Source organism: Paenibacillus thermotolerans (assembly GCF_028745515.1).
In the GTDB taxonomy this organism is placed as follows: domain Bacteria; phylum Bacillota; class Bacilli; order Paenibacillales; family YIM-B00363; genus Paenibacillus_AE; species Paenibacillus_AE thermotolerans.
In genome coordinates this window covers 57,672-115,342 of record NZ_JAQZSG010000007.1, presented here as the reverse complement: position 1 = coordinate 115,342, position 57,671 = coordinate 57,672, and the positions used below count along the sequence as shown (strand labels likewise).

Below are 57,671 nucleotides of genomic sequence, written 5' to 3'. Positions count from 1 at the left end.
GGCCTCGTATAAGGAACGGCTTACCGATTGCAGTCCGGCCAGAAATATGAGTATTTCGACGCAGCTTTTCCACAGCAGCTCGCCCATTCTGGAGAACGTTTCCTCACCGACGAAGTCGGCAATGAGAAATGCCGCCCCGCCGAACTGATCAATAAGCGAAAATTCGGAAGCCCCGTTGGAGTTCAGAATGCTGATCATCAATCCGCTAATAATGATCGGCGTGAAGTACACCGTTCTCCAGAAGCGTTTGCCGGCAATATTCCCGTTCATCAAAACCGCCGCAATGAGCGAGAACACGGAGATGAGCGGCGCATCGATCAGCGACCGGACCAATTGATCGCTGTATTTTTGAAAAAAGTTCACATCGGCTATGGCCGTTTTGTAATGCGCGAACTGATTCCACGTGCCGTTCAGCAGGTTATTGACCTTAGCCTCCGTTAGGCTGATCTTCATGCTCGCATAGAGCGGGTACAGCATGAACGCTAGAAAACCGATGATCCAAATCGAAACGAACGCGTATCCCTCGACGACTTTTTGACGCTCCAAACTGTAGCTTCTTCGTTTCACCCGCCGTCACCGCCCTTGCTCACCGCATAGCCTAGCGGCTCAAGATGAATCCTCTGCTGCGTCACCGCATGATCGTTGTAGTTGACCCAAACGTGCGTGCCGTCTTCATACGTCGTTCGGAACACGCCGGCCGCAAGCCGTTCATGCCCCGTGATCCGCCGGGACGCCACCGGCTTCAGCGCCTCGTTCCACGCCTCGTAAGCTTCTTTGACGGCCGGAAGCCAAGTGTCGTACTGCGAGCTGAACAACAAATCGTAATTCGTATATCGAAGGGCGGTCGTCGTCCGGTACGTCAGCTCAAAAGCGGGTACCGCGCCGTACTCGATCGCCTTCAGCAGCTCCAATCGGGCGTCGTCGCTCCGATTTAACGCGGAGGAGTAATAAGGCACTTTGCCGTGGTACATCATTTGCAGGAACGGGACGTGCTCATCGAGCAAGTAATTGGGCGACGAACGGAGCGGAATATCGAGCACCCGGTCCGCATGCCGCACCGCGTAATCGTTGCCGTAATAGACGCCTGCGGAGCCGAGCTTCTCCTTCGCGGTGTCGATCCAACGCTCGTAAACGTTCTGCGTCTCCCAGCGGCGTAGCGGATGCGAGCCGTTATAGTCGCTCAATAACGCTTCGCCCGCATAACGCAAATTGATCGATGCGACTCCGAGCGAGCTCAGCTTTTCGAAGCTTTGCCGTACATAATCGCGGTCCGCCACAACCGGGCTTACTTTGTGCCACGCCGAATTGCGGTAATACCAGCCTGCCGCCGAATACGGATAATAAACAAACTGGCGTCCGTCGGGCCTTCTTACGGTATCGGTCCGCAGCTTAATCCCGTCGCGCTCCTTGCGGTACACATCCGAGTAGTTATCCTCCAAAGAGACGGCAATTCCGTGATCATCCGTCCATTGCAGAAGCTTCTTTAGCCCGCTTTCGCCGCCGAACGCTTCCTCCACGGGAAATCGGCGAGGAAGGCTTCCGAAATAACCGCCGTTGTACCAGCCCTTCAGCTCAGCAGAGAAGCTGCCGATCCCGCTTTCCATCAGCTCCTCCATCATCGCTTGCGCTTCCGCGAACGTCGTCATCGTCTCCATCCGCTTGGAATAGCTGTCCCCTCTGCTCTCCGCGCCGAGAAATATTTGCACTAGCGGAGGCGCCGAACCGCCGGCGCCGTACGGGCGCTCAAGCAAGCGATTGCCGGCAAGCGCCGCCAAATCCGCGTAGGTCGTTGCAGCTTCTTCGGCAAAGTCGAAGCGAACGACCCGATCGGACCGAATTCGGCCGCGCTCGATCTGCTGAATGACGTTGCTCTCGAGCGATTCGCCGTACGAGGTTTCGAACTGCTTGCGGAGCACGAACTCAAAGCCGCCTCGGAAGAACGGAATGTTGCGGATGCCCGGCGGGTTGACGGTCACCTTGGCGTCCGCCGCCCCTTTCTCAATCGTCTCTACGAAACCGCCCCCGTCTTTGACGACCCCGAACGCCGCGGCGGCGATCGTTTCGTCTTGCGGCCGGCCGCCGCTCATTGTGTCAAAGGTCGTATCCGTCCCGTAAATCCACTTGGAATATTCCGTGTAGGCGGCTTGATTGTGCAGCCGGTTGAAGTAGATCAATGCTCCGCTGCCGTCCGGGACGACCATGTAGCCTTCGTCACCTGGCCGCGCCGCTCCGAACATCGGCAGCACCCGGATCGATACGATTGCGCTCCTGTCGCCGCTTTCGCGTATGCCTTCATCGGGAATCCGCACCGTAAAGCCGCCGTCTTCCAGCACAAAGTCCACGATAAACCCAAGCTTCAGCTCCTTGAGCTCGTATTGAAATTGAATGCCGTTATTGATCTTGTACGCCTTCCATGACGTGTCTTTATTGTTCACGCCGATTAACTGCGTCTTCGTATAATCCGCCGTATAAACGACCTCGAACGGAGAACGGATGTTGCGCGCGATTAACGGCCTGACTTCAAGGCCTTCCGTGTCGGGGACGCTCGACCAGGTGCGGCCTGTGGCGGCGTCTTTGATCGCAATCACCTGGTTTTTCACGTCGGCCTGAAGCTCGTAACGGCCGTCCGACGCATACGTTCTGAGCCCCTCCTCCATCGGAAGCTCGGCGCCTTCCGGCCGCTCCGCAGAAATAAAGGAAGACGGATCGGCGGTAAACTCGATTTGATTTCCGGAATCGGGAACGATCCACCATACGATCCAAATCGCAAAGAGCAGAAAGACGATCCATTTGACGAATCGAGACAACCGTTTACGGATCAGGAAATTAATAGCCGACATAGGCAGCCTCCCTTGCAATCGCCCGCACGAAGTCGACGAAATTCATCCCCAAGCCGAAGACAAGCATGAACAGCAGTACGAAAATGACGCAGCTTACGGCGGTGACTCCCATTATTCCGATCGCTTTCCCCGTTTCGTAGTTGTGCGTTTCCTTGACGCTTACATAGAATAGAAAGACCGACCATAGCAGCAGAACCGTTTCAAACAACTGAATGAAATGCTGCTCTTTGAACGTTAAGATGTGGGTCAGCAGATTGATCGGTATCGAAAAAAAGATGAACGGCGTAAAGTTGTATGCGGTAGCGATAAACACATCTCTCCACCGGCCTTCGCCGTCCGTAATGGTGGCGATGCCGAAGCTGGTGACGCTCCAGATGATCCAAATCAGCAGCGGCTGAAGGATGACCTGCTCCCAATTGACAAATTGCGGAGGGACAGGTTCATATAAGAAGCTAACGAGCCAATAATCCGAAGTGAACGCGAGTACGAACAGCGCCATCAGCGCGGCCGCATGACTCCATTTCCCTTTGTCCTCGTAACGAAGCTCCTCGTAACCCAGGAACGGGTGCATCATGACCCGATAAGCGTACCGGATGACATCGAGTGCCCGAAGGACGGACTTCATCATTCGCGACTTTCGGATCCGCCCCCGCCAGCGTCCGCCTATTTTCCTTCGATACTTGAAAAAAACATAAACGACAATCAGTACGGCCACCGCGCTTGAGGCTATCATATCGAACCGTTCCTTCACATACTGCCTGCGGTATTCATAGAACGCGTCGGAGTACCCGCCTTTGTCGTACGCTTCACGAAAGTAACCGAGCGCATCCGCATAATCGTCTCGACGCATTTCGATTTGTCCCATCGCCTGCAGCGCCAGTTCGTAGAAGTTGTTGTAGTCCCGCACCTGCCGCCAAGGCTCGAACGACTCCCGATACTTGCCTTCGCTATACAGCTCATTGGCTTCATGAACCAAGCTGCTGAACTGTGTTTTGCGAAACTTGAGGACAATGTTCAGCATCTCATCGAGCACGTATAAATTTCCGCGGCTGTCCGCTTCAATGGCGACCCCCGACAGCGTGTTTCCTACACCCTGTCCGTTGCTGCCGAAGGCGAACAACGCACGCCCGTCTACATCGTACTGGTACATGCGGCCGAACGTCTGGTCCAGAACCGTCATATTTCCCTGCTCGTCGATCGTTGCATCGATGAAGTTTTGTGTCTTATCCGTCTTCCAGCTTAACGATTGATCTGCAAAATTTCGGCCCGCATCCGGATAAATGTCGCCTCCGACCATATTGAACTTCCGGATCTGCTTCGAGGCTGCGCCCGTCGTAGTAGCGTAAATGTATCCGTCCGGAGCGAGGGCGACATTATTGAAGGAATACGGCAAGTTCACATAGGTGCCTGCGCGCTGCTTCTGGTCGTATAAAAACCGGATCAACGAATCGAACCATGTCGCCTCTACCCGGTTTCCGCCGAAATAGCCGCGAAACCCGCCTTCCCGATCCAGCATCAGCAGCCCTTTATGGTCGCCGCTGTTTACGACGTAAAAATATTTGCGCGAATCGACGATCACCTTGACCGGCTGATATTTGAATTGGTCGCCTAGCAGCGGCGAGGCCGGCTTCCCGATCTCTCGGACAAACCTTCCTTCGGCGTCGTACTGCACGATCCGTTGCTTCAGGCTGTCCGTGACATAGATGCCGCCCTCCTCATCGACGAAGACGCCGGTCGGAGAGGTGAGCGCAGCCGGCCCGTCTTGTTCGCCGCCCGCACCGACGATGAGCAGCACGTTGCCGTCTTCGTCCAGCTTGACGACCCGCTTGTTTTCCGTGTCCGCTACGTACAAAGCATCATTGCGGTCTACGAACAAGTCCTGCGGCTTCTTGAAGCCTCCCGCTTCATCGTTGTCGAGGGAAATATAGCCGTCAGGAACGTAAGGAGCCGGTATTTTTAAGTAATAATTGTCAGGACTGATATAGTAGTTCGGGTATGGAGTCTCCGCCCGCACTACTCCGGCGGCTGCCGAGATCGCGATGAGCAGCATGGCGGCCAGGAGGGACGTAACGGAACATTTGATTAAACCATGCGGCATGCTGCGCCCTCCTTAAGACTTGATTCCCGAATGCGCCATCGTGGAAAGCACCTGACGCTGAAACAGAACGAAGATCAATACGGTCGGAACCGTCATGATGAAGGTCGCGGCGGCGTTCGCCCCGGCGCGCGCCACCCCTTGCCCGTTTACCGTCGACAAGTAATACGGCAGCGTCTTCATTTGTTCGGACTGCGTGAACAAGGCGGAGGAACCGGCGTCGTTCCACACCGCGGTAAAGCTTAGGATGACGACAGTCGCCCAAGCCGGGCGAATGAGCGGCAAAGCGATTTGAATCAGCTGCCGCCATTCCCCCGCGCCGTCCACTCTGGCCGCTTCGAAAATTTCGTCGGGCACCTGCTCCAAAAACTGCTTCATCAGGAACAATCCGATCGGAAACGCCAGCTGCGGCAAAATGAGCGCCTGATACGTATCCATCAGCCCTAAGCTGACGATGACGAGATACCGCGGAATTTCCACTACTTCCGGAGCGAACATGAGTGAGACGACGATCAGGCTGAAAAACAAGTTTCGGCCGGGAAATTTGTGCTTGGCCAGCGGGAAGCAGGCAAGCGAGCCGAGCAGCACGGTAAGAGCGACCACGACGCCGCTGACGATGACGCTGTTAAAGAAGTAGCGCACGAGCGGAATCCGGTCGCCGCTCATGGCGAGCAGCAAATCCCTGAAATTATCGAGCGTCGGGTTTTGCACGAAAAACCGCGGAGGATACACGAACAGCTCCTCCATCGGCTTGAACGCGGTGCTGATCAAAAAAACGAGCGGCAGCATCATGAACGCGCCCAGCAGCGTCAGAAACAAAATCACGAACCATTGGCCGGCATCTATTCGTCTCATGGGCTATTCTCCTTTGGATGAAAACACCGCAAAGCATAATCGGCCCAGGCCGAAGATGAGGAAAAACAGCACGACCGAGACGGCCGCGGCATACCCCATTTCATATCGGATCATCGCGTAATCCTGCAGATGCAGCACGATCGTGTGCCCCGCGTACAGCGGACTCGGAAAACCGGCGACCGCCTTGCTGATATCGCCGACGCGGAACGATCCGACGACGGCGAGGACGGCGCCGAACAGCATTTGCGGCTTCATCGCGGGAATCGTAATATACCAAAGCTCCTGTACGCGCGAGCGGATTCCGTCGACTTTACCGGCATCGTACAGCTCGGCGTTCACCGTCTCAAAGCCCGCAAGAAAGGCTAGGAATCCGGTGCCCAAGCTCATCCACAGCGAAATGACGATGATGACGGGCATGATGAGGTCGACGTTCTGGAGCCATTGAATCGGTTCGCTGACGAAGCCCATCCGCATGAGAATGCTGTTCAAATAGCCGTAGCTGTCGTTCGCAAAGATGACGAGCCACACGACGGCCATCGCCACGCCGCTGGTCAGGGAAGGAACGTAAAAAACGGTCGTATAATAAGGCCGAATCCGTTTCGGGATTTGATGGATGAGCCAGGCGAACAGAAACGCCAAAATGTACCCGACCGGCCCGGTAATCAGCGCGAAATAAAGCGTATTCATAAGCGAAGTGATAAAAATTTCGTCATCCACGAACAGCGTTCTGAAGTTCGACCATCCGGTCCAAACGGGCGGCTGCAAAATGTTGTAGTAAGTGAAGCTCAGTACCCCTGAAGCAACCGTCGGCACAACGATAAACAGCGCGAACAGCGCAAAGAACGGGACAAGCATGAGATAGGAAGCTCTCCATCTCCAAACTTCGCTCATCCATCGCTTCACCGGTACGACGTTCATGGCGAGTCCCCTCCTTTCGCGGCATTTGCATTCATTGGTCCGCTTAATCCCTTCATCATCGTGTCGTACTCATCCCGCTTTCGGGTCAGCTCTTTATTGATCTCCTTCACGGCGTCCTCCAGCGCGATGCGTTCGTTCGCGCCGAGCAGCACCGCTTTATTCCATGCGTTCTGCAAATGGCGCTGCGTGTAGTAACCGCCAAGAATGACAGGCTGCTCCCGAAGCCAGCTCCACTGCTCCTTAATGGCCGCAAGCTGCTCTCGGCTCCACGCCATTCCTTCCATCGCGTCTACGTTCGCGCTGTTCCAGCGGGAGCCGACGCCGACCAAGCTTTCCACTTCCAGCCCGTAACGGATTTGAATGTCTTCGGACATCCACCACTTCAGAAACTCCCATGCCTCTTCCTTATAAGGAGAGGAGCCCATGATGACGGCTGTCTGCGACGCACCTGCCCCCGAAGCGCTGCGGTCGATCGTGCCGTCCTCGCGTTTCACGCCGGGGAGCGGAACCATCTTCCACCTGCCGCCCAGCTCGGGGGCCGCCGTGGCAAGCCGTACATAGAAATCGTAGCCGCCGATGCCGATCGGCATCTCCCCGGTCCGGAATCGTTGATAGAAGTCTGCCTGCAGCGGAATTTTATAATTGATGAACAAATTGACCCATTCCTTGAAGGCGGCCAGCGCTTCCGGGGTGTCCAGCGCGGATTCGGTTTTGTCCTCGTTGTAGAAATCTCCCCCGTGTTGGAATAGGAACGGCGTATATCCGCCAGAGCCGGCCGGATAATAAAACTGCATCCCTTCCTCCTGCAGCAGCGGAAGAAGCTCGTATACGTCCTGCCATGTTTGTGGCGGCTCTGCGCCGATTCGGTTCATCACGTCCTCGCGGTAAAACAGAAGGTTGAAATCGAGCGTTTCCGGCAAGGCGTAAAGCCCGTCTTCAAACTCCAGCGGCACCAGCGCTTCCTTCACAAAGCGGGACCGCACCTCTTCGATATCCGGGAACGTATTCAAATCCGTAAGCGCACCCCGCACCGAGAAGTCGACGGGAACGCTTGGGGAGACGCCTAACGCCACATCGGGAGCTTTGCCTCCGGTGTAGGCGAGCAGCAGCAAATGCTCCGAGCCCATCGGAATCGTATTGATGTCGACCTTGATGCCTGTCTTCGGCGTAAAGTCTTCCATGACAAGCATCTTAATGATGTCCGTCCATTCGCGCCCCCGCGCCACCCACACCTTCAGCACCTTATCATCGGCGGCCGCCAACGTCCGGTCAGTGCTTTTAGGCTTTGTATACGAAGCGATGAATTTCCGATAGGTGGCGGCCAGCTGCTCGGTCAGCACCGAGTTGGTCATCGGGTACTGCGTGCCCGGTTTGCCGATGACGATATAATCCACATAGAGGGGCTGCTCCTTCATGCTTTGCAGCATCGAGGCCAGAGCCCCCTGCACGCTGGCCAGCTCGTTCAGCTTATACGGAATTTGCTGAGGGTCGCGGGCCATCCCCTCCAGCAGGGAAACCGCCGTTTGCAGCGTTTGACCGTAAGAAGGCATTTTGCCGCCGTTAACCCGTTTGATGTAGCCGTAGCTGTCGCGGAACTTGTCTGCGCCGGTCTCCAGCCGCCCGATCAAATTCGGGACGTACTTTTCCAAATTCCAATCCTGGTTGCGGTCCGACGAAATTTTCCCGTTCTGGTCCCGCGAAGAAGCGGTAATCTTCATCACGTCGGCGCTAAGATTGTTAAGATCCTCTAATATAACTTCAATCTGATAGATTAGGTCCCGGATTGGCCCGATCGCGCCGGTCAAGGCGATTTCGTGTTTTCCTTTGGTGAAGTAGAACAGGAAAGGCCGGTTGTCGGCATGCTTCAAAGGTTCGAGGTGCCAGCCTCGAATGGAGGGGAAGGAATACTCTTGCATCTCTTTGAAAGGAATGTCGCCGTCGATCCGAATCGTACGATGGGGTACTTGATTCGCCGCCGGTGTCGCATAGCGGAAAGCGATCTCGTACAAGCCGTCCTCGGGCGCCTCGAATTCCCAGACAGCCGTTTGCCCTCCCCTGTTCCATTTGCCGCTGAAGGCGTTGTATCTGGTCAGCAGCACCGCTTTCGGCTCGGTGTTCGGATCGTCGTTCCACAATGCGCGCAGCGACGGCTCCGATACCTCGAGCGGCGTTTCCGCTTGCAGCTTGATCGTCTCCACCTGTGCCGGTTTATAACCGTTCGCCTTGTATTCCGCCGCTTTCTCCTCGTACGCTGGAAGCGCTTGCGGTTTGCGGATTATGATTGAGCCGACGGCCATCGGTTCCCGCAAATCAACGAGGCGGAACGTATGCGTTCCTTTTTCCAAATAAAATCGGTAAGGCTCGCTGTAAAATTGTTCGGGCTCCTCGACCGCTTTTACCCGCCATTCGAATATTTCTTCCTGCGGAGGTCGAATTTGATTGCCCTCGTCGTCGAATAACAGCTCGCGGCCGTCGCGCCAATACCGGTGGAATGCAATGCGGGACGCTTCTTGAAACGGGGCGCCTCCGTCGATCAGAAACTGGCGTTCGATGCCCGACGTTTTGCCTGCAACCGGGTAATATTCGATGTCGATCCGGTACAGAGCCGATTCCGGAACCTCGAACGTCCACTCCGCCCAATCGCCTTCGCCGTCGGTGACGACCGCCTGTTTTCCCGCTGTTTCGCGAAGCTCGGCATCGCCTCCGAAACCGGAGGCTTGCCGGGCGCTAAGGACGATATTCTCGCCTGCATAATCGGCGATCCCCTGCTCCAGGTACGAATTCAGCATTCTTCCGTACGGCACCTCGGGATTAAGCACATAATCTAGCTGTACAACCGGTTCGTGTAACACGTCGGTGCTTTCCGGACCCGCAAACTGAACCCCGCGGGGGGCGGGTCGATTCATAACGATAAACGCCGTGATCAAAACGACGACAACAGCCGCAGTAACGACTATTCTTTTAAGCCGCATGTTCCGGCTCACGGTTCCGGCTGGAAGCTCCATCGCCAATTTTGCCATTTGTACCCCCCTCGTCAGGCTTCAATCGTCCCGTCAGTCAATGTTTGAGCTCGATCCAATCCGTTCCAAGCGCATTGCCGGTTCCGTCCGTCAGTCGGTACCATCCGATCACGAATTTGTCGTTCGACAATACCGGCTCCGTGTTGTACACGGTATCTCCCTTCGTCCATTTGCCCGAGGCGGGTACCGTATGTTTTACGAACTTTCCGTTCACCATGATCTGGTCGATGGCTTGATCGTAAGAAATCGAACCGTTCGCATGATTTTCATTCACAAATACAGGCTGTTTGCTGCTTGAAATTCTTACAGAGGTCCATACGTCGGACGCCAGTCGGTTTCCCGAAACGTGCACATTTTCACAGTAGTCCACGATGATGTCGAACACCTTCATGCCGGAGATGAAGTTCCCTATAATGCTCGTGTTGTTCTGATTCCAGCCGACGCCGATCCCGATGCATTGCGTATTCGTTCCGCCGTAATGGCCGATCGTGTTGTGCTCGATGCGGCACGAAGCGATGCCCCCCGGCACGCCGAGGTTGTCGCCTCTGATTCCATAAAGCGCCGCTCCCTCCGTCAGCGCAACCCAGTTGCCCGCGATCGTCAATCCGCCTTCCGTCGTCAGGTAGTAGATGCCGTATTTTCTGCAGAAGTCGAAGTCGCACTCCACAATGTTCCCGTAAAGACATCTGGTCCAGTTCACGCCGTAATCAAAGCCGAACGTAAGCGTTTTCGTAATATTCAAGTCTTCCGGGCGATGCTCGGTATTGCCCCCGGGTTCGTAATCGAAGGTGGAGTCCACGTAGATCGCCATGGAATCGCCGCTTCCTCTAATCGTTTCGGCACCCCGTATAATTTGGCAGCTGTCGATCACATTTTTCACGCTTTGGCCGATCACCTTGATTCCCGTCCACACATCGTTCATGTAGCAGCCGTACACTCTGGAATGCCATACTCCGCGCAGGCTCATCCCTGTGCCATAGTACGCTATGTAAATATTGGAAAACGTAATTCCGGTCGTTCGCTGGAGCGTCGCGTTTCCGGGAACGTTAATCGCCGTGTAATTGGCCGCCGAATCTCCGAAGATAGCGAATTTCTCGACGACGACCGGAGACAGCCCGTTTGATACCGTAAAGGTGAGGCAATCGCAGGCGGAGCCGAGCAATTGCGATGCGTAGCCGTTGCCCCGGATGGAGGTGAGTTGCGGAACGACGATGGTGGAAGTCACCTTGAACACGCCGTCGGGAATGTAAACCGTCGCGTGCGTTGCGGCATTCACGCATGCTTGGATCGCCGCGGAGTCGTCCGTCACGCCGTCACCCTTGGCGCCGAACCATTTGATGTTGAGCGCGTCGTCGTATACCCGTTTGAATCTGGCGCCCGATGCCGCGACAATGACCGTCCCCGTATTGTCCGGCGATGTGACGTCCGACGCATCATAAGTAAAGACGCCTTCTTGACCCTTATCATTGACATAAAAGACCGTGCTTGGAGGTGGAGCTGCATTCATCGAACGCAAGGAGGCGATGCTGGCGACCATCATCGGCTTCTCGCCCTGATTTCGCAGCAGCTGGCTCTCGGCGCTCGGTTCAGCCGCCGTTTGCTCGCCTTCCGCGGCTTTCGCAATCCCCGCCAAACCGCCGGCGGCTGCCGCAATCCCCATCATCCCGATCGAGGTCAGCAGCCTCCTTCTGCTCATGAACATGTCATTCTCCATATCTTGATTGGTCGTCATATCATTGTCCTCCTTCACGTTCACCGATTGTTATTTAACATTGCTGCGAAGGCGCAGCTGTAAATCCAATGACCGTAATCGTTCGGGTGGTTAATGTTGTTTAAGAGCATGCTTTCCGGCGTCTTCCCGGCGGACAGCTCTTGCCGCCATAGGGCATGCGCATCGGCTACGCCGATATTGTATTCGGCGCCTAATTTACGAATCGCGTCCGCGTAACGGTGTATGTCTCCGCTCGTATACCGCCAGCGCGGATTCGGCTCGCAAGGCGTAACGAGAACAATGTCGCTGTCGCAATGCTCGCGGATGCACTCGATCATATCCCGCAGATTGCTTTCAAAGTCGGGGAGCGGGACGCCGTTGCGGTCGCCGTATTTATTCTGATCGTTCATGCCGTAACCGATGGATACGAGATCCGGCTGCAGCGGGGTCACATCGTCGCGAACGCGTCTCGCTCCCCCGTCGGTCGCTTCTCCTCCGACGGACTTGTTGACGATGTTGATTCGGCTTTGCGGGAACAAGCTTTGCAACTGTTCCGAGAAGCGTCCGTAGTAGGTTAAGCTGTCACTGCTGGCTTCCCCGCCGGTGCTGATGCTGTCCCCGTATACGACGTAGAGCGCTTCTTTACCGTCGGCGAGCTTGCGAGCGGTCCGCTCGAGGAATGCGGAACGCCTGACGCCGTCGCCCGTGAACCGATCGTTCGTTCGCTCGGCGTCCGTCCAGTAATCCGCGTAAACCGTATAACTGCGGTTGCTGTAATCGGGATAGAGCGTATGATCGAATTCGTTCACGCCGTACATCGGGTGTAAAGCGCCGTCCGGAATCCGGCTGCCTTCCGTGCGGCGAATCGATCCGCTGCCGTAATCGACGACGAAGTCTTTGTCTTGCTCATATCGGATGAGGTCCGGATGCGCCGGGTCCGAATGGCTCCGCACTTCCACCGGTTGCCCGGCAAGCGGGCGATATCGAAGCGGCAACGCTTCCTCCCTCGTGAACACGAATGCTTCCGCCGTTTGTTTGCTGACCGACATGTTGCTTTACGCCTCCTCCACGATTCATCCGTTAGTCCTTCTGTTTCCACTCCAGCACGATCCCTAGGAAAAACTCCGACTTGTTCATAATGAGCTCCCAAGCTTTCTCCGCTTCCGAAGCCGGAAATTGATGCGTGATGAGAGGCGTCGTTTGGAGCCATCCGTCCCGAATGCCCTCCAGCGTACGGTCCATCCGCTCTTTCGTCCAGCCGGACGGGCAGTGCAGCGTCATTTCTTGAGCGCGCAATTGTTGGATGTCGACGATTCCCGATGTCCCTAAAAATCCGGCCGAGACGAGATGGCTGTTCCATTTCATGGCCGGCTGAAGCTCTCGGAACGTATCTATGGCGCCGACCGTATCGACGACGACCGCCAAGTCCTTCCGGGCGCCAAGCCAATCCGACAAGGGCCGTTTCTTCGTGTTGACCTTATGAATCGAAAGGGGCAGCAGCGACAGCCTCTCGTCATGTCTGCCGAGCACCGTAACCTCCGCCCCCCGGTGCGCCAAGGACTGAGCGGCCCATTGGCCGACCATGCCGTCGCCGATCACTACTGCTTGGTCGCCGGCTGCAACGGTGGGACGGAACCCGCAATTGTAACCGACCTGCGTAAGCACCGTTCCGCTGTATGCGAGTGGATCAGCTCCTTCCGGCAGCTTCCATACTTGGCTTGCGTGCGTAACGGACGGGTTGATATGGCCGCCGGAGTCGAATTTCATCCCATTGACCTTGCTGACGGAGGCGAACACCCAATCTCCGGGCTTTACGTGCCGCACGAGCTCGCCGGCGCTTCGTACGATCCCGACCTTCTGATATCCGGCCACTTGGGGAAAGGGCAGCTCGTCGCCGGGCCGCGGGGGCTGCTCCCCGGTTATCCTCTCGCCGTACAGGAAAGAGGACTCCGTCCCGTTGCTGATCCAAGAATATACAAGATCGATGACGACATCCTCCGGCCCCGGCTCCGGAACGTCAACCGCGCTGAATCGAACCTGCCTTACGCCCGTAAATACGACGGCTTCAGCCTTCATGGCGGTCTCCTGCGGTACTTCCGATTGCGTCGAAATCTGTTTTCGGATAAGCGTATACTTTAATAGCCTCTTGTTTTTTCAACACTTCGATCGTTTCGTTGTATCGGTAGAACGGAATATGGTGCGTTTGCAAGCATTCCGTGTTTAACCCTTTGTTCATGACGAGGTCGAGCAGTAAAGCACGGTCTTGTTCCTCGAATCTCCGATACCGGTACGATTCCAGCTTGGTCCCCTTGAACCAAAGATGATCGCCATAGCGGACTTCTCCCTTCAGTACGCCGAATATAACGAGGTGGGAATCGACGCTTTCCAGCAGGCGCTGCACGGAAGCCGAAGCGCCTACGCAGTCGTAGCCCAGCTCGAACCGCTCGCCTCCCAGCTCATCCGGGTGGACCGCCGTCCCGATTCCTAGCCGATTGACGAGTTCGATCCGTTCTCGGTTAATTTCTACGGCTTTCACGTTGGTCGCTCCGAGAAGTTTGGCCGCCTGCACCGCCAGCATTCCGGCCGGACCGAGCCCCGATATGAGCATCGACTTGCCGGTAATGTCGCCGAACTGCAGCATTCCGATCAATACGCATTTCAGCAGTTCGAACGATGTCGCTTGCTTCCAGCCGATTTCATCGGGCAGCTTGATCACTTCCGCCTCGCGGTAATTGATGTATTCCGCATATGCCCCGTTGCCGCCGATATGTTCCAATGCGGCGATGCGGTCTCCTACCTGTAATGTGCGGACCTCGCTTCCTACCGCTATAACCGTCCCGGCAGCTTCATGTCCCGGGAATCCGGGTAGCAGCGGGTACTCCGGCCGTTTGCCCGCTGTAAACATGTCTTTGCCGCCCATCATATGAAGGTCCCAGCGAGGGCACGTGGATACGATCTCGATCTGAACCGTCACTTGATCTTTTTCCGGTTCGGGATGCGGTATATCTATAATCTCGTAAGAATTTTCCTCTACGATTTGCAGCGCTTTCAAACAGATCGACATCCTTTACCTAAATTGTTTTGATCCGGTATGTTTAAGTGTACAATGGAGGAAAATTGTTGTCTTTGCACTTCATAACCCATTAGCAATTCCTAAACGGTGGAAAATACGGGATTTTCAGAGGCGAAATTGTACATTATTGACATTGCGGCTGTGAAGGAGGTATTCGAGTGAAGATTCGTTTATGCAGAGCGGGTTCGATCTCGCGGTCTGATGAAGCCCCCGGGGGAGGGATGCACCCGTCACTCTATGAAATTCTTTATATTACTTCCGGAAAAGTCAGGTTTCGTTGGATGACGAACTTTTGCGAGACGGAAGCGCCGGCCGTGTTCATCATGTCCGTATCGACGCCGCACCTGCTCGAAAGCTTGTATGCGGAAGCGAAGTTCCGTTTCATAGAGCTCGCCGATTGGGATAATTTCGCGCTGACGGACAAACAGATCGACCAGTGGAACTTTATGCAGACGCGCAAAGAGCTTTTTAACGAACCGCTCGTTAAGCTCATTATTCAATCGTTGGATTTGGTCTACTCTCTCCAATCGACAGGCGCCGCTCTTCAAGATGAGCATCTTGAAGAAGTGTGCCTTCTGGAAATTAGGAAAACGTACAATCTGATTGCGTGTATTTTAAACAACTTTACGAACGGCGCGCCGTCCGGCGTTTTAAAGCTGAAGCCGAAACCGCGGGAGATGGCCGAGCTGCTCATCGAATTCATGGATGCGCATTATCGGGACGAAATTACGCTTAAGCACTTAGCCGAATTGGTGCATCTGCACCCTTCCTACCTTGTCCGCATGTTCAAAAAGCAGACGAATACGACCCCGTTCGACTACCTCCGAGACCTTCGTCTGAAAGCAGCCGTTCGATATTTATCCGTAACCGAAATGCCGATCAGCGCCATCGTCGAAGAGACGGGCTTCCGCAGCGTCCATTATTTCTCCCGGCTGTTCAAACAAGCATTCGGCCAAAGCCCTGCCGAGTGGCGAAAGCAGATGAAGAGGCTGAACATATAAAAAGCACGCTGTTTTCAACAGCGTGCTTCATCGACCGCCTCGAACGGAACTTCATTCCGCTGCAGCCCTCCGCTTGACGGCTGCCACCCATGCTTAGCGCACTGATCAAATTGGGAGTTCTAATTCTCTATTCCGTCCACTTGAAATGATAGCTTCCCTGCCGATCGATCCTCTCGAATGTATGGGCGCCGAAGTAATCCCGCTGTGCCTGCAATAAATTCGCCGGGAGCCGCTCCGTGCGATAGCTGTCGTAATAAGCGAGCGCCGACGCAAACGCCGGAACCGGGATCCCTCGGGTGACCGCAGCGGCCACGACTTTACGCCATTCGTTCTGATAACTCTTGACGATACCGCCGAAATACTCGTCCAGAAACAGGTTTTTCAGCTCCGGATTGCGGTCGTAGGCATCTTTCATATTTTGCAGGAACCTCGCTCGAATAATGCAGCCTCCGCGGAAGATCATCGCGATGCGGCCATAGTTCAAATTCCATCCGTATGCTTCGGAAGCAGCCCGCATCTGGGCGAAGCCTTGGGCGTACGAAGCGATCTTGCTGGCGTACAGCGCCTTGCGGACAGCTTCGATGAACTCTCGCCGATCCCCGTCATATCCCACGGCCGCAGGTCCCTCCAGCTTCCGGCTGGCGGCGACCCGCTCTTCCTTCATTGCGGATAGGAAGCGGGCAAACACCGACTCGGTAATGATCGACAACGGAACGCCCAGATCAAGCGCGCTTTGGCTCGTCCATTTGCCGGTGCCCTTCTGCCCCGCCGAATCCAAAATGACGTCGACGAGGGGCTTGCCAGTCTCCGGATCGGTCTTAGCAAAAATATCCGCCGTGATTTCGATCAAGTAGCTGTCCAGCTCTCCCTTATTCCATTCGGAAAAAATGTCATGCAGCTCGCTAGCCGTTAACCCAAGAACGTCCTTGAGCAAATGGTACGCTTCGCCGATCAGCTGCATATCGCCGTATTCGATGCCGTTGTGGACCATTTTGACATAATGGCCCGCACCGTCTTCTCCGATATACGTCGAGCAAGGATCGCCGTTCACCTTGGCGGAGATGGCGGTCAAGATCGGCTCGACGAGCTCGTAAGCGTCCTTCTGCCCGCCCGGCATAATCGCCGGACCGTTGAGCGCTCCCTCCTCGCCGCCGGACACGCCGGCTCCGATGAAGCGGAAGCCTTGAGCCTGCAGCTCTTTGTTGCGCCGCTGCGTATCGGGAAAGTGCGCGTTGCCGCCGTCGATCAGTATATCGCCGGGTTCAAGGTAAGGTACGAGCTGACGGATCGTATCGTCCGTCGGCTCGCCCGCTTTAACCATGATCAATATTTTACGCGGCGTCTCGAGCGAATCGACAAACTCTTGCACGCTGTAAGCGCCGAAGAAGTTTTTGCCGTTCGCTTCCGCCAAAAGCTCGTTCGTTTTCTCCGGCGAGCGGTTATATACCGATACGGAGAAGCCTTTGCTTTCGATATTCAATGCGAGATTTTTCCCCATGACGGCCAATCCGACCACGCCGATTTGCTGTTTCCCCATTGCGTTCTCTCTCCTATCCTGTTTCTCTATCTCACTCGAATTGCGTAGTTCTCGCTATTACTGCAGCAACTGCTTCGCCAGACGAACGACGTTGTCTACGCTAAATCCGAAATATGCCAACACCTCGTTGCTCGGGCCGGAAGCGCCGAACGTATCGATCGACAATATCGTGCCGCCGGCTCCTGCATACCGATCCCAGCCTAGAGAAATGCCGGCTTCGATGACGATCCGCTTCGCGTCCGAATCGGGCAGAACGCTCCTCTTGTAGCTTGCAGGCTGGCGCTCGAACAATTCCCGGCAAGGCATCGCCACCACGCGAACGGACGCGCCTTCCTTCTCGAGCTCCGCTTTGGCGCCGACGGCAAGGGCAACCTCCGAGCCGGTCGCAATCAGTACGATATCCGGCTGACCGCCGGTTTCCGTCAAGATGTAGCCCCCCTTGGCGACCTTATCTTTGTTCCCTGCGGTCTCACCGAATACCGGCAAGTTTTGTCTGCTTAATACAAGTGCAACCGGTCCTTCCTTTTGCTCCAACGCGTACGCCCAAGCGCTCGCCGTTTCGTTGGCGTCCGACGGCCGGATGACCGTAAGTCCCGGTATCGCACGCAAGGCGGCCAATTGCTCCACCGGCTCGTGCGTCGGGCCGTCCTCGCCGACCGCAATCGAATCGTGCGTAAACACATAGATCACGGGCAGCTTTTGCAGCGCGGCCAGCCGAATGGATGGGCGCAAATAATCGCAGAACACGAAGAACGTGCTGACGAACGGCTTGACGCCTCCATGCAGCGCCATGCCGTTGCCGGCGGCGCCCATGGCATGCTCGCGGACACCGAAGTAGATGTTGCGGCCCGCGTACGATTCGACGGCGAACACGCTCTCTCCCTTCATATCCGTCATCGTCGAATGCGACAAATCCGCGCTTCCGCCGAAGATCGAAGGAACGACCTTGACAAAGTGATTGATCGCTTCGCCGCTCGCGACGCGAGTCGAAATCGATTTCGCAGTATCGAACGTCGGGATCGATGCCGAATCGATCGTTACGGAACCGTCGATCGCAGCGGCAAGCTCCTCGCCCAGCGCTGGATATTGCGTCTTATACGAAGCAAATAGCTGATCCCACTCCGCTTCCCGATCCGCGCCTTTCTTCTTCAACTGTTCGAAATGCGCTTTGACCTCTTGAGGAACCGTAAACTCTTCCTCATATGGCCAGTTGTACCGTTCCTTGGTCGCCGCGGCTTCCTCTTTTCCGAGCGGATTGCCGTGCACCTTGTTCGTTCCGGCATGCTTGCTGCCGTAGCCGATCACCGTGCGCACCTCAATGAGCGTCGGCTGCTCCGTATTCCGCTTGGCCGCCGCGATCGCATCGGAAATCGCCGAAATATCGTTGCCGTCTTCGACCCGCAAATACTGCCAGTTAACCGACTCCGCCCGTTTCCGAACGTCCTCCCCAAAGGACAAATTCAGCGCGCCGTCCAGCGAAATATCGTTGGAATCGTACAGCACGATCAGCTTCCCGAGCTTCATATGCCCCGCCATGGACATCGCTTCGTAGGAAATGCCTTCCATCAAGCAGCCGTCTCCGACAAGCGCATAGGTGTAATGGTCAACGATCGGAAAGCGGTCCCGATTGTATTTCGCGGCCAGATGAGCCTCCGCCATCGCCATTCCGACGGCCGACGCGATGCCTTGTCCCAGCGGACCCGTCGTCGCTTCCACCCCGTCCGTGTGGCCGTATTCGGGATGACCCGGCGTGCGGCTGTTCAGCTTGCGGAACTGCTTCAAGTCGTCGAGCGTTACCCGATAGCCGGATAGGTGGAGCAAGCTGTACAGCAATGCCGAGCCGTGACCGGCCGAAAGCACGAAGCGGTCCCGGTTGAACCATTTGGAATTACCCGGATTGTGATTCATGTGGGCGGACCAAAGTGCGTAAGCCATCGGCGCCGCTCCCATCGGAAGCCCCGGATGTCCGGAATTGGCGGCATTGATCGCATCAATAGACAAGGTGCGAATCGTATCGATCGTTAATTGCTCAATAGTTTGCGTGGTAGGCATATGGCTCTCCTTCTTTTTCACGTTTTTCGATTTTTTTGTCAGCATTACCTGCGTTAGCAGCCCTTTCGTCGAGCCACCAGTGGAAACCGTCTTCCGACAGCAAGGCGTCGGCTTCGGCCGGTCCGTAAGTTCCCGCAGCGTAGGGAATCAAAGGAACAGCATTTTCTTCAAAAGCGTCCAAGATCGGCTGCACCCATTGCCACGACAATTCCACCTCATCCCAATGGGCGAAAAATGTCGCATCACCCCGCAGCGCATCGTGGATCAAATTTTCATATGCTTCGGGAGATTGCGACGGACGTTCGTGCAGATCGATATGGATCGGCTTGAACGCACCGTCGTATCCCGGTTGTTTCGTATTCAACTGCAGCGTGATGCTTTCCTTCGGGCCGATTTCAAACACGAGCAAATTCGGAGCGATTCGCCCGTGCCCGTCGTTCGGCGAAGAGACTTGCTTCAGCGGTTCCTTGAATTCGACGACGATTTTCGTCAATTTCTCCTTCATCCGCTTGCCCGTACGAATATAGAAAGGAACGCCGCGCCAAAAGCCGTTGTCGATATGAAGCTTCGCGGCGATGAACGTGTCGGTTTGAGAATCGGGCGCGATCCCCGGTTCGGACCGGTACCCCGGGACCGGTTTTCCATGCACGGTTCCTGCCGCATACTGCCCGCGGATTACGCGTGATTCCATACGCTCCTTAGGGATCGGCTCAACGGCTTCCATTATACTTTTCTTCTGGAAGCGCACATTCTCAGCGGTGCTGCTTCCCGGAAAATGGATCGCCGTCATCATCATCAATTGCAGCAAATGGTTCTGGAACATGTCCCGAATGGCTCCGACATGATCGTAATAGCCCGATCTTTCTTCCACGCCGATCGATTCGTTCGCAATAATTTGGACGTTGGCGATATACCGGTTCGTCCATATGGCCTGAATGACCGGGTTCGCCTGCTGCAAGGATTCCATGCGCTGCACGACCGGTTTCCCCAAATAGTGGTCGATCCGGAATATTTGTTGCTCCGTGAAAGCTTGGCTCAGTGTGCGATTCAGTTCCCTGGCCGATTTCAAATCATGGCCGAAAGGCTTCTCGATCACTAGCCGTTTCCAGCCCTGCACGGAACCGAGTCCGCTCTCCTGAATGTTGACTGCGATCGTCTCAAAAAATTCCGGCCCGACAGACAAATAAAACAGCCGGTTCGAAGGCAGCCGCAGCTCGGCTTCCCTATGCTCTACCCGTTCAAGCAGCTTACGATAATCATCCTGACGGCCGATGTCCAGCACGTTGTACCGGAACGCGCTCAGAAAGGCGCGCACCTTCTCCGAATCCTCCGGATCGCGTCTAGAAAATTCCCGTAATGACTTCTCGACGTTAGCTTGAAACGTTTCGTCGGTCCATTCCCTTCTGCCGAGTCCGATCAGGGAGAACGGCTGCGGAAGCTTTCCGTCAAGGAACAAATTATATAGGGCGGGATATATTTTTCGTTTCGCCAAATCGCCCGTCGCCCCGAACAAAATAATCGTAGCAGGCTCCATCGCAATGCTCCTTCCTTATGAGCTCGGGTTCAAGCTCTAGCAACAATTTCTTAGATTCACTATAATACGAATAGAAGCCATATACGTAATTAATATATTTACGAGGAGATATAGACGATATCTATGATCAATAACTACGAATTATACAAAGTGTTCTATTGGGCAGCGAAGACGGGAAGCTTGACGCAGGCGGCTAAAGCGCTCTTCCTCACGCAGCCGAGCGTCAGCCATGCGATCAAGCAGCTGGAGGACAGCTTCGGATTAAAGTTGTTTTTCCGGAATTCCAAGGGGGTGGAGCTGACGCCGGAAGGAACGGTGCTGTATTCGTATATTGAACAATCCATGATTTTGGTCTCGCTCGCCGAAGAGCAGATGGCCGCGCTCAAAAATTTGGACAGCGGCGAGCTGCGGATCGGCGGCAGCGACTCGTTGTTTAAGCATTATTTGCTGCCGATTCTGGAGCAATTTCATTCGCAGCATCCCGGCGTCAAGCTTCATCTGCATCACGGCACGACGCCGGAGGTGATCACGTTCCTCAAGGAAGGCCGAATCGACCTGGGCGTCGTGCGAATGCCGATCGTAGACTCCCGGCTGAAAGTCCGCGAAAGCTTTCAGCTGCAGGATTGTTTCGTGGCGGGATGCCATTTCGACCATCTCAAAAATCAAGTGTTGTCGCTCGATCAGCTGCTTCGGTATCCGGTCATTTTGTTCTCCCGCAACAGCCGGGCCCGCATGACGATCACCGAAGTGTTTCAAAGCTACGGGCTTACGCTCAAGCCGGATATCGAGGTCGGCAGTGTGGATCTTCTGATCGAGTTCGCGCGGAGAGGACTCGGCATTTCGTACGTTACGCGGGAATTTGTGAAGAACGAGCTTGAAACGGGCTCCCTGTTTGAAATTCAATTGGATGTTCCCTTGCCGCCATCGCATGTAGGAATTATGACGATGCGAAATATGCCGCTTTCGAGCGCAGCCGGCCGATTTATCGAACTTGTCGGATAAAGCCCTCCGATATACGAAAACAAGGCAACCGATCACGGTCGCCTTGTTTCGCTTATTCCTATATTCGCTACTGGATCATAAAGTTAAATTCGTATTTCCCGTTTCCCCGATTTTCCAGCAACGACTTTGCTTTCATCAGATCGTCCTTATGAACCTCGAGAATGACTCTTACGTTCAATGTGTCGGAATGACCGGTGTGCAGCGCTTGATTGCGCATGCGGCAGCGGATGCCGTTGTCCTGCAAGTAAGCAAACTGGTTCGACGCCTCTTCGCTGAGCTCCATCGACTCGTAAACGGTCGACCATCCGCCCTTCTTTCTCCAATATAGAAGCACGCCGATAAGCAACAAAGCGATACAAACCGCTGAGATCAGAAAACCATTCATACAGCAACACTCCTTTTACGGAATTGGTTGTAATGGTTTACCTGATCCATATGCTACCATCAAAATGTGACGGAATTATGACCGCATTATGATCTTAGTATTAATTTTTTAAAAAGCCACGCCCAATTTAATGCTTTTTAAAAATGAGTAAGATAAAAAATCGCAAGCTGCGTCCGATCCCGCAGCTGCAATTTTTCAAGCAGCCCCGTCACATAATTTCTCGTTGTCCCTTCGCTTAAATAAATGCGTTCGGCGATCTCTTTATTCGATAATCCTTCGGCGATCAGCGCTAATTTTTCAAGCTCTCGAGCGGTTAAGTCCAGTTGTGCCGGCGTTTTCTTTCGTTCCTTCAGCATGGAGGAAAGCGTGCTGGCGACTTCCCGTTCGAAAACTGCGTTCCCTTTCCCTACGGCGCGAAGGCTCTCGATGATGCTGTCCGACGGCTGATTTTTCAAAATATATCCTTCGGCTCCGCATTTCAGCGCCTCTTTGATATATTCATCATCCTTGAAGGTGGTTAGAATGACGACCTTCATATTCGGAAATTGCTGCTTAATGCGTCCGGTCCCGCGCACTCCGTCCATAACGGGCATGCGTATATCCATGAGCACAAGGTCCGGTTGAAGCTGCGCGCACTTCTCGAACGCTTCCTGACCGTTCGAGGCTGTTCCGATCACCTCGAAATCGTCCTCCAGCTCGATCAAAATTTTGAGACCGTCCCGGATCAGCGCATCGTCATCCACGATCAAAACTTTCAAAGATTCCGCCTCCCTCTTGCCTTGGCAGCAAGCACACGATCAAAAACCCTTCGTCTGCGCTTATCGAGATGCTCCCGCCGACATTTTTAACCCGTTCCTTCATTCCGCTCAAGCCGAGACCTTCTTTCACGAACGAACAGCCGATTCCGTTATCCTTAATATACAATCGCGTATACCGCTCGTTGGCGTCGATCGAAATGTTCACCTCCGTCGCCTGAGAATGGCGGGCCGCATTCGTAAGCGCTTCCTTAATATTCGTGCTTAACAGCTCCAAATGATCCGCCGGCAATCGGTTGAAATCCCCGCTTAGCTTCAGATGGACCGGACAAAAACGAAATTGTTCGATGATGCCGCGTATATATCCGACGCCGATCTCCTCTCGCGGCTTGATGTTGTGCACCGTATCGCGAAGCAGCTGAAGGGCGTTCGTAAGCCCGTCGATCGAATGCTTGACGATTTCCATCGATTTGGCTTCGTCCTTGGCATGAAGCTTGTAAGCCGCTTGCAATTGAATTAATATTCCGGCGATGCCGTGTCCCACGCTGTCATGAATATCCCGCGCAATTCGGTTTCGTTCCTTCACTTCCGCAATGCTCGCAATTTGTTTGGAGGAATGGAGAAGCTTCGCCTTCGTTTGCTCCAGCTCATACCGTAACCGCCGTTCGTTATCCAGCGTGCGGATAAACTCGCTCTCTTCCTGCCTTCCCTTACGAATCGCAAAAGCAAGCAAGCTGCACAGGATGATCCACATCGTAACGGTCAATAGAAGCTCCGACTCTCCCGCCAAAAAATAAAGAACGCAAACGATCGAGGCGGCTACTCCGAGATACACTCGCTTGAGCATGAAATCGTAGAAGCATATGGCAAACAAAACGGAAAAACGCAAATCCGCCGCAACGCCCGCACACGTGACGGCCAGCGTTACGACGGTAACGGAAAGCGAATCGTAAAATCTTTCTTTCCACAATTGAATCGCTAGAATTAACAGCAACAACGCTAATCGTTGATAGGATAAGTTCTGATCGATAATCAGCTCAACAACGACATATAGGAAGAGGACCGTCTTTACGAAATAGTTCATGCTTTGCCCCTGTCGCGAACGCCTTTTTTCCGTATTATACCAAACAATCGGCGTTATTTGACGATATCCGCTTTTCTCATGGTGCCGAATAAAAAGAAAATAAGCGAAAACAACAGCATGATCGAAATTTCTTTCCCAAGCTCCATGATCGTTTGGCCGAGCAGCAGCTTCTGAATGCCGCCGATTACCCAGGAGACGGGGGACAGCTTGCTGAGCGTCTGAATGATCTCCGGAGCAAAGTCAAGCGGGAAATAGGCGCCGCCCAGCATCGTAATCGGAGGAAACAAGGAAATGCCGATCAAGCACGCCTGCACCACGCTTTTGGAAATCGAGCTGATCGCCACCCCTAAGGATACGGAAACGAGCGAAAATGCGGCTAAAAAGAGATACATATCGACAACGGAATCGCCCATGTACATGTTGTAAACCGATCGGATGACAACCAGTGCGAACGTAATCTGAACCAGGCAAACGACCAGGAAGCTGCCGATCGTTTGAAGCATATAGCTTCGAATCGTCACAGGTGCGGCGAGTGTGCGATACAGCGTTCGGTTGTTTTTATTGAGAATAATATACAATGCTGCGATTAAGGAGCTGTAAAGCATCGATATGACGAAATAACCGAGCACCCACCTCGTTCTTTCCGCTCCCGGGTCAATAACGAGCCGGTGATCCGCTTGGAGCAGGCTTTGTTCGTCATATTGCGCGAATGCCGCATAGAATGCGTCCGGGTCATGATTCACGGCAAGGGCGATCGTCTTGGCATGGCTGAGCCATAGCTCCAGCGAAGCGCTCACAGGTGCCGCAACGTTGGATTCCTGAATCGAATACGCCGTGATCCCGCCTTCTTCTCCTCGAATCAACCGGTTCGTAAATCCTTGATCGATCACAAGCACATAATCGACCTTAAGCGACATCAGCCTCTTCTCGATCTCTTCCTCCGCGATGCTGCGGATCGCCGCTTTCGATTGAAGGTTCCGCTGCAATGCCGCCGTAAATTCGGTGTGATCCTTATCGATGATCGCCGCTTTTACGTTATGCTCGTCGCCGATGAATCCAAGCGACATGAATGCGAGCGGAAACAGGAGGATAAAGAAGAACTGTATTTTATTGCGAAATATTCTTTTTAAGGTATGAACGAAAATGGTCACGCGACTCTCCTCCTTCCGGCTGCGAACGTGAGCAGAACGACAAATCCCGTGTAAACGGCCAACCCAAGCAAAGACGTGTACGAAACGGCGCCTTCATAAATTTTGGTAAACAGTACGGTATGGGCATAATGATTCGGCGTATAACGGCTCAGCAGCTCCATCCATTTCCCGTCCATAGGAGAAAAGCCGCCCGATACGAGCGTCATGACGAACGTTAGGAAGAAGAGACTCAGCGCGGAGATCAGCGTGCTCTTGGTCAGATGCGCAACGATCATTCCAAGCCCGACCGAGAGTACGGAAAAAAAGAAAAGCACGACGATCGCAAGAAGGATGCCGCCCTTCCAGTTCGCTTGATAGACGTATTTGGATACGAGCAATATGAGCAAGGAGATGGCGTAAAGCGTCGTTCCGCTGCCGATCAGCTTGCCGAGCGTCACGTGGCTTGAACGAATCGGCGCCGCCAGCAGCCGTGAATTCGTATGGTTTCCGAGATCCTTCGTGACGGCGAAGATGCCGAACAGCGAACCGAACAGCAGCGTTTGGAACAACGTCGCGATAGAGTAATAATCGATGCCTCTCGGAATTTTTCCTTCGGTTACAACTCGAACCTCGTGAATGGAGCGCTTTTCCGAATCTTTCGGTCCGGGCGGTTCCCTGCCTGCGGCCGGCAACGTATTGCTCAAATTTGCCGTCCGAACGAAACTATCCAGCACCGGTGCGACGAGCGAAGCTTCATATTGGGTATACCATTCGATTCGTGCCTCTTCTCCGCTGTGCAGACGGTCCGACAAAGCATTCCTAAGATAAAAGAATGCTTCGAATTCCCCGGACTTTACCGCTTTCATTCCTTCATCCGCATCCGAAACCGGTTCCGCCTGCAATAACGAAGCCACCGTCTCCGATTGCATAAAGGTGTCGAACGCCGTACCGAGATCACCTTTGTCTTCGTTGAGGTATGCCACTTTCGCCGGTTCGATCGTTTTCGGCGTAAAATCGGAGTCCAGCGCGGTTCCAAGAATGAGGATCATAACCATCGGCATCAGCGTAAAAGCAAGAATCGCTTTTAAATCGCGTACATTGCGAAGAAAGGTATAATAGGCGATCATCCCGATTTTCATATTCGCGTCACCTCCCATACTCTTTAGGCATTGCGCAGCTTTCGGCCGGTCAACGTCAGGAAGACGGCTTCCAAGGTCGGCTTCTCCACGCTAAGTGACAAAATGTCGATATTGGCTTCGGAGACGATATGGATAATTCCACTGACATTCTGCCGGCCTTTCTTGGCGATTACTTGCAGCTGCTTGCCTGAGACGGAACAATCGGTGACGCTCTGCATGCTGCGAATTTCATCTACCAGCGAATAATCAACGGAAGACAGCTCGAGGATGAGCTTTTCTTCCGAGGAGACGAGGGCGGTCAGTTCTTCCTTCGTGCCGTGGGCAATCACTCGGCCATGATCCACGATCGCGATTTTCGAGCAAATTTCCTCGACTTCTTCCATGTAGTGCGAGGTGTACACGATCGTCGAGCCCATCCGGTTCAGTTCTTTAACGGATTGCAAAATATGACTCCGCGATTGCGGATCGATGCCGACGGTCGGTTCGTCCATAATGATCAGCTTCGGATGATGCATGATGGAGCACGCGATATTCAACCTTCGCTTCATTCCTCCTGAAAAGCCTTTGGGCCGATCCTTCCCTCGGTCGGACAGCCCGGTGAACGCAAGCGCCTCCTCGATTCTTTCCTTGAGCAGCTTTCCTTTAAGACCGTAGAGGCGGCCGAAATAATCGAGGTTTTCGCAAGCGGTCAAATCCTCGAATATGGCGATATCTTGCGGAACGATACCGATCTCCCGTTTGACGTCCATCTCGTGCCGCGACATGTCTTTTCCGAAACATTTCAGTTCGCCGCCGTCCACCTTGGTCAATCCGGCGATGGCACCGATCGCCGTCGTTTTCCCCGCTCCGTTCGGCCCGAGCAGCCCGAAAATTTCCCCTTCGCGGATCGAGAAGCTGATATGATCCAGGGCGAGAACGTCGCGATACCGTTTGATCACATTTTTTACTTCCACAATCATTCCCCGTCACCTCGTATATTTCTTCTGCATTCATCTTACGAAATTTGGAAGGAGCATCGTAGTGATCGGAAGAATCATTCGAAATGACATTTGTCATAAAAAAAAGAACGATCGGGTATGCCCCGCATCGCTCTTTCCTGTCATCCGATTGCATTCCGATTCGTTCAACCCGCCATCGGAAGTCTAATCTCAATCAGGGTGCCTTCATTGATCTTGCTCCGATACGAAATCGTGCCGTTGTGCTGCTCGATAATCCGATGGCTGATCATAAGGCCAAGTCCGGTTCCTTTTTCCTTCAAACTATAAAAGGGCTGCCCCAGCTGACCCAGCAGCTCCTCCGGTATTCCGCAGCCTTCGTCTTGTATCGTAATCAGACACCCGTGCTCCGCATCTTTACGCAAGCTGACGCCGATGAATCCGCCATTAGGCATAGACTCGATCGCATTTTTCAAAATATTGAGAAATACCTGCTTTAACTGGTTTTCTTCGCAGACGACCGGAAAACTTGCCGGTTCAAATTGTTGTCTGAATTGAATATTGTTCATAAGCGCTTGCGGCGTCAGAAACTCAATCGTGTATTCAAGCAGCTCCTTCACATCCGTTCGGGTTTGCCGAACCGCTTGGGGCTTAGCCAAAGAGAGAAGCTCGCTTGTAATCGTCTCGATTCGTTCCAGCTCGCTTAGGAGCAAATCGCTGTACTTCAGCGTCGGATACTCCTTCTGATATACTTGGAGAAACCCTTTGATGGTCGTTAGCGGGTTCCGAATTTCGTGCGCCACACCGGCCGCCAGCTTTCCGACGATGGACAGCTTTTCCGATTGCAGCAAAATTTCTTCCGCTTTTTTCCGTTCGGAAATATCCCGGCTAATGATGACGATATGCTCGATTCGATCGAATTCGCCTTTCACCGGCCTGCAGCGGGATTCAAACTCGATCCAGCGGCCTTCCTTATGCTTCAACCGAAACCCTATGGATGTAGACTGCGCTCCCCGATCTTCAAACATGCTTTTCACGGCATGCTTAAAAATCGGCACATCGTCCGGATGCAGCAGCTCTTGGATTTCCGCATTTTCCAGCTCATGGGCTTGAAACCCTAGTAAACACTCGTGCGAAGGCGAGAAATAGCTAACGGAATGATCGCAATCCAGCACCATGATCAAATCGGAAGTATTGTCGGCGATCAACCGGTATTTCGATTCGCTTTCCTCAAGCGTTCGCTCTACGATTTGTTTTTCCTTAATCGTTCTGCGGAGCCTCTCATTCGCTTCAATCAACAACCCCCCGAGGGTTACCCCCAGGCCGACAAACAATAAATACTGGATATGGAAAAGCGGCTGATGCTCCAGAATGCGGAAGAAAAGCGCCGTGCACGAATAAAGCACAATATAGGCTGCGAAAAGCGCGGCGCATCTTTTGAGCGGAGTGAGCTTTTGAATAAAAACATTTAAGCCGCAAAATACCAGCATAATGAAAATCCAGCCGATGATGGCCGGCGTCCAGTTACCGTTCGAAGCCAGCCTTGTAAGCAAGGCGAAACTGCCGGTGATCATGCCCGGAATAGGACCAAGATATGCAAATACCAAAATTACGGCGGCATACCTTATGTCGTAAGAGTAACCGTCCTGCTTTACCGCCAGCATAACAAGGATTACGGAAACGAGCCCCGCATAGAGGCCGGTCCAAAAGTGCGGCTGCTTCAGCGGCCGATCATAGATGAACGATCGGATGACAAGCGGCGTACTGACCAACAGTGAAAATATGGATAAATTAACGATATAGTCGAAAAGAAACAATACAGCCTCACCCGTATCCAGTCACATGACTTGCATTAGACTATTTTAACGGATACTTTCTATTTTTTCGATATAAAAAATAGACCGATCGCACCTCCGATCGGTCCTTGAGCAACGGTTTCATTTAATTGGCATCGGCTTCGGCTTCGGCTTCGATTTCGGCTACCCTCACGACCAGATTCATTCCGTACGGGTATCCCGTTGCGTTGAATGTAAACGATCCGGCGGCTTCATCCTGCTTGAACGGAAGCTCTTCCCCATTGTCGAGCCAGCGGACCGACCGGATTTTGCGCGAGAGTCCGGTGAACGTTTTGTCGCCTGCACCGCCCCCGCCTGCCGTTACATGCTCGTGACCGCTAATTTTTAAATGGTAGATGAACGCATACAGCTTCCCGTCCGGCGTTTCCAGAACGAAGTTGCTCCCTTCGCCCTTTACCTTGCTCGGTTTTCCTTCGTAAATCGGCTTTCGGTTTAGGGCGATCCACTCGCCGACCGTCTCCAACAAATGCCGCTGAATCGGCAGTATGCGTCCGGTTGCGGTCGGTCCCATGTTCAGCAAATAGTTCGCTCCCACCTTGCGGCAAGCGCACAAGCTCTCGATCAAATACGGCACCGATTTGTATGCGAAATCTTTGGTGCCGATCCCCCAATGATCGTTGATCGTTTCGCACATTTCGGCCGCGACGTATTTCTTCATGCCTTCTCTGTTCATCGGCTCGGGACGTCCTTGCTCGAACGTTACGCTGTCGATTTCCGGGTGTCCCGTCGCTCCGCGATGGTCCAACCCCGTGTTGTTAATAATGAGCGCGTCGGGTTGAAGCCGGCGGATCATGCCGTACAGCTCGTCGAGCTTCCAGTCCGCATCCGGCTTGCTCCAGTTCCCGTCAAACCATAAGCCGCCGATTTTCCCGTAATGCGTACACAACATTTCAACGGACTTGTACAAATAATCGAGATAAGCGTCGAAATCGTTCTTGAAGCTTTCCTCGCGCCAGTCCAGCGTCGTATGATACAGCATCGGCAGCAAATCTTCCTCGCGGCACGCCGTTACGAATTCGGCGATCAAGTCGCGCCCCGCCGGGCTGTGCGGCGCGTCGTACTCGTTCAGCCCCCGCGTATCGTACAAGGAGAAGCCGTCGTGATGGCGAGTCGTAATCGTTATATAGTTCATGCCGGACTGTTTGGCGATGCGCGCGATTTCCCTCGCATCGAAGTCGGCGGCGGTGAACGTATGCTGCAGCTTTACGTACTCCTGCATCGGGATGTTTCCGAGATGTTGAATCCATTCGCCTTGTCCCAGCTGCGAATATAAACCCCAATGAATAAACATCCCGAAGCCCAACCGTTCGAAATGTGCGATTCTAGGCTCAGGTAACGGAATATTGGTCCGTGTCATCATCATATCCCTCTCATTCGCGATCGGATTATGACTCTATTGTACGACCAAGTCCGCACGATTCACGATACATAAAATTAAGATTCATTTAGCGAAAAGTAAGATTAAAGGTGTCAATTCGTTCGAATCGCTTTCCAAAATTCCTTTGCTATGACTTGGTATCCCTCCGCATTCAAATGATTATCGTCCGGATTCGGCATATATTTTTTATAATGCCGATCTACCTTTTTGTCGGTCGGCACGTAAGTATCGCCATTCGCTTCGGCGCGCATTTCGATTTCCGAATTCAAGGAGGTAATGAACGGCGCCAAAAACTGCTGTGCCTGTTCCGGATAATAAGCAAACGGATTATAATAACCCATTACGTAAACGCGTGCATTCGGATTCAACTCGTCAATCGTACTAAGGATGATCTGCAAATTCGCGCTTGCGCTCGATATGCCTTCCGAAGCGTTGGCCGGATCCGACAGGAGCTTACGGAACAAATCGTTGGCTCCGATATCGATCGTTACGACCGACGCTTCTTTTATTTTGTTCCTCACACTGTCATTCGTCAGCATATCGTCTTTTAATTGTTCGCTCGTATAACCCGTAACGGCAAAATTCGTATAATCGGCAACATGATAATGAAACTTTTCAAAGTAATCCTTCAAATAATCCGCATAACTGAGGTCGAATGTTCCATACGGGGTTTGTCCTGCCGCAATGGAGTCTCCTAGAGCGACGTAATGTACGGTTTGCAATGCACCATTCTCCTTTTCCTTGGCAGAAGCGAATGAAACGGAAAACAAAACTGCGACTGCGATCATTAAGCCTAATGCGATGCTTCTCATCAAACTCTCTCCCTTCTAACGATAGTTTTCTCGAGAAAATGCTATCACGAAACGAATACGCAATCCTGTCTTTTTGTGCTTTTTGGGAACAGGTCAAACGAAAAGGCCGCCTCCCGGATTTACGGGAAGCGGCCGCCAAAGCCTTATCGAACGCAAAGTACTGTTTCATTCATCGGCGCTGGGACCGTAAATACCTGGAACCGGCACATCAAGTAACCGAAGATAGACCGTAAGCTGTCCCCGATGATGGTGCCAGCGATTGAAAAGCAGCGTTCGCACCAGCTCGAGACGCGGTGTCTCAAGGATGATTGTGCCTTGCGCCGCCAATCGAAAGGTGTCGCGAACGTATTCATCGCTCCACGAACAAAAGACTTGCTGCGCTACGGCTACTTGCTCGTCCAACACCGCGAGAATCTCCGAAACGGTTGCCGCTTCCGGAAGAGGCACAATCGGCACTTCCCGAACGGGGACATTCAGCAGCATGGCCAAGCCTCCGGGCAATCCTGCCGTATGCAAGGCCAACTGCCCGAGTGACATCGATTTAGGATGCGGCTTCCAAGCCATGCGAGCTTCCGGAATGCGCTCCAAAATACGGCGTGTGGACAGCGCCTCCCGCCGAAGTTCCTCCAACAAATCCTCTACAACGCTCATAAGTAATTTCCTCCTTCGTCAGCTTAACTCAAGTATAAGGCAACTTTAGAAGGGGAGTTTCTTATGAATTGCTCTGTTCATCATTATGGATTTTCAAGGCGCCTCATAAAGTCCTCGGCCGCGCTGTAGCCTTCCCGGCGGAGATACCAATTGTTTGCGGCGGCTTCGACAAGTCCCGCCACATCCCTTCCCGGCTGAAGCTGAATTTCAATATGCGGGATATTCACATCGAGATATTGCGAGAATCGCTGCTCCACCTCCAGCTCATTATTCAGCTGATCCTTCTCCCATTGCTTAAGCTCGATATCGAGCACGACTCTGGTTTCGTCTTGGAACGAGCTTCTGCCGTACAACCGGGAGACGTTAATCAGCCCGATGCTGCGCAGCGCAAGAAACTCTCTTGTTTTGCCGTTATGCGTGCCTAGCAGCGTCTCGGAATTAATACGTTTCAGGACGACGATATCGTCCGCGACGAGCCGGTGCCCCCGGCGGATTAGCGTATGGGCGGTTTCGCTCTTTCCGACGCCGGACTTTCCGCGCAGCAGCACGCCGATCCCCGATACGTTCACGCAGACGCCGTGAATGGCGATTTCCTCGGCGAGCGCCTTCGCCAAGTAGCTGTCTACCAGCTCTTGAAACTTCGTCGTAGCTTCGGGCGTACGCAGCAGCGGAATGCCCTCCTGCTCGCAGTATTTCAACAAATATTTCAAGCCGTCTTGGTTTCTAGTTACGACAAAGCACGGCGGATGATATTTGACGATATTTCCGATGTGCAGATTCCGGTCTTCTTCGCTCTGGCGGTGCAAGTATGTAATTTCCCTTCGACCCAGCAGCTGAACGCGGCCTTGCGGATAATATTCGAAATAGCCGACGAATTCCAGACCGGGCCGATGAACCCGGGCTTCCGTAATCGGCCGCAGCAGCCGGTCTCCTCCCGCAAGCACTTCGAGAGAAAACCGGTCCACAAGCTGTTTCACTGTCACCGTCTTCAATTCATTCACGCCTCCCATCCGTTTCCTGCTTCAAAAGTAAGTGTATTTGCTTCATTCGTCAACCGAAAATCCATCAAACGCCTTAGAATGAAAAAAGCTCGTCCCCGTGAAGAGGGACAAGCCTTTAGGTTCTTCATACCGCTATTGAATTCCTTCTTTGTTCAGCGAACCGAATTTCCGGTAAGCTGATCTGCAAGCGCCATCGCGGCCGAATAGCCGGAGCTCCAGGCCCATTGCAGATTATATCCTCCGCAATCCCCATCCACATCCATCACCTCGCCGGCCAAATAAAGCCCGGGCACGAGCTTGGATTCCAGCGTTCCTTCCTTTAACTCCGACGTATCGATGCCGCCGGCCGTCGTTTGCGCATGCGCAAAGCCATTCGTATCGGTCACAATAAATTCCCAACGCTTCATGAGGCGGCACAATATTTTTTTTGTTTTCCACGATAAATCCTGACATAGCAGGTTCGGCTGCTGATCGATCTCCGCCTCTTTCAGCAGGACGGGAATCAGCTTTTTGTTTAGGATGCCGATCAAAGAAGCCGCAACCGTCCGGTGTCCGAACATTCCCCAATGCGTATCCAGAAAATCGGCGACCTCTTCCTCCGTTCGGTCCGGCATCATATCGAGCGATAATATTACGGTTTCTCCTTTTGCAAGCCGATACGCAGCCTTCCGGCTTAACTGGAGAATCGGCGGGCCGGAGGCGCCGTAGTCCGTAAACAAAATTTCCCCGTATTCGCTGCGGATCACTTCGCCGTTTACGACAATATGACCGAGACCTTCGAATTTGACGCCGGACAGCTCCTTCAGATACGGATAATCCAGCTTCAACTGCACGATCCCCGGCACCGGGTCGATGAGCGTATGTCCCAAACGTTGAGCGAGCGTATACCCGGAGCCGTCCGTTCCTGTTTTCGGAGCGGTAAGGCCGCCCGTACACAGGAAGAGGTAATCGCTGGTATAGACGACCTGTTCCTCTGTCTCAGTCTGGCATAAAATTTTAAACCGCGGATGCTCCGTCGATACGGTAACGTCCAACACCTTCGTCTTGAAGTAGATCGGAACGTTCCGATCCTCCAGCGCGATTCGGAAAACCTCCAGCACCGATGCAGCCTGCAGCGACATCGGATACATCCGGCCGTTTTCTATGGCGACCAGCGGAAGGCCGAGCGAGTTGAAGAAATCGACGGTTTGCCGGACGCCGAATTGCTGCAGCACAGGCAGCGGAAATTCCGGTTGGCTGCTGTGGTACTTTTGCGCTAAAGCGGCCGCCTCGTCCGCGCCCTGTGCGGTGGATTGATTCGTAATGTTGCAGCGCCCGTTCCCGGTCGTCAACACCTTCTTTCCGACCCGGTCGTTGCTTTCAATGATGGCCGTATCGATCCCCAGGTCTCGCGCGGTAACGGCGGCCATTAGCCCTGAAGCGCCCGCACCGATGATGAACAATTCATGGTGCTTAGATGTCTGAGACTCATACATAATTGGTCGATGCATTCCTTTTTCCAGTGGTTTTAATTTTAAATATGTTTGCCGAGCGCCATTGCTGCCGCATAGCCGGAGCTCCAGGCCCACTGCAGGTTATAGCCGCCGAAGTCGCCGTCGACATCCATCACCTCGCCGGCCAAGTAGAGACCGGGCACGAGCTTGGATTCCAACGTTCCTTCGACGAGTTCCTTCGTATTAATGCCGCCGGCTGTCGCTTGCGCGTTCTCGAAGCTGTTGGTGTCGGTTACTTTAAATTCCCAACGCTTCAATAATCGATAGAAGATTCCCTTCGTATTCCACGATAAATCCTGGCAAAGAAGGTTCGGCTGTTGATCGATTCCCGCTTCCTTGAGCAAGACGGGAATCAGCTTCTTGTGCAAAAACCCGACGAACGATTCCGCAACCGTCCGGTGCGCGAACGTTTCCCAGTTCATCTCCAAAAATTCAACTACTTCTTCCTCCGTGCGGCCCGGCATCAAATCGACGGAGACGGTCACGGATTGTTTTTTTGCGAGATGATAAGCAGCCTTCCGGCTGAGCTGAAGAATCGGCGGTCCGGAGAGGCCGTATTCGGCGAAATGAATTTCGCCGGCTTCGCTTTGGACGGCTTTACCGTTCACGATGATCCGGGCTTGTCCTTGGAGTTTGATGCCGGACAACGCCTTCATATGCGGATATTGCACCCTCAATTGCACGATGGCCGGCACAGGCTCGACCAAGGTGTGCCCCAAGCGTTGGGCCAGCGCATACCCGGAGCCGTCCGTTCCCGCGTTCTGGCCGGTAAGGCCGCCCGTACATAAAAACAGGTATTCGCTTGTATAGACCTCCTGCTCTCCTGCTTCGGTTTGGCACGTAATCGTGAAGCGCGGATGATCCGTCGATACGGTAACATCCGCCACTTTGCGGCCTAAATATACCGGAACGTTCCGATCCTCCAGCGCCAGCTCGAATATATCCAACACGGACGAAGCCTGCAGCGACATCGGATACATGAAGCCCTCTTTCAAGCTGGTAAGCGGAAGCCCGAGTACATGGAAGAAATCAATCGTTTGACGGATGCCGAATTGCCGCAGCACAGGAAGCGGGAACTCGGCCTGACTGCCGTGAAACTTACGCGATAATGCCGCCGCTTCGTCCGTACCCGTCGCAGTGGATTCGTTCGTAATGTTGCAGCGGCCGTCGCCTGTCATTAATATTTTCTTCCCAATCCGGTCGTTTCTTTCCAGAATGGCAGTATCGATCCCCAGGTCTCGTGCAGTAACGGCGGCCATAAGTCCTGCGGCGCCTGCGCCTATAATAAACAGCTTGTGGTGCTTGGTAGTTTGAGCCTCATTCATGATCGGTCGATGCATCCTCTGCAAGTACTAATTTCAATCAATTATAGCATAATTTTTAGCTTTGCTTCCGGCGGATCGCTCCTAACGGTCAGGGATGCAGTTATTCGGCGTTGTGAATGAAGTTTGCAATTGTAAGGGACACCACTGCAGTTATTGCCTCGAAAAAGCAGGGATCAGCGCCAAAAATCGGGATTTAGCGTCTGTGGCGTCCGTTAGCGGCACGGCGGCGGACAAAATGGCTATATAACGTCTGTGGTGTCCGTTAGCGCAGAAGGGGGTAGCAAGACGGGAAGAAACTTGCATGTTTCCATTGGAATAGCACATATCATGCATATAGGTCACGATAGGTGCGGATTAAAGACGGACGGTTCGTTCCCCCGGGCGCGGTGATCGACACCCAGGAGAAAGCCGACCGTCTTGGGCCGGTGCCCAAGGATGCGGAGGAGTTTGCCAAAGAGGTTCAACGGATCAACCAAGAGTTTTCATGGAGCTATCCGCTGCTGTTCGGCAAACACCGCTGCACGTGCGGACTCGCTTGCGATTTATAGCTATACCTTCGGATAATCGGCCACTACAACGTTCTCCAATATGCCGTCCAGCGACTTCACGAATTGCTGATGTACCGGATGCGGCCCGTAGGCACGGAGAGCATCGAGGCTCTCGAACGTAACCCGGAGTCCGAGCGAATAGCCGTGTATATTTTCCGTTTCTTCCGTCACATTGATGCCCGCGCTCATATCGACGATCCCCGGAATCCTCCCTCGGAACGACAGCAGCCGGTCCAGCAGATCCTGCTGCTTGTCCGGTGTGATATTGCCATTAAACTTGAATACTACGAGATGCTCATACACCGCTATCAATCCTTTCTTACCTTCGTCCAGTTTTAATGTATACGTCGTCGGTACATTCGAACTAGCTCGGGTTTCGAAGCAAGGCGCAATATTATGCCGTGTGTTGGCGAATAAAGAGCGAAATGCGGTCACTTAGCTCTTGTGCATGGGTAACCAGCGGTATGTGGGTTGTCCCCGGAATGACATCGACTTCCGCATGCGGCAAGTGAAGCCGGTGCAATTCGATCGAAGCTAACTTTTCCTTAAGCTTTGCCTCTTGTTCGGCCGGCAAAAATAATACGGGACATTGAATGCTCGGATAACAGTCTTCGAATTTCATATCGCACCATGCTGCCGTGAGCCGTGCGCCGATTTCGTTGGGCATTTGGTGCGTCACGTTGCCGTTGCTCAGCAGACGGAGCGGAGCGGACTCGGACGTTCTGCGTACGTATTGTTCGCCTAAGCCGGAATAATTGGCGCGTATGTACTCACCGAAAGCATCGCGGTCGCGAAATTCGACAATAGCGCGTTGAAGCCTCCCGGCAACTAATTGTTCCTTCGTCCCTTCAACCTCTCCGTTCGGTCCGATAAAATTCAACATGCCCGCATCAATGTTGACAAGCGTTCGAACCCGTTCCGGACGAATCGCAGCGAGATGCACGGCGACGTCCGTTCCAAGCGAGTTCCCGATCATGTGCGCGCTGTCTATTCCCAAAGCATCCATAACGCCGATGAGATCGTTCGCTTGATTGGTCATTTCGTAACCATATTCGGCTAAGGCGGATTGTCCGTGACCGCGGAGGTCAACCGCAACGATCCGAAACTGTCTTTCAAGCAACGGAATGATGTTATGCCAGACAAATAAGTTAAACCCGCCTGGGTGAAGTAAAAATAAAGTTTCCTGAGCGTTTGGCGATCCATAGAGCTCCACATAAAGTTCAGTACCGTTTGTTTGAATTCGTCGTTGTTCCAAATGATAGGACTCCTTTAACCGAATGCACGCGGCGAAACATACACGAAGCGTTCCGCCTGGGCCATGACGTGAAATTTTTGATAAGGGTGCTTTTCAAATAAATACTGGACAAAATCGCCCGGCTTCTCCCCGTTCGAGCCGAATCCGTCGTAATGCAGAGGGATGACGGTTTCCATGCCGGATGCGACCGCAACCTCCGCCGCCTCCCGATAATCCATGTTGCCGACGATGCCCCGCTCTCGGCGGAAGTAATCGCCGCCGTTGATCGGAAGCAGCCCGAGATCGATCTTATAGTTTGCAAGCGAATCCACAAGTCCGGGATAAACGACCGTATCGCCCGCATGATAAACGGTAACCCCGTTCATATTTATTACATACCCGACGTACCGGTGCCTTCCGTGTTCGTCGGTCTCCAAACTTTCGTGCGCCGCAGGAACGGGGACAATATGCGCCTCGCCGAAAGTAAGCGGCTCGCCGGTTGCCGCAATCGTCAAGCGATCCTCCGTTGCTCCGCAGTTCAGCAGCTTATCGCGGCAAAAGACAGGCGCCACGTACCGGGTCTCCGGGCAGCTGCGCGCCATGACGCGGATCGTGCCTTCGTCAAGATGATCGTCGTGCTCGTGCGTAATGAGGCATACATCCGCCCGGCGGATGTCTTCGGGACGGAACGGCGGCTCGAAATCCCGCTTAGCGCCTTTGCGTTCCAGCTCATCCGACACCCAGGGGTCGATGTAAATAACCGTTTCCTTCCCTTTCAGAATGATGCTTTCCTGCCCGACAAACCAAACGGCGACGCATCCTTCCGGCACTACGGCCGCATCGATTTCGTCCATCATGTTCCGAGGCTTGCGATTCATTGACATATGGATTCCTCCTTTACCTGCTGACAACAATTCGACACTCGCGCCAAATCCCCTTCAACCGTTCTCTTTCCCGGCGGGCCGCATGGTATGATGGAGTCATGAAAACAGATAGACAAGGATTGGAACGACTCATGCGCAATCGGACAGAAGCGATTTACGCCCGTCACGGGATTATGGTGTACGAAACGAATGAGCTATACGGCGAAAAGGGCAGCTTCCGCGTGCTGCAATTTGCCGACGGGGCCGTGCAAGGCGCGATGGATTTGAAACGTCCGGAGCGGATCGTTCTCGAATATCCTCGGGCGATCATCCACTTGATGGAGCTGAACGACCCGGCCTTCGAGAACGTCTTCATGATCGGTCATGGAATCGGTACCATTGCAGGACGTTATCCCGACAAACATTTCACCGTTGCCGAGGTCGACGAACATGTCGCGGAAATCAGCACGGCGTATTTCGGTTCCCGACGCGACTATGTACGGATCGGCGACGGACGCGGACTGCTCGAGCGGGAAGCTTCGCATGTCTACGATTACATTATTGTAGACGCCTTTACTGAAAAAGGGACCCCGTATACGCTGCTTTCTTTACAATTCTTCGCCATGGCCGCACAAAAGCTGACTCGAGAAGGAACGATCATCCTGAACCTGATGGGCAGGGGCGAGAACGACGGTTTCATTCGCGCGGTTTTTACGACATTAGGCGAGGTTTTCGATTACACGAAGGCGTTCTCGCTTTCGCATGGCGGAACGGCGGAGACGAAAAACATCATTGTAGCCGGCAGCGGCAGGCCGATCCGATATCAGGCAAAGCAAATGGCCGGATTCCAAGAAATCGAACCCGGCCAATGCTATATCATCAAGGATGATGATTAGAAATCGCTATAAGCAATGGAAATCGAAACGTCGTAGCCGCCCTGCTCTCTCGGTTGTAAAGTGACGTCGAACAGCTGGTACGGATTGATGGCCGTTGCGGTCATTTTGATCAAAGGATCGGTCGCCTTGGAAATTGTGAAGCTCCCTTTTCCTTTGATATACGTTTCATACATATGGACGACCGCGGCTTCATCCTCGTTCGTATAAAACGTGAATACGATTTGAAGCGTGTTCTCCATCTTCGTGTACCCGGTCGCGTTCCCCACATACACCTCATGATCGTCCGGGAGCGGCAAATCCTCCGGCACAAGCTCGGATACATCGCCTAAGTGCGTGCCGTCCTCCGCCTTATCAATATTCAGCAATATTGGCGTAGTCTGATCTTCATCCCCGTTGTTCACCGGCTGATCTCCCGCTTCCGGCAGCTCCTGCGGCTCTTGCATTGCTTGAGTCGAAGCCGGGTCGACGCCCGCCGGCTCCTTCCCGTTTCCGCAGCCCGCACCGATGAAGAGCATCACGGACAAAAGCAGGATAAAAACCGTTAGCTTGAAGTTCTTTTTCAACAAATCGTTCACTCCCGAAAGGCAAGTATATTTCCATTTATACCACCGGAAGCGGCCGATTGCCGTATCAAATTACTATCAAACACTCTCAAATTCGTTAGGCGTTAAAGCTCGACTTTCATGTCGGTTTCGCCGCTCGTAACGGACTTTCCGTTCCAGGAGACGGTCACTTCCAAGCCGGCGCCGTTCCGTATTTCCGCATACAGCCGCCCATTGTCCGATTTCACGGCAACGTCGACGTTCGCGCCTCCGATGCGGGCTTGCTTCAACCGAATCCACTTGCCCTCCCACGAAGAAGGAATGTTCGGTCGAATCAAAAGCCGATTGTTATGCGCCTCCGGCTGCAGCCCGATAAAATGGGACACGATCGGGACAGCTAGCGCGTATACGGTCCAAGCCTGCACGACGCAGCCGTAATCGGGGGACATTTCGCTCATGGAGCCGGGCAGCGCCTTGGAGAACGTACGGTTCATGCGCCTTAGCAAATCCAAAGACGCTTCGGCATCGCCGTACATTGCTTCCGCCACTGCGTGAACGCCCGTGCTGATCGTCATCGTGTGCTGTCTGAACGTCCCGCACAAGTACGAACCGTACTCGCCGATGAAATCGTCGTTGCGCATGTTGACGATGGCACGCTCGCCCTTCTCACGATCCGCGATTCCGGCTTCCATCGGCGTCGATATGACCCAGTTTTTGTTGATGATCCATCCGCGGTCCTCGTTCTCGTCGTCCGTCTCTTCCAGCAGCTTCTCCAGATACGCGCGATAATCGGCCGATCCCTTTTTTTCCGCCAAGGAAACCATGAAGTCCACCTTCGGCACGATGTCTTTCTTCGGCGCAACCGCGTCGGAGTACAATCCTTCGCGTTCATTCCAATACACATCGTTCACGGCTTTGACGATGCGGCCGGCCAGCTCTTCGTAACGCTCCGCTTTCCGCTCGTCTCCGAGCTCCCTGCTCATCAATGCGGCTGCCTGCACCGCTTTCGCCGTATACACCGCCGAATCGATCAATTCCATGTTCAATCCGGCGATTTCGATAATGCCGTACCCGGAAGGCAGCAAATCGCCGTCGGGGTCCATTTCGCCCAGCAGCCAATCGATGCCTTTCTCGCAGTACTCGATATTTTGCTCCAATATGCTACGGTCGCCGGTCCAGCGGTACAGCTCCCATACCAACGCGATATAGTGCGCGGTTTCCTGCGTATTCCCCGGGTTGCTGATCGCGCCCATCGTTGTGACCTCGTGAATGATCCGGCCGTTGCCGTTCGTTCTGACGGAGCTGTCGAGAATAAGACGGGCAGTATCCTTGGCGAGCTGATGATCGCCGATCGCAAGCACACCCTGCAGCGAGTACGAGTTATCGCAGCCGAACCACCAAGGATAGGTCGGAGATCCTGCGGTCAGCCCTCTACCGATGCCGTCAACCCGTTGAACGAGCCATTGCGTGTTCCACTTCACCCAGGCGAAAATTTCATTGATCTCGTCTTCGCCTTCCACCACAAGCTCCGCGCGTTCACGAACCGCTTCGCATGCGCGTTTTTTATCCTTCAGCAGCTTATCGTAGTCCCCTGTAAGAACGGAATAAGTCTGCTCGCACTCCTCTTTGGAAGAATAGGAACCGGCAATGAACAAATGGAATGTCATGCGCTCTTGCGGCTTCAACGTTACGGTCGTTTCGAACTTCACGCCCCGCCCGTTGCCGGCCGTGAATTCCGGACCGTACAATTGCCCGCTGTCGTATTGCTCCCCCGGCAAGTCGGTGCCGATCAATGCAAACCAATCGTGGTCGCAATCCTTCGCAAGAGCGAGGCGGTCCGACACCTTCTCTATTACGTCTTCTTTGCCGTCGCGAATTCCGATCGTTTCGGAAAACCAAACCGGGCGCAAATCGGTGCGCGCAAGCAGCTCCAGCTTCAGCCTCGTCTCGCTTTTCGCATAATTGAATATTTCATAGCGGGTAATGAAGCCTTTCTCCAACTCCGGCGCAAACTGCGTCCGTTTCACCGAAACGGGGATATGCCCGAGATTGTGGTCGTAGCGGAATTCGTTCCCCCACGGGTGGGTAATATATTCGTCCGCCTTGGACCAGACGGATATGTCTCGGTCCAAATCGGTAATTCGCAGCCAATACCCGTCCAGCAGCTTAATCGGATGGAGCCACACTCCGCCCATCTCATTGGCTACATGATGTCCGAAATCGGGAAAGTATCCGTCCTGCGCACCGATCACCTTCATGTATTCGCCCGAAGTGAGGTATACATTGAACGGGTGCCTGCTATTTTTCTGGATGTTCATCTTACTCACCTTTTTCCTTTGGAATTGGATCCGAAACGTTTTGGAAACCGGCCTGTAATAAGTGTGGGCACCTTGCGAAAGATGCCCACACTCCTTTAACCAATTTATAAATTTCTATTATTTCTGTGCTTCCACATAAGCGTTGATTTGCTTTTGCGTTTCATCAATAACGTCTTGCAAACCTGCTGCCTTCAGCTTTTTCATCATTTCGCCGCTAACTTCGTTGTAATCCGTTACGCCCAGACCCAAATTCGGAATATACTCGCCCATGATGGCCCGAATGTTGCTGATCTGAGATTTAATCTTGCTCTGATCCAATGTAAAGCCGACAAACGGTGTGACAACGGAATTGCTGTCCCAAGCCTTCAATGCTTCGATATCTTCTTTCGGGTAGTTCGTAGAGAAACGAGCAAGACGCAGGTCGTTCCACATCCATACATTCGCATTGTACCTGTCGTTATCAGGAATACCGTTCACATCGACGGCGGCGTCAGCCAGCTTATAGTTTACGCCTTCGACTCCGTAGGACCAGAGATCGTAGTTCGCCTGATCTTTCTTAATCCAGTTGATCAAAGCGACCGCTTCGTTCACATGCTTGCTTGTGCTTGGAACGGCCAGCATATTGTCCCCGGCGGAGAAAATATAACGAGTTTGAGGTTCCAAGTATACGGTTTCCAGCTTCGCTCCCGGAACGTTCCTTGTGACCGTGTCGATTCTTTCCGATGCGCTGAAAATATTTGCGCCTACAGCGGCAACCTTTCCGTTATCGAATCCTTCATAGTGATTAAAATTGTTGTCGACATACAGCCATCCTTTGTCTTTCCATTCTTTCTTCTTCGCAACGATTTTTGCGAAGGCGTCCGAATCCAAGAACGATTTCACAGTGTAGCTGCTATCGGCCGGATCGATATAAAGCGGGTATTGGCTTCCGTCACCGATCGGGAAATAGTAATTGGCGAAGGCAGGGAACAATTCCTGGAGGTTGTCGCCGGCGATCGGATACATGTCCGGCTCGTTTTTAAGGATCGCGTCGAAATATGCCTCTAAGCCTTCAACTGTAGAAATTTTCGGAATGCCGTACTTTTCGCGCAGGTCGCCGCGAATATTATACACATTATTAAACCCTGTCATCGGAATCGCTCTAGCGAGGGCGTACTGTTTGCCTTGAATTTGACCGCCTTTGAGCACATAATCAGGCGTGTTCTTCAACAGATCGCCGCCGTTAGCTTGAAGCGCTTCGTCAATCGGCTGATACACCTTCTTGGCTACCAAATCCGACAGCGTGGTGCTATGCGCCCATGCCACATCGTAAACGGTTCCGCCCGCAATATTGAGGGCTAATTTATTCCAATAATCATCAAGATATTTAATGTCGACTTCAATGTTCAATCCGTCCGCTTTCAGTTTTTCGTTAATCGCTTTTAATACGCTTTGTTGCGCAGGGGATTCTTGACCCGGGAAAGCGGCGGTCAGTTTTACGACTTTACTTCCATTTCCGGCACTTGCACTATCGCCGGGACTTGCACTGTCGCCGCCGCTTGGCGTCTTGCTTGAATTCGTGCTGCAGCCTGCGACCAAAGCTACGGATAACAAGGCTGCAAACATTGTGAAAACTGTTTTTCTGAATCCTTTCATCTGAATTCCTCCCTTTTTTTAAAAGCTAATATGTTTAAAAAGTTTTCATACCGTTGCCCCGCTGTATAAAAACTTCTTAAAACCGGAAAAAACATTAACCTTTGACCGCGCCGATCATGATCCCCTTGACGAAATAGCGCTGGATAAACGGATACAAGAAAATGATCGGACCGATGGTTACAAACAAGGTAGCAACCTGGAAAGTCTCTCCCGGAATTTTCATGTTACCCATCATTCCGGTTTCCCGGACGAGATTAATGATGGATTGAATCCGGTACAGCATATATTGAAGCGGATACAAATTGGGATTATCGATGAACCACAGCGCGCTTGTCCAATCGTTCCAATAAGCCAAACCGATGAACAAGGTGATGGTCGCGATTATCGGCTTTGACAATGGGATGATGATACTAAGAAAAGTTCTCATGACTCCGGCGCCGTCGATCTCCGCCGATTCGATCATTTCGGACGGAACCGTCATAAAATAGTTTCGCATCAAAAATACGTTAAACGGAGATACCAAGCCCGGGAGTATTAACGCCCAGATCGTATTCTGCAAATGCAATACCTGCGTGGATACCAAATACCAAGGCAGCAAACCGGCGCTAAAAACCATAGGAATGAAAAAATACATAGCGACGGCATTTCTGTACTTGACACGCTTAACCGACATTGCATAGCCGGCCATTCCGCAAACGAGCAGCGCTAACGCCGTCCCGACAACCGTGACTAAAATCGAAACGCCGAAGCTGGTATAAATATACTTGTTTTTAAAAACCGCTTCGTAAGCCAGTAGCGAAAACTCACTTGGAACGAGCTGATAGCCGTTGTCCAATATGCTCTTTTCACTGCTGATCGAAGCCATGAATGTCAGAATAAACGGATATATGCACGCGACGGCATAACTCAATAGTAAAAGATGTATCAAGAACTGTGCGACATGACCGCTAGGCGACAGCTTCCGCATCCGGTCTCCTCCTTTCCGTTCACCGCTTGTTAGAACAACGCGCTATCTTTGTCGTATTTCTTTACCAAGGCGTTGGAGCCCCAAACCAATATGAATCCTACTACGGATTGATACAAGCCGACTGCAGCTGTCGTTCCGAAATCGGCCGCCTGCTTGATCGCCCGGAAAACATATGTGTCGATAACGTCCGTATGTTCAAATAACAGGCCGTTATCTCCAATGATGGAATAGATTTTGGTGAAGTCGCCGCGCAGCATTCCGCCGATGCTTAACAATGACATGATAATGATTGTAGGCGTGAGCATGGGCAATAAAATGAGCCTGATTTGCTGCCAACGATTTGCTCCGTCTAGCGACGCCGCTTCGAACAAATGATCGTCAATACCCATGATGCTGGCAAGATAAATAATCATGGAGTAGCCGGCTACCTGCCATACGTGAGCTCCGATTATAATCCAAGCCCAAGGTGCCGGATTTTGCGACCATTGCATCGGGTCTTGACCGAAAAGCTGAAGAATTTGGTTTGCGACTCCGTTTCGGTCCGAGAAAACGATCGTCGTTACCAGCTTGCCGACCACAACCGCAGAGATGAAATACGGCAGAAACATAAGGTTCTGATAAACCTTCCCTGCAAACTTTAACCGGATTTCATTGAGCAGTATGGCAAAAACTACACTTATCAACGTTGTCCAGAACAAATAATTCACATTGATAAAGATCGTGTTGAACGTTGTCCGGAACGCATAGCTGCTTTCAAAATAAAACTTAAAATTGTCAAACCCAACGAATGGACTTCTAAACTTGTCCACAAAATTAAAATCTTGAAAGGCGATAATGATACCCGGCATCGGCAAATACGCGAAGAGAAAAAGTACGGCTACAGCCGGCAGCATCATGAAGTAATAAGGATAATTCCGCTTCATTTCGTGAATGAATCCGTCTTTTTTCTTGTCGATGGACCTTTGCATTTTACCAACGCACCTCCTCCGTCGGAAACGCTCCAGGATGAAGCGTTTCCAACTTATTTATCGAAAATCCGAAACGTTTTGGAAAATGCTAGTAGCTACCCTTCGAAAACGGCTTGCACTTCATATTTATCGAAACAAGAATCGATTCATATATTTCACCGTGAACTCGACTCCCTTGTCGCCAAGCTCGCCGGTCCATACGTTGGAATGCGGTTCGATGCTCAAGCCTCCCTGGTAGCCGACGCCGTACAATATCGCCATGAACGTGCCCCAATCGGTTTGGTCCAATCCCGCCGGCGGATCGTCGAACCGTTCGCCGTCAATGATGACCGAGCCTTTGATGTGCACGTGAAGGAATCGGCTCCCCCAATCCTTCATTTCCTTTAAGTAATCTTGTCCGGCATAACGCGCGTGCGACGGATCGTACTTGATGCCGAGCTCCGGCAAATGCCCGTGAATCAGGTTCCAGGCCGTATCGTTCACGATGAAATTGTTCCAGTGGCAATTATAAGTCGCGATTCGAACGCCCTTCCCTTTGCCGTATTCGATCAGCTTCGAAAAAAATTCGATCGCTGAAGTTATGTTCTCATAGTAGGAACGCTCCTCCACATAGTTGCAGCCGCTCACAAAAACCGGACAACCGAGTTCGCTCGATGCGTCTATCAGCGCGTATGCCGCTTGAAGCTCCTCCTCGATGATGCTGCCGTCCTTCGCAATCCGGCCCGGACCCCAGCGGCCGATCGATCCTACGCCCACTCCCGTGCGAATGCTCGCCTCTTTCAATTCCGCCGCGAGTCCCTTAAATTCCTTCGCGTCGTTCCCGATATTAATGCAAAATTCCACAAACTCCAGACCGAGCCGCTTGGCATATTCGAAGCTCTCAGCTTTCGGTGAAGCGATGATTCCTAATTTCATAGTTTCTTCCTCTCCTTAATCTCGTATGTTCCGAAACGTTTCCGGAAACGGGCGAAAAAAATTCCCGCTTCCTTGTAGTGTCGGATAATTTATAGTGCTTTCGTACTTTCCCGCACGATAAGCTTGGACGACATGACGCGCGTGTAGCCGGAAGCGCCGTCCAGCATTTCCAGCACCATATTGACGGCGGACGTTCCGATTTGAAACCGGTCCTGTTCGATCGTCGTTAGCGACGGCTTCATGATTTCCGTAATCTCAATTCCGTCAAAGCCTACGACGGACATGTCCTCGGGCACTTTGTACCCAAGCTCGGACGCTTTGGTAAGTACGCCGTACGCCATCAAATCGGAGGCGCAAAATACGGCTGTCGCTTTCGGGTTTGTTGCCATTAAAGCTTCGAAAGCCTTGCCACCTCCTTCAATTTCAAAATTCGCATGAGCGACATATTCTTCTTTGTATTGCAAGCCGTTCTTCTCGAGCGCTTTCTTGTAGCCCTCAAGACGAAGCTGGCTGACCACCGTCTCTTGATGACCGTTAATGAACAAAATGTCCCGATGACCGTAATCGATCAAATGCTGCACCGCCGACATCGAGCCGCCGACATCGTCGCTGACAACGCTTCCAAGACTGTTTGAGGAAGCCGGAACTCCGAGCAATACCGTCGGGATGCCCGCTTGAACGGTTTGTTCGATGTAAGGGTCGTCCGTCTTGAGACCCGCTAATATCACGCCGTCGAAGCTCCGCTTGCGGCATAGCTCTTCATAGCGCAATTGTTCCTGCTGCTTGGTGCTCGTGCCCAATAAAAATACGTCGTAATTGCGCAAGCTGGCTTGCTCGTTCACGCCGCAAATGACGTCGAACAAAAAGTGATGCCCGCTTCTTGTCGTTAAATTCGAAACGATTAGTCCGATCGTATTCGTCTTCTTCAACACAAGGCTTCTTGCCGACGAATTCGGTTGATAGCCCAATTGTTTCGCGATTTTAACAATCTTCTTATAGGTATCTCTATTGACGTCTGAATGGTTGTTTAACGCTCGAGATACGGTAGTAATCGAAACGCCCGCCAATTTAGCGATATCTTTAATGGTTGCCGCCATATCTCTCACCTGTTATTCCAACCGGATCCGATTTTTCATTTTCATTACTGAAAACGCTTTCGAAGAAATTATAGCACCTTAATCATTTTTATGTCAATCGTTTCTGAAAACGTTTCGGATCAAATACAAAAGAAACCCCATTCGTAATTATGAATGGGGTTATCGTCGTTCGTTAAGCCGGATTACGGCATCACGACAAAATTGGAAACGACCTTGCGCTGCTGTCCGTCGGACGGGCTGTTCAGCAGCTTGCCGTCGTATACGAATGCGCTGGAGCCGCCTCCGTCCAAATTGTAGGCGTCGCGCACGTTCCATTCGAGCAGCTTCGTTTGCGCTTCCTCTAACGTAACGCCGTTGCTGTAGCCCTTCTGCCTTCCGTCGATTACGATAAACAGCAAATCGCCGTTCGAGAAATGGCCGATCATCGTGCGCGGCTCCCGCTTGTTTTTCCATTTGGCCGGAATGCTCATCTTCTTGCCGTCTTTCAGCAGTGTAGGGATGAAGGTTGCGCCATACCGAACGTCAAGGTCTTCGATATCTTTGCGCGAATTGACTTCGCCGCCGACCAGGTTGCCGTTTTTGTTAAATCCGATAAAGCTGAGACCCGCCTGATAAAATGCCACGATTTCCCCATCGACGACGGTAGCGCCCATCGGATGGAGCGACCCGTTCCGATCCTTGGAGAAACCCCCGGCATTGATCGCAAGCACCGCACCGGTCCGTTCGGCGGCTGAGCCGGTCGTTTCGCCTTTGCTGCTGAGTTTGTCTTGAGCCAAAACAAGCTTCACCGCATTCGGATCATGCAGCTTTACTTTCGCCATATATCCGCGGTAGCCCGCTTCCTTCAACGAAAATACTTTAACGGTCGCCTTCTTGCCGAACGTTTGGCCGATCGGCTTGCCGAGAATGTTGGAGAGCACCGTTGACAGCACATCGTCCGTCTGCCGGTTTTGTTCTTTGCTTCTATTTACCAGCTGCTCGACCGCCTCATGCTGCTTCGCATCGAAGGCCGCCTCCTTGTTCGCAGCTTCCGCCATCGCATTCAACACTGTTTGGATGGCGGTCAGCTCCTCAACCGATGCCGCCGCGCATTTCCCGATGTGCTCGTAATGATCGGCGATTTCGGATAATTGCTGCCGGATGCCGCTGACAGGCTTGTCCGATTGAGTATAGGAGACGATCGCTTTATCATACTCGGCTTGAAGCTCGGGAGTACGGTAATAGAACGCCCCCAAAAATGCGACGAGTATCGTAACGATGAATCCGAGCGGCAGCAGCGTTCTAGTAAACACGTGCCGCTTCCTCCAGCTTCTTGATCGAATTTCTCAGCACTTCGAGCTGCTTGCTAAGATCGTTGATCCGGTTGTTCAGCGCCTGCTTCGTTTTGGCGGATGTACTAAGCGAATCGCCCGCCAAGGACATCTCTTCCTTCACGGCGTTCAGCTCGCTTTGCACGACGTCGAACTGCTGCTGCAGCGCCTTCGCTTGCTCCAAATTCGCATTCAGCGCGTTTTGCAGTTCTGCAATTTTAGCGTTCATTTCAGCCGTATTGGCTTCGTTCGTCTGCTGTATATGATTCAGTTGATTTCTTATGTCTCCGATATAATAGTATGCCAGCGCAAAAGCGCTCCCGGCCAGCATGACCCAAAGCAGGGCGACGGCTGTCGTTCCTACCCATTTGTACGACTTGCGCTTTGTTTTTTCGGCTTGTCTCGGGGCTCGTTCCACTCGAGGTTCTATTTCGTAGTACACTTCACTCATGATTCGTTTCCTTTCCTTCTGCCTGTTGTGATATGTAATGTATAAACTATCGTATCATACTTATGGACGAACTTTCATAGAATTTGTTGCCGTTTTTGTAGAAAATTGATGAAAATTGTCAGCGGCAATCACTCGTATCGGACCTATCACATTCGGATGGCTTGCGGTTTGCATCTAACGGACATGGCTGCAGTTATTCGGCGTTTTGAATGGAGTTTTCCGTTTTAACGGACACCACTGCAGTTATTTCCTCGAAAAAGCAGGGATTAGCGCCAAAAATCGGGGTTTAGCGTCTGTGGTGTCCGTTAGCGGATTAGCGGCGGGCAAAAACGGCGATATAACGTCTGTGGTGTCCTTTATCACCGCAGGGGGGTGCGAGGAGCGGCGAGAACAGTGGAATCCGTCAAAAAATCCGCCGATTATAGCGGCGGATTTTAGAACATCACCTAAGTAATAGTCTAAGGTTTGTGAGGTGTTCACGTTTATGCATTCCAAATGGGCGGGCCTTTTTGCGCGGTTGATTACTTCTTGCCAATGTTCTTCAGGAATATGAACCTGATCAATTTGCGTTATCAATCGCTCACGATTTTTCAACCTGTTGTTGAGCTCATGAATATCATTCAACACGCACTCCACATACTTGTATTTCACGTTGTGTTTTTCAGCTATAGCGGTACCATTCTCAACCATCTCTTCGTACAAGCAGGGACTATCCAGAATAACACTGTGTCCTTGTGATAGATGGAAATCAATCAATGACCATTCGATATGATATGCAACCCCACCGGCACGCTTGGGATCAATATCGTTATCCATTCCCTCCAGCAAACCGGTTTTCACAACATCATGATCGATAATCACTGCTTTAGTGCGCCTCGCTATTTCTTTGGCAAGTGTGGATTTGCCCGACCCTGGAAATCCGGACATTTGTAAAAAAAACATCTCTGTACCTCCGGAGACTATATGCTACGAATCAATAGACAATTTTCGCTTCAAGAGTCGGAATAATGATAATAACAGCAAAGCGATTCCGATCATCAAAAACCATCCCTTACCCTCATAAGAAATCATAAGCAAAAGCTCCCATACGTTGGACGGACCGGAATGCTCGCAATTTTGACAGTTCGGATAAGGAAATATAAAGGGTAATAATCCAGCAATCGTCGCAAAAGTCCCAAAAATAAGTAATAACGCCGCTATTTTTTTCATTGATTTCACCTCCTACGTGAATAGGTGACACTTAGTTTCCTTTATTGCCTTGCTCTTCCTTAAATAAACGATCATACGCTTCGGCGGATTCAAAATCGAGAGTCGTTAATCCCCCCGCGCTCCATGTCGTTAAACGCAGCGTTACCATTCTGTAGTCAATCGAAATCAACGGATGATGCACACGAGCCTCAGCCTCTTCCCCGACCCGAACGACAAAAGAAATCGCCTGCGGAAAGGACGAAAACCGGTACTTTTTCTCCAGCCATTTCCCATCTTTGCGTTCCCATCCATGCTCCGACATTGCTGCCGCCTTGGCTGCAGCCTCCGTTTCATCCAAGCGAACCGGTTTCATAACGTCAACCTCCCATCATTGTTATCCAAAAATCTTCAAAACCCACTTAATACATTTTAATTAATTACTTGATGAAACAATTAATTTGAATTTTTGCCGGGAACCGCCTTCGGGCCCATTCGGAAGCTTTTCATCTAATGGCACAAATCCAAATCTCTTATAAAACATTCGAGCTGGTTGCCCGTCTGCAACTTCTTCACCGAATGTTGTAACGAAAACCTCCGCCGGAGCTTCTACTGACCTCAACACATAATGAAGCAACTTAGATGCAACACCATGCTTCCGCGCTTGCGAAGCAACAGATAACCAGACTATTTTATATACGGGAGCATTTGATGACCATAGAAGCCCCCCTAATAACGGACTACCCGACGGACCATCGTTTTTCCGAATGCACAGTGCCGTATTTCGATCAATATTGCGCCTTAATGCCTTAATGAAATTCGGGTCATTCACCATTGAACCAAATAAATACTCCACTTCAGCCGCCAGCTTTAACCATTCGTTGATGTCATCCGGCGTAGCCGGCACTACTTTCATGTACGATCCCCCTATTTTTCTTGTCTGTACCCCCCGTTGTCATTGCATCACTAACTATTTTTAGCCCATTCAGCGGCCAGTCTGTCAATTTCAAGTCCTAACTCTTCCTTACCCTTGATATATGACGATATATCGTAGGGATATTGAACTGCCAACTCCGCTTTGAGATCCCCGTAATTTTTCGCCGTTTTCGGATGTGCTCGTAAATAATCCCGAAAAGCAAGATGCCGCTCAATTTGCGGATTACCAAGAGCATATATGTGAATGTGATGAGTTCGATGATTTCCGCCTTTAGTGAAATAACGCCTTCCACATATTCCATTCTCACCTTTTGACTCGTAACCTTGAAGAAGCAGTTGCCCATTGTATTCATCTACGCGGTTGATGTCTTTGACAACAGGCATCACGTCAATAATGGGTTTAGCATTTAACCCTGGAACAGCTGTGCTTCCTATATGATGTATAACAATAATCTCCTTACCAAAAATCAATCGAAAATTTTCCGCTTCCTCCTCAAATTTTGAAACCCAGAGAGGGTTATAGGGTAAAACTTCTACCTTCCTCATTCTCGAGCTCCCTCTCCATTCGTGCAGAATGAATAAATACCGGAATGCTTGATCGTAAACATGATAGCTTGTTTTCTTGAATTTGGAAAGATGTTCTGCGCCTCCGAGTTTCGCATGCCCCTACTGTACATCCCTCAACCGATTCATCGCTTCCCTCAAACGTACCGCATATGCGCCGCTCAAGACGTTCGTTCCATCGAGAATCGTACACATGTAAGCGTCCGACGGTGCGATTTCACGCTTCGACTTATCGGCCACTTCATAGGAAAAGGCGGGCAGCCGCATCCCGTCAACCGACACGGAAATATTCGTCCTTCGATACGCGGGCGGAACGAGATTCGCTCCCTCCCGCTCATCCAGCGGCTCAATCTCATCAGCAGGCAGGAGGTAAAGAACGCCCTCCATCGTTTCGCCTGGGGCTGGAAGCAAATCTGCGACTCCTCCTCCCCATTTGGCGGAATATTTCGTAAACCCGACGCGGTAACCTTCAAGCTCCGCCCTTCCCAAGCGCGTATAGTTTGCCACGGTCTCCGAGAACGAAGCTTCGCTCATGCAGGAGCCATAAGCTATGTATAATCGAAGCTCCCGTTCGCAGCCCCATTTCCCGCTTGGCAGGAATGCCGCGCTTTCGCATATTTCTGCCTTGTTCCGATCGTGCAAAATATAGGCGAAGCACTCCGCCGTTTGACCGTGATCCAGCGATACGATCGTTTTCACCCGCTCGAAAAGATTTCTGGGATGCTCCGGCTCCTGAAAGCCTTCCAAAATATCCATAGCACTAAGCGCTCTCTCAGGCTGACTCAGTTCCAGAAGCTGCCCATGTACGACCCCGCTCCCGACAACGACGCCCGGATAACATCCAAGGTTAAACATCCATCCCCGCATGCTGGCGTTCTGAACGGAGCGGACGTACCGTTGTACGATTCGGTGGTTTCCCATGCCTTTTTGCAGCGAGCCGTAAACAAACACTTTATTATCCAAGCGGAATCACCTTTCCTCAATATACAAACTTTGGCACCGTAACGGCCATCCACGAACTCTTTCAAGATTTCGGATATTTCTATATCTATGAAGCTATCAATCGGAACATGCGGAAGTTACTATGAACTCCTCGTGATGCTAATTTCGCCAAGAAGGTAAAACGATACAAATAACAACTCATAGTGTTGCTAACATTCCATCCCAAGCGGCGGCGGTTGCCGAAGCATGAGCAGTACCGTTATCATGTTCATAGCAGTATATAAAAGGAGACCGCCAAATGCACGACAATTCCCAAAGCAATCACACAAATCCTTCCTCCGTATTCCATCGCGCAAAGCTGCAAGCGGACTGTGAAAGCTGCTTCGGCTTATGCTGCGTTGCTCTGCCCTTCGCCGCCTCCGCAGATTTCGCGGTCGACAAAGACGCCGGGACGCCATGTCAGCACCTTAAGAAAGATTTTCGCTGCGGCATTCACGGCAATCTAAGGCAGAAGGGCTTTAAGGGCTGCACCGTATTTGATTGCTTCGGCGCCGGACAACACGTATCCCAAACTACCTTCGGCGGAACCGACTGGCGGCAAGCCCCCGAAACGGCGGAAATGATGTTCGAAGTATTTCCTCTCATGCGGCAGCTCCACGAGCTGCTATGGTATTTATCCGAAGCGGCAACGCTGAAGGCGGCCCGATCGATCCGCGATGAGCTTCAAGCGGCGCTTGACGAAACGGAGCATCTGACACACCTCCCGGCTAACACCTTCCTGAAGCTGGACATGGCGGCCCATCGGGCGAACGTCAACGCATTGTTGCTTCGGACAAGCGAGCTCGTTCGAACCGAAGCCGGCCGTTCGCTGAAAGTACCCCAAGGACGCCGCAAAGCTTATGGCCGAGGGGCGGATTTGATCGGCGCCAAGCTACGCGGAGCCGACCTTAGATGCGCCAATCTGAGAGGGGCGTATCTGATTGCGGCCGATCTAAGAGAAGCAGACCTGAGAGCAGCCGATTTGATCGGCGCCGACTTGCGGGATGCAGATTTGCGCGGAGCAGACCTTACCGGAGCTATTTTTCTTACTCAATTCCAGATCAATGCCGCAAAGGGAGACGCGGGTACAAAGCTTCCTTCCCTGCTTACACGGCCGCCGCACTGGGCCTCAACATAACAGCATTCCGAGGTCAACCGGTAATCCGGGGACCTTTTTTTTATGGCGTGTACGCCCGTTATTTCCGGTTATTACCTCGCCGATTGGTAATACTATCCTCACAACAATCCGTCACCGGTGTAGGGGGATATCCCTTTGAACAAGTCACACAACGGCGTCATCGGAACTCTTACCTTATATTCCATCGTCATCTTAGCCGTTGGTTTAATGAATCACGTTATGGTCATCCCTCCGCTGCTTGAAGAAGCCAAGAGGGACGCTTGGATATCGATTTTGACGGCAATCGTTCCGTACCTGGCATGGACGACTATTCTCTACTACATCATGATAAAAACGAATCGGCAGCCGCTCTTCCTTTGGCTCAAGCAGCAATTCGGAGGAGCGGTCAGCTGGGCTTTTCGTATTTTTTTCATCGTGTATTTGTTTGTCATCGGCGTAATGACGCTAAAGGAAACGATGATGTGGACGCATACCTCGTATTTGCCCAAAACTCCGACAAGTGTCCTCGGCGCTTCATTAATGCTGGTATGCGGATTTGCCGTTCATTTCGGGGTTCGCGCCATCGCCGTTGCCTCGGGCATATTGCTTCCGTTTGTCGTCATTTTCGGAGATTTTGTGATGAGCGCCAATTTGCCGCAAAAAAACTACTCCCTGTTGACGCCTTATTTTGAACATGGGATCGGTCCTACGATTAGAGGAAGCATTTATTTGGGCGGCGGGCTTGTCGAGCTGATCCTATTGCTGCTTTTGCAGCATCAGCTAAAGTCGAAGGTTCCGCTCTGGTCGGTTTATTTGCTGGCTCTTTTTCTTGCTTTATTGGTATTCGGTCCGGTGACGGCGGCGATCGCCGAATTCGGCCCCTATGAAGCGGCGGATCTTCGATATCCCGCTTATGAGGAATGGCGGCTGGTCACGATCGGAAAATATATCCGTCATGTAGACTTCCTGTCGATTTACCAATGGTTGTCCGGGGCGTTCGTCCGGATTGCCGTGTCGGTCTTTTTGCTGTTCGAACTGCTCGGGCTGGGGCAAAACAAAAATCATAGGACGTTAGGGCTATGGATTATCGGAGCCGTTTACGTCGCCATTGCGGAATTGCCTATAAGCGATATGCAGTATTATGCCTTTTTGAAAAAGGTATATTTGCCCTCATCGCTGGCGGGCGTGACGGTTTTGTCGTTCGTATTGCTCTTGTTGGTGATCGTTTCAAAAACGCGAAAGGTGAAACATCATGAGACGTAATCGCTATCGGACGCTTCTTGCGAAAGGAAAGACGAATCCGCCGAAACCGAAATCCTCCGGACAAGAATCGATGCATACGGAATGGACTCCGGAAGGGATTCGCGGCTTATTCCGTAAATCGGCGGATTTCATAATGGAGAAGTACGAGCTAGGGGATCCGGAACATGTGCAAAGCGTGTATTTGTTGTACTGTGACGGAATGGCGGAAAAAAGGCGGATCAATGACTTTATCATCCCCCAGCTGGCCAGCTTGATTAACGATAAACAAAGCATGGAGCTCGACAAAAAAATCGATCTAACCCGCGTCAAAAAGGATGATGAGCTAGTACACCGGGTCTTTTGCGGGGAACTCGTCATCTATTTTGACCGGCTGAACGTCGTGTATTCCATAGACATCTCCGATCCCCCTCAACGGCTTCCGACCGAATCCAATACGGAAATTTCCATCAAAGGCTCAAAAGATGCTTTTATAGATTCGCAAGCGGCTTCGCAGCAATTCCTTATGCTACGAACAATTTACGATGGGCAAACGAAGCCGAACCAAGGTCGCTTTACTCTATATTGAAGATATTACGAAGGCCGAGATCGTCGACGAAGTGCGTAACAGATTGAAAAATATCGACATCGACGTCATGTTCAGCAGCAGCCAACTGGAAGAAATGCTGTCGGACAGCTCGCGCTCCTTTTTTCCGCTGCTGCATTATACGACCCGTCCCGATTTCGTGGTGGACTGCCTTAACCGGGGAAGGTTTGCCGTCATTGTCGACGGGGCTCCGACCGCCGTCATCGGTCCGGCCAATTTGACGCTGCTGTTAAAAACGCCGGAAGATTTTTATATTCCGTTCTATATGGGGACGTTCGGGCTGCTGTTCCGGTTTCTCGGGCTGATCATCTCCTTGCTGCTTCCCGGCTTTTGGATCGCGCTTGCTTCCTACAACATCGAACAGCTGCCGTTTCCGTTCGTCGCCACCATCGGGTTGTCCCGGATCGGCTTGCCGATGCCCGCGCCGCTTGAAGGCTTTCTCATGATCGGACTGTTCGAATTGTTCCGGGAGCCGGCGAACGGCTGCCGAAAGCGGTCGGTCAAACCGTTGCCGTCGTCGGAGGCATTGTCATCGGCGATGCGGCGATCCGTGCCGGTCTTGCATCCACTACTTTTCTTGTAATCGCCGCAATCACCGCAGTTTCCAGCTTTACACTCGTTAATCAATCGTTGGTCGGTTCCGTCAGCATCGTTCGGTTGCTAGTTATGCTGAGCGCTTCCACGCTAGGCATGTATGGGTTCATTTTGTCCCTCATTGCGATCATTCTTTACCTTTCTGCGCTGGAATCGTTCGGGCTCCCGTATCTTGCGCCTTTATCGCCGATCAGCTGGAGAGACATCGTGCCGGCGATTACCCGAAAACCGTGGTATGCGAAAAAGTATCGCCCCCAAATTCTTCAGACGAAAGACACGACCCGGCAAAAGGAGGACGATTCGGAATGATGCGAGTCGGGAGATGCGCTCTTCTATGGTTGCTGCTTTCTTTAGCGCTAACCGGGTGCTGGGATGTGAAGGATATACAGGATATCAACTATCTTACAGCCATCGGTTTGGACCACGTCGATCACAAATATCGCGTTTACGTGCAGATGATCGACTTCACCTCGGTCGCGAAGACGGAAACGGGAAAACCGACGCAGCAAATTCCGATTTGGATCGGGGAAGGCGAAGGAGAAACGTTGATCGGGGCGTTAAACGATCTGTATCGGTCGTCGCAGCTGCGAATTTTTTACGGTCAAATCAACACGATTGTATTTAGCGAGAAAATTATGAAGATAGGGCTGACAGATGTCAAGGAGCTGCTGTCCCGCTATTATGAGATCCGGTATACGCCATGGGTGTTCGGAACTAAAGAACCCATTGACAAGCTGTTCGCGGTCCACCCTTTTTTTAATTTATCTCCGTTAATGTCGATGCTGCATCAGCCGCAGGAAATTTACAAGCAGCAGTCCATTATCAAGCCTTTGACTTTGCGTGAGTTTGTAGCGGATTATCGCGAGCCGGGAAACACCACATTATTGCCTTCGCTTGCAACAGCGGCCGCCTCGTGGAAGAAGGATATGGAGCCCAAAGAGATGCTGACGATTGACGGCGTGTTTGCATTCCACGATCGGCAATATAAGGAATGGATCTACTGGAGGAACCTCCCCGGCCTGCGCTGGATGGAGCCCTCTACGAACCGCAGCCCCATTCTGCTTCGAGACGGGGAAACGATTGTTGCCGGCATTTACTTGGAAAGACCTAAGGTCAAGATCA

At 52.3% G+C, this 57,671-nt stretch carries 51 protein-coding genes and 1 pseudogene (2 of these 52 cut by a window edge); 8 read left to right on the top strand and 44 right to left on the bottom strand.

From position 1 onward, the window contains the following. The 10 genes in view from PT964_RS08315 to PT964_RS08270 are tightly spaced (at most 37 nt apart) and all read right to left on the bottom strand, a layout consistent with a single transcriptional unit that may run on beyond the window. Positions 1–567: the 5' portion of a carbohydrate ABC transporter permease gene (locus tag PT964_RS08315; RefSeq protein WP_274362882.1), read on the bottom strand. The gene continues 282 nt to the left of window position 1, outside the view; 567 of the gene's 849 nt are visible here — the first part of the coding sequence; the start codon lies at positions 565–567; the stop codon falls past the left edge of the window. Then, positions 564–2,840, bottom strand: a complete 2,277-nt coding sequence (locus PT964_RS08310) for a DUF5696 domain-containing protein (RefSeq protein WP_274362881.1) — start codon at positions 2,838–2,840, stop codon at positions 564–566. The genes PT964_RS08315 and PT964_RS08310 overlap by 4 nt, the downstream gene beginning before the upstream one ends. Beyond that, entirely contained in the window at positions 2,827–4,938 is a 2,112-nt protein-coding gene (locus PT964_RS08305) for a YIP1 family protein (protein ID WP_274362880.1), read from the bottom strand. Before PT964_RS08305 ends, PT964_RS08310 begins: the two co-directional genes overlap by 14 nt. A 12-nt stretch (positions 4,939–4,950) precedes the next feature. After that, positions 4,951–5,790 carry a carbohydrate ABC transporter permease gene (locus PT964_RS08300; protein ID WP_274362879.1) on the bottom strand — a complete coding sequence of 280 codons (840 nt, stop codon included), beginning with the start codon at positions 5,788–5,790 and terminating at the stop codon, positions 4,951–4,953. Positions 5,791–5,793: 3 nt separating this feature from the next. Continuing rightward, entirely contained in the window at positions 5,794–6,708 is a 915-nt protein-coding gene (locus tag PT964_RS08295) for a carbohydrate ABC transporter permease (protein WP_274362878.1), read from the bottom strand. Then, complete coding sequence (locus tag PT964_RS08290; protein ID WP_274362877.1) at positions 6,705–9,728, bottom strand: extracellular solute-binding protein; 3,024 nt, start codon at positions 9,726–9,728, stop codon at positions 6,705–6,707. The genes PT964_RS08295 and PT964_RS08290 overlap by 4 nt, the downstream gene beginning before the upstream one ends. A gap of 37 nt (positions 9,729–9,765) precedes the next feature. Further along, a complete protein-coding gene (locus PT964_RS08285; RefSeq protein WP_274362876.1) occupies positions 9,766–11,460 on the bottom strand; it encodes a right-handed parallel beta-helix repeat-containing protein in 1,695 nt (564 codons plus the stop codon). 20 nt (positions 11,461–11,480) lie between these two features. Beyond that, positions 11,481–12,488: an SGNH/GDSL hydrolase family protein gene (locus PT964_RS08280; RefSeq protein WP_274362875.1), complete on the bottom strand. Its 1,008-nt coding sequence runs from the start codon at positions 12,486–12,488 to the stop codon at positions 11,481–11,483. 31 nt (positions 12,489–12,519) lie between these two features. Beyond that, the gene (locus tag PT964_RS08275; protein ID WP_274362874.1) at positions 12,520–13,515 is read right to left on the bottom strand and encodes an MDR/zinc-dependent alcohol dehydrogenase-like family protein; all 996 of its coding nucleotides are present in this window, start codon (positions 13,513–13,515) and stop codon (positions 12,520–12,522) included. Further along, positions 13,505–14,491 (bottom strand): zinc-dependent alcohol dehydrogenase, encoded by a 987-nt coding sequence (locus PT964_RS08270; protein WP_274362873.1) that lies wholly within the window; start codon positions 14,489–14,491, stop codon positions 13,505–13,507. Before PT964_RS08270 ends, PT964_RS08275 begins: the two co-directional genes overlap by 11 nt. Positions 14,492–14,670: 179 nt before the next feature. Between PT964_RS08270 and PT964_RS08265 the strand changes: the two genes are divergently transcribed. Continuing rightward, positions 14,671–15,513, top strand: a complete 843-nt coding sequence (locus PT964_RS08265; RefSeq protein ID WP_274362872.1) for an AraC family transcriptional regulator — start codon at positions 14,671–14,673, stop codon at positions 15,511–15,513. A gap of 127 nt (positions 15,514–15,640) precedes the next feature. On the opposite strand, the gene gndA is transcribed toward PT964_RS08265, so the two are convergent. The 3 genes from gndA to zwf are packed head-to-tail and all read right to left on the bottom strand — an operon-like array spanning position 15,641 to position 20,636. Continuing rightward, positions 15,641–17,050: an NADP-dependent phosphogluconate dehydrogenase gene (gene gndA, locus PT964_RS08260; RefSeq protein ID WP_274362871.1), complete on the bottom strand. Its 1,410-nt coding sequence runs from the start codon at positions 17,048–17,050 to the stop codon at positions 15,641–15,643. Between the two features lie 57 nt (positions 17,051–17,107). Next, positions 17,108–19,102, bottom strand: a complete 1,995-nt coding sequence (gene tkt / locus PT964_RS08255; RefSeq protein WP_274362870.1) for a transketolase — start codon at positions 19,100–19,102, stop codon at positions 17,108–17,110. Continuing rightward, positions 19,080–20,636 (bottom strand): glucose-6-phosphate dehydrogenase, encoded by a 1,557-nt coding sequence (zwf, locus tag PT964_RS08250; protein ID WP_274362869.1) that lies wholly within the window; start codon positions 20,634–20,636, stop codon positions 19,080–19,082. Before zwf ends, tkt begins: the two co-directional genes overlap by 23 nt. A 123-nt stretch (positions 20,637–20,759) precedes the next feature. On the opposite strand from zwf, the gene PT964_RS08245 reads away from it, so the two are divergent. After that, positions 20,760–21,638 (top strand): LysR family transcriptional regulator, encoded by an 879-nt coding sequence (locus tag PT964_RS08245; RefSeq protein WP_274362868.1) that lies wholly within the window; start codon positions 20,760–20,762, stop codon positions 21,636–21,638. A gap of 67 nt (positions 21,639–21,705) precedes the next feature. Here the strand turns inward: PT964_RS08245 and PT964_RS08240 are convergent, their stop codons facing one another. The 13 genes from PT964_RS08240 to PT964_RS08180 form a co-directional block, all read right to left on the bottom strand. Next, on the bottom strand, positions 21,706–22,023 hold the full coding sequence (locus tag PT964_RS08240) for a hypothetical protein (RefSeq protein ID WP_274362867.1): 318 nt from the start codon (positions 22,021–22,023) through the stop codon (positions 21,706–21,708). A gap of 137 nt (positions 22,024–22,160) precedes the next feature. Beyond that, positions 22,161–22,781 (bottom strand): response regulator transcription factor, encoded by a 621-nt coding sequence (locus PT964_RS08235; protein WP_274362866.1) that lies wholly within the window; start codon positions 22,779–22,781, stop codon positions 22,161–22,163. Next, a complete protein-coding gene (locus tag PT964_RS08230) occupies positions 22,759–23,862 on the bottom strand; it encodes a sensor histidine kinase (protein WP_274362865.1) in 1,104 nt (367 codons plus the stop codon). The genes PT964_RS08235 and PT964_RS08230 overlap by 23 nt, the downstream gene beginning before the upstream one ends. A 53-nt stretch (positions 23,863–23,915) precedes the next feature. Then, entirely contained in the window at positions 23,916–25,013 is a 1,098-nt protein-coding gene (locus PT964_RS08225) for an ABC transporter permease (RefSeq protein WP_274362864.1), read from the bottom strand. After that, positions 25,010–26,131, bottom strand: a complete 1,122-nt coding sequence (locus PT964_RS08220; protein WP_274362863.1) for an ABC transporter permease — start codon at positions 26,129–26,131, stop codon at positions 25,010–25,012. Before PT964_RS08220 ends, PT964_RS08225 begins: the two co-directional genes overlap by 4 nt. A gap of 23 nt (positions 26,132–26,154) precedes the next feature. Continuing rightward, complete coding sequence (locus PT964_RS08215; protein WP_274362862.1) at positions 26,155–27,090, bottom strand: ABC transporter ATP-binding protein; 936 nt, start codon at positions 27,088–27,090, stop codon at positions 26,155–26,157. Positions 27,091–27,254: 164 nt separating this feature from the next. Further along, positions 27,255–28,883 (bottom strand): ATP-binding protein, encoded by a 1,629-nt coding sequence (locus tag PT964_RS08210; RefSeq protein ID WP_274362861.1) that lies wholly within the window; start codon positions 28,881–28,883, stop codon positions 27,255–27,257. A 124-nt stretch (positions 28,884–29,007) separates the two neighbouring features. Next, positions 29,008–30,279, bottom strand: a complete 1,272-nt coding sequence (locus PT964_RS08205; RefSeq protein ID WP_274362860.1) for an alpha-L-fucosidase — start codon at positions 30,277–30,279, stop codon at positions 29,008–29,010. 113 nt (positions 30,280–30,392) lie between these two features. Beyond that, a complete protein-coding gene (locus PT964_RS08200) occupies positions 30,393–31,112 on the bottom strand; it encodes an SGNH/GDSL hydrolase family protein (protein ID WP_274362859.1) in 720 nt (239 codons plus the stop codon). A 165-nt stretch (positions 31,113–31,277) separates the two neighbouring features. Continuing rightward, on the bottom strand, positions 31,278–31,763 hold the full coding sequence (locus tag PT964_RS08195; RefSeq protein ID WP_274362858.1) for a DinB family protein: 486 nt from the start codon (positions 31,761–31,763) through the stop codon (positions 31,278–31,280). Between the two features lie 83 nt (positions 31,764–31,846). Further along, positions 31,847–32,755, bottom strand: a complete 909-nt coding sequence (gene hprK / locus PT964_RS08190) for an HPr(Ser) kinase/phosphatase (protein WP_274362857.1) — start codon at positions 32,753–32,755, stop codon at positions 31,847–31,849. A 161-nt stretch (positions 32,756–32,916) separates the two neighbouring features. Next, positions 32,917–34,239 carry a BaiN/RdsA family NAD(P)/FAD-dependent oxidoreductase gene (locus PT964_RS08185; RefSeq protein ID WP_274362856.1) on the bottom strand — a complete coding sequence of 441 codons (1,323 nt, stop codon included), beginning with the start codon at positions 34,237–34,239 and terminating at the stop codon, positions 32,917–32,919. A 38-nt stretch (positions 34,240–34,277) separates the two neighbouring features. Continuing rightward, on the bottom strand, positions 34,278–35,582 hold the full coding sequence (locus PT964_RS08180) for a BaiN/RdsA family NAD(P)/FAD-dependent oxidoreductase (RefSeq protein ID WP_274362855.1): 1,305 nt from the start codon (positions 35,580–35,582) through the stop codon (positions 34,278–34,280). Between the two features lie 347 nt (positions 35,583–35,929). On the opposite strand from PT964_RS08180, the gene PT964_RS08175 reads away from it, so the two are divergent. After that, on the top strand, positions 35,930–36,130 hold the full coding sequence (locus tag PT964_RS08175) for an LbetaH domain-containing protein (RefSeq protein ID WP_337995015.1): 201 nt from the start codon (positions 35,930–35,932) through the stop codon (positions 36,128–36,130). Here PT964_RS08175 and PT964_RS08170 read toward each other — a convergent pair whose 3' ends face one another. The 3 genes from PT964_RS08170 to PT964_RS08160 form a co-directional block, all read right to left on the bottom strand. Continuing rightward, positions 36,131–36,433: a Dabb family protein gene (locus PT964_RS08170; protein WP_274362941.1), complete on the bottom strand. Its 303-nt coding sequence runs from the start codon at positions 36,431–36,433 to the stop codon at positions 36,131–36,133. Positions 36,434–36,524: 91 nt separating this feature from the next. Then, positions 36,525–37,385: an alpha/beta fold hydrolase gene (locus PT964_RS08165; RefSeq protein WP_274362854.1), complete on the bottom strand. Its 861-nt coding sequence runs from the start codon at positions 37,383–37,385 to the stop codon at positions 36,525–36,527. Between the two features lie 14 nt (positions 37,386–37,399). After that, positions 37,400–38,248, bottom strand: coding sequence for an MBL fold metallo-hydrolase (locus PT964_RS08160; RefSeq protein ID WP_274362853.1), 849 nt, complete (start codon positions 38,246–38,248; stop codon positions 37,400–37,402). Between the two features lie 131 nt (positions 38,249–38,379). On the opposite strand from PT964_RS08160, the gene PT964_RS08155 reads away from it, so the two are divergent. Then, positions 38,380–39,123, top strand: coding sequence for a spermidine synthase (locus PT964_RS08155; protein ID WP_274362852.1), 744 nt, complete (start codon positions 38,380–38,382; stop codon positions 39,121–39,123). Here PT964_RS08155 and PT964_RS08150 read toward each other — a convergent pair. From PT964_RS08150 to PT964_RS08080, 15 genes are all read right to left on the bottom strand, one after another. Continuing rightward, entirely contained in the window at positions 39,120–39,689 is a 570-nt protein-coding gene (locus PT964_RS08150; protein ID WP_274362851.1) for a hypothetical protein, read from the bottom strand. The genes PT964_RS08155 and PT964_RS08150 overlap by 4 nt on opposite strands. Positions 39,690–39,790: 101 nt before the next feature. Next, complete coding sequence (locus tag PT964_RS08145; protein ID WP_274362850.1) at positions 39,791–41,983, bottom strand: alpha-L-rhamnosidase-related protein; 2,193 nt, start codon at positions 41,981–41,983, stop codon at positions 39,791–39,793. A gap of 117 nt (positions 41,984–42,100) precedes the next feature. Next, the gene (locus tag PT964_RS08140) at positions 42,101–43,618 is read right to left on the bottom strand and encodes an ABC transporter substrate-binding protein (RefSeq protein ID WP_274362849.1); all 1,518 of its coding nucleotides are present in this window, start codon (positions 43,616–43,618) and stop codon (positions 42,101–42,103) included. A 94-nt stretch (positions 43,619–43,712) separates the two neighbouring features. Next, positions 43,713–44,585: a carbohydrate ABC transporter permease gene (locus PT964_RS08135; RefSeq protein WP_274362848.1), complete on the bottom strand. Its 873-nt coding sequence runs from the start codon at positions 44,583–44,585 to the stop codon at positions 43,713–43,715. Between the two features lie 29 nt (positions 44,586–44,614). Continuing rightward, a complete protein-coding gene (locus PT964_RS08130) occupies positions 44,615–45,553 on the bottom strand; it encodes an ABC transporter permease (protein WP_274362847.1) in 939 nt (312 codons plus the stop codon). 126 nt (positions 45,554–45,679) lie between these two features. Beyond that, positions 45,680–46,468, bottom strand: a complete 789-nt coding sequence (locus tag PT964_RS08125; protein ID WP_274362846.1) for a sugar phosphate isomerase/epimerase family protein — start codon at positions 46,466–46,468, stop codon at positions 45,680–45,682. Between the two features lie 89 nt (positions 46,469–46,557). Next, positions 46,558–47,565 (bottom strand): LacI family DNA-binding transcriptional regulator, encoded by a 1,008-nt coding sequence (locus PT964_RS08120; protein ID WP_274362845.1) that lies wholly within the window; start codon positions 47,563–47,565, stop codon positions 46,558–46,560. A 182-nt stretch (positions 47,566–47,747) separates the two neighbouring features. After that, positions 47,748–48,857, bottom strand: a complete 1,110-nt coding sequence (locus PT964_RS08115) for a phosphodiester glycosidase family protein (RefSeq protein ID WP_274362844.1) — start codon at positions 48,855–48,857, stop codon at positions 47,748–47,750. Further along, complete coding sequence (locus PT964_RS08110) at positions 48,847–49,326, bottom strand: coiled-coil domain-containing protein (RefSeq protein ID WP_274362843.1); 480 nt, start codon at positions 49,324–49,326, stop codon at positions 48,847–48,849. Before PT964_RS08110 ends, PT964_RS08115 begins: the two co-directional genes overlap by 11 nt. A gap of 243 nt (positions 49,327–49,569) precedes the next feature. Then, a complete protein-coding gene (locus PT964_RS08105) occupies positions 49,570–50,268 on the bottom strand; it encodes a P-loop nucleotide/nucleoside kinase family protein (protein WP_337995014.1) in 699 nt (232 codons plus the stop codon). A gap of 24 nt (positions 50,269–50,292) precedes the next feature. Beyond that, positions 50,293–50,535 (bottom strand): hypothetical protein, encoded by a 243-nt coding sequence (locus PT964_RS08100; protein WP_274362842.1) that lies wholly within the window; start codon positions 50,533–50,535, stop codon positions 50,293–50,295. A gap of 31 nt (positions 50,536–50,566) precedes the next feature. Then, positions 50,567–50,887 (bottom strand): 4a-hydroxytetrahydrobiopterin dehydratase, encoded by a 321-nt coding sequence (locus PT964_RS08095; RefSeq protein ID WP_274362841.1) that lies wholly within the window; start codon positions 50,885–50,887, stop codon positions 50,567–50,569. A 60-nt stretch (positions 50,888–50,947) separates the two neighbouring features. Continuing rightward, on the bottom strand, positions 50,948–51,427 hold the full coding sequence (locus PT964_RS08090; RefSeq protein ID WP_274362840.1) for a GNAT family N-acetyltransferase: 480 nt from the start codon (positions 51,425–51,427) through the stop codon (positions 50,948–50,950). Between the two features lie 50 nt (positions 51,428–51,477). Continuing rightward, the gene (locus tag PT964_RS08085) at positions 51,478–51,993 is read right to left on the bottom strand and encodes a GrpB family protein (protein WP_274362839.1); all 516 of its coding nucleotides are present in this window, start codon (positions 51,991–51,993) and stop codon (positions 51,478–51,480) included. A 120-nt stretch (positions 51,994–52,113) separates the two neighbouring features. Continuing rightward, entirely contained in the window at positions 52,114–52,974 is an 861-nt protein-coding gene (locus PT964_RS08080) for a gamma-glutamylcyclotransferase family protein (RefSeq protein ID WP_274362838.1), read from the bottom strand. Between the two features lie 277 nt (positions 52,975–53,251). Between PT964_RS08080 and PT964_RS08075 the strand changes: the two genes are divergently transcribed. From PT964_RS08075 to PT964_RS08055, 4 genes and pseudogenes are all read left to right on the top strand, one after another. Next, entirely contained in the window at positions 53,252–54,130 is an 879-nt protein-coding gene (locus PT964_RS08075) for a pentapeptide repeat-containing protein (RefSeq protein WP_274362837.1), read from the top strand. Positions 54,131–54,265: 135 nt separating this feature from the next. After that, entirely contained in the window at positions 54,266–55,372 is a 1,107-nt protein-coding gene (locus PT964_RS08070; RefSeq protein WP_274362836.1) for an endospore germination permease, read from the top strand. Continuing rightward, positions 55,362–56,858: pseudogene (locus PT964_RS08065) on the top strand (spore germination protein). The gene PT964_RS08070 and the pseudogene PT964_RS08065 overlap by 11 nt, the downstream one beginning before the upstream one ends. Beyond that, positions 56,855–57,671: the 5' portion of a Ger(x)C family spore germination protein gene (locus PT964_RS08055; RefSeq protein ID WP_274362835.1), read on the top strand. Its footprint extends 326 nt past the window's final position; the window shows 817 of its 1,143 coding nt (coding positions 1–817); the start codon lies at positions 56,855–56,857; the stop codon falls past the right edge of the window. The pseudogene PT964_RS08065 and the gene PT964_RS08055 overlap by 4 nt, the downstream one beginning before the upstream one ends.

Coding starts and splice junctions, on each gene's coding strand:
- PT964_RS08310 (WP_274362881.1), bottom strand. CDS start 2,840: ATGTCGGCTATTAATTTCCTGATCCGTAAACGGTTGTCTCGATTCGTC.
- PT964_RS08305 (WP_274362880.1), bottom strand. CDS start 4,938: ATGCCGCATGGTTTAATCAAATGTTCCGTTACGTCCCTCCTGGCCGCC.
- PT964_RS08300 (WP_274362879.1), bottom strand. CDS start 5,790: ATGAGACGAATAGATGCCGGCCAATGGTTCGTGATTTTGTTTCTGACG.
- PT964_RS08295 (WP_274362878.1), bottom strand. CDS start 6,708: ATGAACGTCGTACCGGTGAAGCGATGGATGAGCGAAGTTTGGAGATGG.
- PT964_RS08290 (WP_274362877.1), bottom strand. CDS start 9,728: ATGGCAAAATTGGCGATGGAGCTTCCAGCCGGAACCGTGAGCCGGAAC.
- PT964_RS08285 (WP_274362876.1), bottom strand. CDS start 11,460: ATGACGACCAATCAAGATATGGAGAATGACATGTTCATGAGCAGAAGG.
- PT964_RS08280 (WP_274362875.1), bottom strand. CDS start 12,488: ATGTCGGTCAGCAAACAAACGGCGGAAGCATTCGTGTTCACGAGGGAG.
- PT964_RS08275 (WP_274362874.1), bottom strand. CDS start 13,515: ATGAAGGCTGAAGCCGTCGTATTTACGGGCGTAAGGCAGGTTCGATTC.
- gndA (WP_274362871.1), bottom strand. CDS start 17,050: ATGGGGAAACAGCAAATCGGCGTGGTCGGATTGGCCGTCATGGGGAAA.
- tkt (WP_274362870.1), bottom strand. CDS start 19,102: ATGCCTACCACGCAAACTATTGAGCAATTAACGATCGATACGATTCGC.
- zwf (WP_274362869.1), bottom strand. CDS start 20,636: ATGGAGCCTGCTACGATTATTTTGTTCGGGGCGACGGGCGATTTGGCG.
- PT964_RS08245 (WP_274362868.1), top strand. CDS start 20,760: ATGATCAATAACTACGAATTATACAAAGTGTTCTATTGGGCAGCGAAG.
- PT964_RS08240 (WP_274362867.1), bottom strand. CDS start 22,023: ATGAATGGTTTTCTGATCTCAGCGGTTTGTATCGCTTTGTTGCTTATC.
- PT964_RS08230 (WP_274362865.1), bottom strand. CDS start 23,862: ATGAACTATTTCGTAAAGACGGTCCTCTTCCTATATGTCGTTGTTGAG.
- PT964_RS08220 (WP_274362863.1), bottom strand. CDS start 26,131: ATGAAAATCGGGATGATCGCCTATTATACCTTTCTTCGCAATGTACGC.
- PT964_RS08215 (WP_274362862.1), bottom strand. CDS start 27,090: ATGATTGTGGAAGTAAAAAATGTGATCAAACGGTATCGCGACGTTCTC.
- PT964_RS08205 (WP_274362860.1), bottom strand. CDS start 30,279: ATGACACGGACCAATATTCCGTTACCTGAGCCTAGAATCGCACATTTC.
- PT964_RS08200 (WP_274362859.1), bottom strand. CDS start 31,112: ATGAGAAGCATCGCATTAGGCTTAATGATCGCAGTCGCAGTTTTGTTT.
- PT964_RS08195 (WP_274362858.1), bottom strand. CDS start 31,763: ATGAGCGTTGTAGAGGATTTGTTGGAGGAACTTCGGCGGGAGGCGCTG.
- PT964_RS08185 (WP_274362856.1), bottom strand. CDS start 34,239: ATGTATGAGTCTCAGACATCTAAGCACCATGAATTGTTCATCATCGGT.
- PT964_RS08180 (WP_274362855.1), bottom strand. CDS start 35,582: ATGAATGAGGCTCAAACTACCAAGCACCACAAGCTGTTTATTATAGGC.
- PT964_RS08160 (WP_274362853.1), bottom strand. CDS start 38,248: ATGTCAATGAATCGCAAGCCTCGGAACATGATGGACGAAATCGATGCG.
- PT964_RS08155 (WP_274362852.1), top strand. CDS start 38,380: ATGCGCAATCGGACAGAAGCGATTTACGCCCGTCACGGGATTATGGTG.
- PT964_RS08145 (WP_274362850.1), bottom strand. CDS start 41,983: ATGAACATCCAGAAAAATAGCAGGCACCCGTTCAATGTATACCTCACT.
- PT964_RS08140 (WP_274362849.1), bottom strand. CDS start 43,618: ATGAAAGGATTCAGAAAAACAGTTTTCACAATGTTTGCAGCCTTGTTA.
- PT964_RS08135 (WP_274362848.1), bottom strand. CDS start 44,585: ATGCGGAAGCTGTCGCCTAGCGGTCATGTCGCACAGTTCTTGATACAT.
- PT964_RS08130 (WP_274362847.1), bottom strand. CDS start 45,553: ATGCAAAGGTCCATCGACAAGAAAAAAGACGGATTCATTCACGAAATG.
- PT964_RS08125 (WP_274362846.1), bottom strand. CDS start 46,468: ATGAAATTAGGAATCATCGCTTCACCGAAAGCTGAGAGCTTCGAATAT.
- PT964_RS08120 (WP_274362845.1), bottom strand. CDS start 47,565: ATGGCGGCAACCATTAAAGATATCGCTAAATTGGCGGGCGTTTCGATT.
- PT964_RS08110 (WP_274362843.1), bottom strand. CDS start 49,326: ATGAGTGAAGTGTACTACGAAATAGAACCTCGAGTGGAACGAGCCCCG.
- PT964_RS08105 (WP_337995014.1), bottom strand. CDS start 50,268: ATGTTTTTTTTACAAATGTCCGGATTTCCAGGGTCGGGCAAATCCACA.
- PT964_RS08100 (WP_274362842.1), bottom strand. CDS start 50,535: ATGAAAAAAATAGCGGCGTTATTACTTATTTTTGGGACTTTTGCGACG.
- PT964_RS08095 (WP_274362841.1), bottom strand. CDS start 50,887: ATGAAACCGGTTCGCTTGGATGAAACGGAGGCTGCAGCCAAGGCGGCA.
- PT964_RS08090 (WP_274362840.1), bottom strand. CDS start 51,427: ATGAAAGTAGTGCCGGCTACGCCGGATGACATCAACGAATGGTTAAAG.
- PT964_RS08085 (WP_274362839.1), bottom strand. CDS start 51,993: ATGAGGAAGGTAGAAGTTTTACCCTATAACCCTCTCTGGGTTTCAAAA.
- PT964_RS08075 (WP_274362837.1), top strand. CDS start 53,252: ATGCACGACAATTCCCAAAGCAATCACACAAATCCTTCCTCCGTATTC.